This is a genomic window from Streptomyces sp. NPDC047917 (genome assembly GCF_043204345.1).
Lineage (GTDB): Bacteria > Actinomycetota > Actinomycetes > Streptomycetales > Streptomycetaceae > Streptomyces > Streptomyces sanglieri.
Map to the genome: position 1 here is coordinate 537,652 of NZ_JBIDCA010000005.1, position 50,155 is coordinate 587,806.

General features: G+C 70.2%; 43 protein-coding genes. 25 read left to right on the top strand and 18 right to left on the bottom strand.

Translation table 11 applies throughout. From position 1 onward, the window contains the following. Positions 1-211: 211 nt before the first annotated feature. Positions 212-3,151: an NACHT domain-containing protein gene (locus tag ACGF8B_RS15170; protein WP_392738237.1), complete on the bottom strand. Its 2,940-nt coding sequence runs from the start codon at positions 3,149-3,151 to the stop codon at positions 212-214. Between the two features lie 273 nt (positions 3,152-3,424). After that, complete coding sequence (locus ACGF8B_RS15175; protein WP_392738240.1) at positions 3,425-3,760, bottom strand: trypco2 family protein; 336 nt, start codon at positions 3,758-3,760, stop codon at positions 3,425-3,427. A 564-nt stretch (positions 3,761-4,324) separates the two neighbouring features. On the opposite strand from ACGF8B_RS15175, the gene ACGF8B_RS15180 reads away from it, so the two are divergent. From ACGF8B_RS15180 to ACGF8B_RS15190, 3 genes are all read left to right on the top strand, one after another. Further along, a complete protein-coding gene (locus tag ACGF8B_RS15180) occupies positions 4,325-4,576 on the top strand; it encodes a helix-turn-helix transcriptional regulator (RefSeq protein WP_392738242.1) in 252 nt (83 codons plus the stop codon). A gap of 78 nt (positions 4,577-4,654) precedes the next feature. Next, a complete protein-coding gene (locus ACGF8B_RS15185; RefSeq protein WP_392738243.1) occupies positions 4,655-5,890 on the top strand; it encodes a tyrosine-type recombinase/integrase in 1,236 nt (411 codons plus the stop codon). 39 nt (positions 5,891-5,929) lie between these two features. Next, positions 5,930-6,732, top strand: a protein-coding gene (locus ACGF8B_RS15190) for an IS5 family transposase (protein WP_392738244.1) whose coding sequence is annotated in 2 segments (ribosomal slippage) — positions 5,930-6,277 and positions 6,280-6,732 — 801 coding nt in all. Because the reading frame shifts where the segments join, the coding sequence is not laid out codon by codon here. A 13-nt stretch (positions 6,733-6,745) separates the two neighbouring features. Here ACGF8B_RS15190 and ACGF8B_RS15195 read toward each other — a convergent pair. Then, the gene (locus ACGF8B_RS15195) at positions 6,746-7,156 is read right to left on the bottom strand and encodes a hypothetical protein (protein ID WP_392738246.1); all 411 of its coding nucleotides are present in this window, start codon (positions 7,154-7,156) and stop codon (positions 6,746-6,748) included. Positions 7,157-7,334: 178 nt separating this feature from the next. Further along, on the bottom strand, positions 7,335-8,696 hold the full coding sequence (gene glnA / locus ACGF8B_RS15200; protein ID WP_072483343.1) for a type I glutamate--ammonia ligase: 1,362 nt from the start codon (positions 8,694-8,696) through the stop codon (positions 7,335-7,337). Positions 8,697-8,941: 245 nt separating this feature from the next. Between glnA and ACGF8B_RS15205 the strand changes: the two genes are divergently transcribed. From ACGF8B_RS15205 to ACGF8B_RS15225, 5 genes are all read left to right on the top strand, one after another. After that, the gene (locus ACGF8B_RS15205; protein WP_392738250.1) at positions 8,942-9,634 is read left to right on the top strand and encodes a DUF3105 domain-containing protein; all 693 of its coding nucleotides are present in this window, start codon (positions 8,942-8,944) and stop codon (positions 9,632-9,634) included. After that, on the top strand, positions 9,631-10,428 hold the full coding sequence (locus tag ACGF8B_RS15210; protein ID WP_392738252.1) for a DUF305 domain-containing protein: 798 nt from the start codon (positions 9,631-9,633) through the stop codon (positions 10,426-10,428). The genes ACGF8B_RS15205 and ACGF8B_RS15210 overlap by 4 nt, the downstream gene beginning before the upstream one ends. Positions 10,429-10,564: 136 nt before the next feature. Then, positions 10,565-10,990 (top strand): CBS domain-containing protein, encoded by a 426-nt coding sequence (locus tag ACGF8B_RS15215; RefSeq protein WP_342282940.1) that lies wholly within the window; start codon positions 10,565-10,567, stop codon positions 10,988-10,990. 511 nt (positions 10,991-11,501) lie between these two features. Then, on the top strand, positions 11,502-13,214 hold the full coding sequence (locus ACGF8B_RS15220) for a multicopper oxidase domain-containing protein (protein ID WP_392738256.1): 1,713 nt from the start codon (positions 11,502-11,504) through the stop codon (positions 13,212-13,214). Positions 13,215-13,302: 88 nt separating this feature from the next. Beyond that, a complete protein-coding gene (locus tag ACGF8B_RS15225; protein WP_392738259.1) occupies positions 13,303-15,057 on the top strand; it encodes an NAD+ synthase in 1,755 nt (584 codons plus the stop codon). Positions 15,058-15,174: 117 nt separating this feature from the next. Here ACGF8B_RS15225 and ACGF8B_RS15230 read toward each other — a convergent pair whose 3' ends face one another. The 4 genes from ACGF8B_RS15230 to ACGF8B_RS15245 all read right to left on the bottom strand — a co-directional run bounded on the left by ACGF8B_RS15230 (position 15,175) and on the right by ACGF8B_RS15245 (position 20,081). Further along, positions 15,175-16,395, bottom strand: coding sequence for an MFS transporter (locus ACGF8B_RS15230; RefSeq protein WP_392738262.1), 1,221 nt, complete (start codon positions 16,393-16,395; stop codon positions 15,175-15,177). 182 nt (positions 16,396-16,577) lie between these two features. Then, complete coding sequence (locus ACGF8B_RS15235; protein WP_392738265.1) at positions 16,578-17,612, bottom strand: endonuclease/exonuclease/phosphatase family protein; 1,035 nt, start codon at positions 17,610-17,612, stop codon at positions 16,578-16,580. A gap of 190 nt (positions 17,613-17,802) precedes the next feature. Continuing rightward, the gene (locus ACGF8B_RS15240; protein WP_392738268.1) at positions 17,803-18,468 is read right to left on the bottom strand and encodes a TetR/AcrR family transcriptional regulator; all 666 of its coding nucleotides are present in this window, start codon (positions 18,466-18,468) and stop codon (positions 17,803-17,805) included. Beyond that, the gene (locus ACGF8B_RS15245; RefSeq protein WP_392738271.1) at positions 18,465-20,081 is read right to left on the bottom strand and encodes an MFS transporter; all 1,617 of its coding nucleotides are present in this window, start codon (positions 20,079-20,081) and stop codon (positions 18,465-18,467) included. Before ACGF8B_RS15245 ends, ACGF8B_RS15240 begins: the two co-directional genes overlap by 4 nt. 192 nt (positions 20,082-20,273) lie before the next feature. Here ACGF8B_RS15245 and panB point away from each other — a divergent pair, with 192 nt between their 5' ends. From panB to ACGF8B_RS15260, 3 genes are all read left to right on the top strand, one after another. Then, a complete protein-coding gene (gene panB, locus ACGF8B_RS15250; RefSeq protein ID WP_392738274.1) occupies positions 20,274-21,161 on the top strand; it encodes a 3-methyl-2-oxobutanoate hydroxymethyltransferase in 888 nt (295 codons plus the stop codon). Positions 21,162-21,358: 197 nt separating this feature from the next. Further along, positions 21,359-22,372: an ATP-binding cassette domain-containing protein gene (locus tag ACGF8B_RS15255; protein ID WP_392738277.1), complete on the top strand. Its 1,014-nt coding sequence runs from the start codon at positions 21,359-21,361 to the stop codon at positions 22,370-22,372. Further along, positions 22,369-23,223, top strand: a complete 855-nt coding sequence (locus tag ACGF8B_RS15260; protein ID WP_392738280.1) for an ABC transporter permease — start codon at positions 22,369-22,371, stop codon at positions 23,221-23,223. The genes ACGF8B_RS15255 and ACGF8B_RS15260 overlap by 4 nt, the downstream gene beginning before the upstream one ends. A gap of 12 nt (positions 23,224-23,235) precedes the next feature. Here ACGF8B_RS15260 and ACGF8B_RS15265 read toward each other — a convergent pair whose 3' ends face one another. Next, positions 23,236-26,619 carry a BTAD domain-containing putative transcriptional regulator gene (locus tag ACGF8B_RS15265; RefSeq protein ID WP_392738283.1) on the bottom strand — a complete coding sequence of 1,128 codons (3,384 nt, stop codon included), beginning with the start codon at positions 26,617-26,619 and terminating at the stop codon, positions 23,236-23,238. Between the two features lie 203 nt (positions 26,620-26,822). Here ACGF8B_RS15265 and ACGF8B_RS15270 point away from each other — a divergent pair, with 203 nt between their 5' ends. Further along, positions 26,823-27,629, top strand: coding sequence for a site-2 protease family protein (locus ACGF8B_RS15270; protein ID WP_392738286.1), 807 nt, complete (start codon positions 26,823-26,825; stop codon positions 27,627-27,629). 15 nt (positions 27,630-27,644) lie between these two features. Here the strand turns inward: ACGF8B_RS15270 and ACGF8B_RS15275 are convergent, their stop codons facing one another. Together ACGF8B_RS15275 and npdG are read right to left on the bottom strand one after the other, a co-directional pair. Beyond that, the gene (locus ACGF8B_RS15275; protein WP_259929713.1) at positions 27,645-27,827 is read right to left on the bottom strand and encodes a hypothetical protein; all 183 of its coding nucleotides are present in this window, start codon (positions 27,825-27,827) and stop codon (positions 27,645-27,647) included. A gap of 121 nt (positions 27,828-27,948) precedes the next feature. Continuing rightward, a complete protein-coding gene (gene npdG / locus ACGF8B_RS15280; RefSeq protein WP_392738289.1) occupies positions 27,949-28,659 on the bottom strand; it encodes an NADPH-dependent F420 reductase in 711 nt (236 codons plus the stop codon). A gap of 119 nt (positions 28,660-28,778) precedes the next feature. Between npdG and ACGF8B_RS15285 the strand changes: the two genes are divergently transcribed. Both ACGF8B_RS15285 and ACGF8B_RS15290 read left to right on the top strand, forming a co-directional pair. Then, complete coding sequence (locus tag ACGF8B_RS15285; RefSeq protein ID WP_266916215.1) at positions 28,779-29,381, top strand: hypothetical protein; 603 nt, start codon at positions 28,779-28,781, stop codon at positions 29,379-29,381. A 240-nt stretch (positions 29,382-29,621) separates the two neighbouring features. Then, a complete protein-coding gene (locus ACGF8B_RS15290; protein WP_392738292.1) occupies positions 29,622-30,950 on the top strand; it encodes an MFS transporter in 1,329 nt (442 codons plus the stop codon). 36 nt (positions 30,951-30,986) lie between these two features. On the opposite strand, the gene ACGF8B_RS15295 is transcribed toward ACGF8B_RS15290, so the two are convergent. Continuing rightward, positions 30,987-31,220 carry a hypothetical protein gene (locus ACGF8B_RS15295; protein ID WP_124718011.1) on the bottom strand — a complete coding sequence of 78 codons (234 nt, stop codon included), beginning with the start codon at positions 31,218-31,220 and terminating at the stop codon, positions 30,987-30,989. 223 nt (positions 31,221-31,443) lie between these two features. Here ACGF8B_RS15295 and map point away from each other — a divergent pair, with 223 nt between their 5' ends. Then, positions 31,444-32,301 carry a type I methionyl aminopeptidase gene (gene map / locus ACGF8B_RS15300; protein WP_392738295.1) on the top strand — a complete coding sequence of 286 codons (858 nt, stop codon included), beginning with the start codon at positions 31,444-31,446 and terminating at the stop codon, positions 32,299-32,301. 239 nt (positions 32,302-32,540) lie between these two features. After that, positions 32,541-33,206 carry a heme oxygenase (biliverdin-producing) gene (locus ACGF8B_RS15305; RefSeq protein WP_392738298.1) on the top strand — a complete coding sequence of 222 codons (666 nt, stop codon included), beginning with the start codon at positions 32,541-32,543 and terminating at the stop codon, positions 33,204-33,206. Between the two features lie 72 nt (positions 33,207-33,278). Here ACGF8B_RS15305 and ACGF8B_RS15310 read toward each other — a convergent pair whose 3' ends face one another. The 3 genes from ACGF8B_RS15310 to ACGF8B_RS15320 all read right to left on the bottom strand — a co-directional run bounded on the left by ACGF8B_RS15310 (position 33,279) and on the right by ACGF8B_RS15320 (position 37,090). Further along, positions 33,279-33,977: a PhzF family phenazine biosynthesis protein gene (locus tag ACGF8B_RS15310; RefSeq protein ID WP_392738301.1), complete on the bottom strand. Its 699-nt coding sequence runs from the start codon at positions 33,975-33,977 to the stop codon at positions 33,279-33,281. Between the two features lie 81 nt (positions 33,978-34,058). Then, the gene (locus tag ACGF8B_RS15315; protein WP_392738302.1) at positions 34,059-35,645 is read right to left on the bottom strand and encodes an HtaA domain-containing protein; all 1,587 of its coding nucleotides are present in this window, start codon (positions 35,643-35,645) and stop codon (positions 34,059-34,061) included. Positions 35,646-35,686: 41 nt separating this feature from the next. Further along, positions 35,687-37,090, bottom strand: a complete 1,404-nt coding sequence (locus ACGF8B_RS15320; protein WP_392738305.1) for an HtaA domain-containing protein — start codon at positions 37,088-37,090, stop codon at positions 35,687-35,689. Positions 37,091-37,230: 140 nt separating this feature from the next. On the opposite strand from ACGF8B_RS15320, the gene ACGF8B_RS15325 reads away from it, so the two are divergent. The 7 genes from ACGF8B_RS15325 (at position 37,231) to ACGF8B_RS15355 (ending at position 44,757) form a co-directional block, all read left to right on the top strand. Further along, entirely contained in the window at positions 37,231-38,313 is a 1,083-nt protein-coding gene (locus ACGF8B_RS15325) for a hemin ABC transporter substrate-binding protein (RefSeq protein WP_392738308.1), read from the top strand. Then, a complete protein-coding gene (locus ACGF8B_RS15330; protein WP_392738311.1) occupies positions 38,310-39,413 on the top strand; it encodes a FecCD family ABC transporter permease in 1,104 nt (367 codons plus the stop codon). The genes ACGF8B_RS15325 and ACGF8B_RS15330 overlap by 4 nt, the downstream gene beginning before the upstream one ends. Further along, positions 39,410-40,249: a heme ABC transporter ATP-binding protein gene (locus ACGF8B_RS15335; protein ID WP_392738314.1), complete on the top strand. Its 840-nt coding sequence runs from the start codon at positions 39,410-39,412 to the stop codon at positions 40,247-40,249. Before ACGF8B_RS15330 ends, ACGF8B_RS15335 begins: the two co-directional genes overlap by 4 nt. A gap of 191 nt (positions 40,250-40,440) precedes the next feature. Beyond that, on the top strand, positions 40,441-41,577 hold the full coding sequence (gene efeO / locus ACGF8B_RS15340; RefSeq protein WP_365475297.1) for an iron uptake system protein EfeO: 1,137 nt from the start codon (positions 40,441-40,443) through the stop codon (positions 41,575-41,577). Positions 41,578-41,597: 20 nt separating this feature from the next. Continuing rightward, the gene (gene efeB, locus ACGF8B_RS15345; RefSeq protein WP_392738316.1) at positions 41,598-42,872 is read left to right on the top strand and encodes an iron uptake transporter deferrochelatase/peroxidase subunit; all 1,275 of its coding nucleotides are present in this window, start codon (positions 41,598-41,600) and stop codon (positions 42,870-42,872) included. A 30-nt stretch (positions 42,873-42,902) separates the two neighbouring features. After that, positions 42,903-43,886 (top strand): iron uptake transporter permease EfeU, encoded by a 984-nt coding sequence (gene efeU / locus ACGF8B_RS15350; RefSeq protein ID WP_392738319.1) that lies wholly within the window; start codon positions 42,903-42,905, stop codon positions 43,884-43,886. Beyond that, positions 43,819-44,757 carry a hypothetical protein gene (locus ACGF8B_RS15355; protein ID WP_392738320.1) on the top strand — a complete coding sequence of 313 codons (939 nt, stop codon included), beginning with the start codon at positions 43,819-43,821 and terminating at the stop codon, positions 44,755-44,757. The genes efeU and ACGF8B_RS15355 overlap by 68 nt, the downstream gene beginning before the upstream one ends. Before the next feature lie 51 nt (positions 44,758-44,808). On the opposite strand, the gene ACGF8B_RS15360 is transcribed toward ACGF8B_RS15355, so the two are convergent. Together ACGF8B_RS15360 and ACGF8B_RS15365 are read right to left on the bottom strand one after the other, a co-directional pair. Further along, on the bottom strand, positions 44,809-45,555 hold the full coding sequence (locus ACGF8B_RS15360) for a bifunctional DNA primase/polymerase (protein WP_385205101.1): 747 nt from the start codon (positions 45,553-45,555) through the stop codon (positions 44,809-44,811). A 171-nt stretch (positions 45,556-45,726) separates the two neighbouring features. Next, entirely contained in the window at positions 45,727-46,341 is a 615-nt protein-coding gene (locus ACGF8B_RS15365; protein WP_392738322.1) for a TetR/AcrR family transcriptional regulator, read from the bottom strand. Between the two features lie 171 nt (positions 46,342-46,512). Here ACGF8B_RS15365 and ddaH point away from each other — a divergent pair, with 171 nt between their 5' ends. Continuing rightward, on the top strand, positions 46,513-47,328 hold the full coding sequence (gene ddaH / locus ACGF8B_RS15370; RefSeq protein WP_392738324.1) for a dimethylargininase: 816 nt from the start codon (positions 46,513-46,515) through the stop codon (positions 47,326-47,328). A gap of 15 nt (positions 47,329-47,343) precedes the next feature. Here the strand turns inward: ddaH and ACGF8B_RS15375 are convergent, their stop codons facing one another. Next, positions 47,344-48,342, bottom strand: coding sequence for a small ribosomal subunit Rsm22 family protein (locus tag ACGF8B_RS15375; protein ID WP_392738326.1), 999 nt, complete (start codon positions 48,340-48,342; stop codon positions 47,344-47,346). A gap of 210 nt (positions 48,343-48,552) precedes the next feature. On the opposite strand from ACGF8B_RS15375, the gene ACGF8B_RS15380 reads away from it, so the two are divergent. After that, entirely contained in the window at positions 48,553-49,863 is a 1,311-nt protein-coding gene (locus ACGF8B_RS15380; RefSeq protein ID WP_392738327.1) for a hypothetical protein, read from the top strand. Positions 49,864-50,155: the final 292 nt, after the last annotated feature.

Below are 50,155 nucleotides of genomic sequence, written 5' to 3' on the forward strand. Positions count from 1 at the left end.
TCGAGCCGCGCCAGGTGAGCGACCACCGATTTAGGAGTTCGATCGGGACTGTCGGCGGCCTGGGCAACCTCAAGGTCTCAGAGGGAGCTGAGGACTTCGATAGCCAGCCGGGTCCGCGGCCGACCGCCGCCGTTGATGTCAGCGAGTAATGTCAGTGGCTCGCACGGCCAAGCGGCCTGCCGTCTCTGCATACCAGCCCCAAAGCGGGCACTTAACCGATCATGTCGAGCATCAGACTTCCAGGAGCAAAATGCCGTCTGCCGCGGACACTAGGCCTCACGCTCCCGCCAGACACGTGCACAAGGAACTTTTCCTTACCCGAAAACGGCGATAGATCAATAACCCTTCTTTCCTCACCTCCGGGGAGGTAAAAGGACAGGCTTTCCAATTCAGGGAACACGAGAGCCACACGCCTCATTGTCTCGACACCCCTTCTCGGGTACCACAGCTTGAGTGTTGACACATTAGGCAGCCGGAGCTCCTGATCTAGCGTTTCGAGTTCATTGAATCCCAGCCCGAGGGATTTAACCTGGCTTTGCGCAGACAAGACATCACTCAGCTGACTTGAAATGCTTTCCACAGACATCAAATCAACCAAATTTAGCGTCTCTAGCTCCAGTGCGGAGAGCACTGAGATGTCCACAAGGCCCCAGCAGCCAAAAAGGTCTAGATTTCTAACATTCCTAACCTGGCGCAGAAACTCTAGATCGCGAAGAGTGGTGTTATATAGGCCGAATACAGGAGTCTCCACACCTTCGAGGGACTCGACAGTATTCCAATCTTGTGTCGCGCCATCCAGGACCAATCTACGGATGGAGCCCAACTTCTTCAACTCCGCCAGCTGATCCCTCTCAGAAACCCAAACTGTAAGCTTCGAGCAGTCAATCTGAGTGAGAATCTTTTCTGCGAACTTCTTCGCATCGAAAGATCTCCAAGTCCGCATAATGTGATTCAGGGTGGACTCGTTGCTGGATTGTGAAATTTCCATCAGAGCCTCAAGGGCTCGCTCACTTCTGATTTCACCTAGAACATCAATCACCCAGGGTTTGGCATTTACAGCGGGGAGAACGGATATAAGATCATCGCCAATAGCGGCAAGCTTTTCGATGTTGCCTCGGACCCCATACTCAATTCTGTGCATATGTTCAAGAACTCGATCTAACACGAGAGTACGGATACTTGCGTCGAGCCGCGTAGCGTAGGGGAGGCAACTGCCAGCAAGTAGGTGAATTTCTCGCCGGATTTCCTCATCCTTCGAAGCATCGGCTTCATCGATGATGTTCCTCAGCAGGATGGCTCGGTCTCTATAGTCACAGTGGCCCACTGCCATGCGGATAACATCCCCCCACTGCTCCTCATGGGCCCTACCAGCGAGCATTTTAAAGTTTCGCGCCTCCTTAAACTCCTGAGCTGCGAGGTAATCTTGAAAGGTCCGGTGAATGAATTCGAAGGTTTCCGTGGTGGTTTCCGTCAACAGACCACTGCGCTCTACAATGTGGTCATAGAGCTGCTCGACACTAAACTTATGACTGATTTGATTCAGGCTCGGCAGCATTCGTTCTATCTGATGTTCAGCATCAGACCTGCCGCCTTCTACCAAGCCTTCACCAACAAGCCACGCCGCGATCTCTTGGAGGAAGGCGCGATGCTCGTCCTCTTCTAGTTCAAGCTCAACCTGACGTTCCTGATCGCGCCGCGCCAGCAGCATCCCGAGTGCAGCCTTATAGATTTCCATTCGCCCGTTCGGGAGCGCTCCGTTGCGGTCTCTATGAAGAGCGCAGATCATCGCACACAGCAAAGGGCTATCTGTCAGTGCTGCCAGCTGGGGCGTCACCTCCAGTGCTCTTTTCAAATTCTCCTGTAGTTCCCGCAGTTCCCCAGCCACACGCTCGTGTTCAAGGGAGGAGAGCCCGGGCGCGGCTGAGGATTCAAGAGCAGCTGCTTGATGCCATTTTTCAATAAAGATTGACCGATCAACTCCGTTCATGGGCAACAGTGCCAACTCATCGAAATGATAGTCGCGAAGCCAGGCAGGAGGCACCGCTGACGGCCGCACTGTTACAAGAACCCAAACATTAGGATAGTGCTCGAGAATCCATCCAAGCCATTCTCTTGCTTCATCACGCTTCTCGTCTGGAATTTCATCCATTCCATCGACCAAAAGAAGCGCTCGCCCATCGCGGAGCACCCGATCTGCCCAACCGTTCGGCTGGTCACTCGCTATTAGTATATTCCCGACTCCTAGGAACTGACTGGGGCTTGGATGGAGATTATCCAATCGATACATCGCTCTCAAGCGGAGTATGAAGGGAACTCTATTATTAAGAACAGAAAGCTCCCCAGAGAGACCACCCGAGGCAGACTTGATTGCGAGCCATTGCATGAGAGTCGACTTCCCGGAACCCGCCTGTCCCCGAAGGAGTATGCGATGCTTCCCTCTGAAGCTCATCTCTACTTTCGCGGATGACAGCATCAAATCTGCATCATGGTCATGCTCTCCGGTTCGGTCATAATCGCTCCCAGAAGAAACTGCCTCAAGGCTCAGGTAAGCTGTCTCCAGATCTAGACCACGGTTATTGGATCTTGACAGGTCCAATCCAAAAATACGAATCTTTCCATGTTCCGCTCGCATCACCTGGGCGTATCTATGCTCGAACTCTGCATCGGCAATTTCTTGTTCTGTTATTCCATTCAGAACCAGGGCTCGCCCAAGGTGCTGTCGTAACACGTCAATAAAGGAAGTATCCTCGAACAGCCTGGCAATTGTGAGGACGCCGACGCGTGAATGACGCCAGCGGCCAGGCCTATCGTCTTCGACTATCAGACCAATTAAAAAATTACGGAAGAAAACTGCCGCTCCAGAGAGGCCACTCCAGGGTGACTTTTCATCCTGAGATGCGTGAGGAGGAATACCCTCGCTGCTGAGAACCAGTTTCCCATTTCCAGAACCGACTCCCGGCGCGAGTGTGCCCCAGAATTGCTCCGCGCGAGGAGTCGTTCCAGAATCCCTTCCTACTCGAGGGAAACCCGTAGCAAAGCAGCCTCGCACGGGCTCAAGGCTCCTTACTTCGCCCAACATGAGGGGTTCCAGTGCTTCGTGCTCATCTGGAGGTATGAGGTCCTCAGCAGCGAACAAAAGTACTGCATCCAATTCGGTATCCCCGATGGGTGGCGACCACAGGACGGAGCACTTAACCTCTCCCACAATCCTGCTAGCATATGCATAAACGGGTCCGTCACCGTACCCAAGCAATCCCCCAGCGCCCACAACATGGGCTGCCGTTAGAATCAAGCGTGAAGAAATGAGTACGCCGCTCCCTACCTGGACAGAACGAACAGCAACTATTCGGTGACGTCCCAAGCTCATAAAGTTGCCTTCCCGAGTTCACGCGACGGTGAATTTTCTATTTTCGGTATCTTTCGACTATGCGAATGGGAAAGTGCCGTCAAGGCCTTCGGGCGCGTCATCACCTACTTTGACACTCTCACCCGTTAGCTGCATTTTCGGTTTCAATGAGATCTTTACCCGATGCGTGCCGCTCCTAGCGAGACCAGTTTCGGCGTCTGCGGTTATTACCCACGCTTTAATTCCAGCCTTGGCTTTGCTGTCATGCCGAACCTCAATTGTGAACTCAAGCTCAAGCGCATCGACTTCCATTTGCATATCATCTTGCTGCGCACTTGCCGAGGCCTCTTTGAGTTGTAGCCGCACGGCTTTGATGGCTTCCGCCAGGTCTATCGAATCAACCTCAGTGCTCATGTAACTCTCCATGCTGGAAGACTAGTTATGCTCAGGGCATGCTAGCCAATTTTGAGTAACTCCGCTGGGTTTCACGCTAGTTGGATGCCGTGCCCAAGCATGACTGGCTCCTCTGACCTTTCAAGAGTGAGTAGTGTCTGAGTTCTGCACGGCGTGTGCGACCGGGTTGGTCGCCGGTCGGCGTACGCCGGTTGATCGCGCACTGCTACGGGCATGGCGGTTGACGCTGCTCGAACGCAAGAGGGGTTCACGTCGGCAAGCCGCTGACCTGTGCACTTCCTGGCGACTTGCCGACGTTCCTCAGGGCGCGTTTCCGCAGAGGCACGGGCACCGGCAATTCCGCCTGAAGGACCACCGCCACTACTACAGACACCCCTCCTTCTTCCTAAGTAGGGAAGCTCTGCGTCACCTGCGTCACCCGGTGACGCAGACGATGACGCACCGGTGACGCACCCCCGGCCGACTGCGTCACCCAAAGCCCCAGGTCACAGGCCCAGATGACGCGGGTGACGCAGTGGCGCAGAAATCCACACCTCGGACAGACACACCACGCTCCTCCGGCCCATGAAGTCTCCCGTGGCACCAAAATCCACCCACCGCCCCGACCCCCGCGCCACCCTCCGGGACGGCCTCCCCGACCGCTACCTCACCCCCGAGGACATCGCCACCCTGCTCTCCATCCCGCTCGACACCGTCTACGCCTGGCGCAAGAAGCGCACCGGCCCGCCCGGATTTCGAGTCGGCCGCCACCTCCGCTACGACCCCGCTGCCGTCCATGCCTGGGTCATCAAGCAGGGCGAACTCGACGCCGCCTGACGCATCCCTCACCAGCCTGTGCCGCCCCTGCCAGGGCGGCACAGGCATTCCCGTACGTCGAGAGGAGTCAGCTCCCACATGGCTGGCCACGTCCAAGACCGCTGGTACAAAACCGAGACCGATGCCAACGGCAAGGAGCGCCGAGTCAAGAGCGACCGCCACGGCACCGGGCTCCGCTGCCGCGCCCCCTACATCGGCCCCGACGGCTCCGAGAAGTCCAAGAGCTTCCGCGACGGGCAGAAGCGCCTTGCCGAGAAGTGGCTCAGCAAGACCGAGACCGACATGGACAGCGGGCAGTACATCGACCCGAAGTTGGCGCAGACGACGTTCCGGGAGTATGCCGAGCGTTGGCTCAAGGCTCAGACCTCCGACCCGACCTCGCGGGAGTCCGTGAACTCCCAGATCCGGTTGCACGCGCTCCCCTATCTCGGCTCGCGGCCTCTCGGCTTCTTCAAGCCGGAGCACATCCGGGAATGGCTGAGTGCGCTGGAGCGGGCCATCCCCGCCACCTCGTACCGGCGCGTCATCTTCTCCAGTGTTTCAGCGATCCTCAACGCCGCTGTCGACGACGAGTACATGCGCAAAAACCCGTGCAACGCGAACACGGTGCACGCGCCGGCACGGAACGTTCAGAAGGTCGTGCCGTGGACGGCGGAGCGAGTCTTCGCCGTGCAGGCCGCGTTGCCTGAGCAGTACCGCGCCATGGTGGATCTCGGTGCGGGATGCGGCCTCCGTCAAGGGGAGATCTTCGGCCTGGCGGAGAACGCGATCCGGTTCGACACCGGTTGGGTGCACGTGGGATGCCAAGTCAAGGTCGTAGAGGGCGCGTTGGACTTTGATCTGCCCAAGCGGCAGAGGGATCGGGGCGTTCCCTTGTCCCCGCAGGTGGCCGAAACGTTGAAGAGGCACATGGCCGACTTCGTTCCGGTGTCCGTGACGCTGCCATGGGCTCGGCCGGACGGAAAGCCTGTCGCCAAGCGCCTCCTGTTCATTCGCCTGGCCGGGAACGGTGCGGTGCGGCGCAACGACTTCAACTCACGGCTGTGGAAGCCCGCCCTCGTAGCAGCCGACGTCATTCCGGCCGCCGAGCAGGGAAGGCCTCACACGGCCGCGAGAGAGCACGGTATGCACGCCCTACGGCACTTCTACGCCTCCGTCCTCCTGGATGCCGGGGAGAACATCAAGGCGCTCAGCACGTACCTCGGGCACACCGACCCCGGGTTCACCCTGCGGACGTACACACACCTGCTCCCGAGCAGTGAGGGACGGGCCCGCGTCGCCGTGGACAAGGTCTACTTGGGCCGCCCCTCTTAGACGACGTTTCTTATGGCTTGATCGTTCGTTGAACTGTGCATGGCGGATCTGGTTGAGCGGTTGGTGCCGGACGAGTTGTGGGCGCTGTTCCGGCGGGTGGTGCCGCCCACGGAGGCGAAGCGTCCGCAGGGCGGGGGCCGGCGGCGGGCGGGTGACCGGGAGGCACTGGCCGCGATCATCTTTGTCGCCGCCTCGGGCTGCACATGGCGGCAGCTCCCGCCGGTGTTCGGCCCGGCCTGGCCCACGGTCTACCGGCGCTTTGCACAGTGGAGCCAGGCTCGGGTGTGGGCGAAGCTCCGCCGCGTCGTCCTCGACGAACTTGGTGCCCGTGGCGAGCTGGACTGGTCGAGGTGCGCAATCGACTCCGTCAGCGTGCGGGCGGCAAAAGGGGGCCACTGACGGGACCGAATCCGACCGATCGTGGCAAGTTGGGGTCGAAGATCCATCTGATCACCGACCGGAACGGACTGCCTCTGTCGCTGGGCATCTCCGGCGCCAACATGCATGACAGCCAGGGCCTTGAGCCGCTCGTGCGCGGCATCCCGCCCATCCGCTCCCGCCGCGGCCCGCGCCGCCGACGGCCCGGCAAGCTCCACGCCGACAAGGGCTACGACTACGACCACCTGCGCCGATGGCTCCGTGAGCGCGGTATCCGCCACCGCATTGCACGCAAGGGCATCGAGTCCTCACAGCGGCTCGGCCGGCACCGATGGGTGGTCGAAAGGACCGTGTCCTGGCTGGCCGGCTGCCGCCGACTCCACCGCCGCTACGAGCGGAAGTCGGAACACTTCCTCGCCTTCGTCGGCATAGCCGCAGTCCTCATCTGCCACCGCCGACTATGACGCAGAGGTGGACCTACAGGTCGACACGCCAGGGCCGAGCTTCCTTCCTCCCATACGCCAGCACTTGGGCGAGCACCTCCCGCATCCGCTCGATGTCTTCGTCGGGCGCGTCGAGTTCCGCCTCGATCTCAGCCTCATCCAGTCCCAGATCATCCAGGGAAGCAGGGTCCAGCGACACCGTGAGCAGCCCGTCCGACAGAGCTACTCCACGGACGCAGCCATAGGCCGTTCCCTGGTCTGGTGTTACCAGGCAATGGCTGTCGAAACCGAGGGACACGTTCTGGCGGGACGGTTCGCCGATGTTGCTCATGAACAGCAGGAAGAAGCCCTCTCCGTCTTCGTCTTCGGAGACACCGGCCTGCGCTACGTCGTTGTCCGAGTCGATCTCTGCCGCCACCACACGAGCGGTGAATCTGTATGCCATGACTGGGTTCTAGCAGGACGTCGAAGCCTGCCGTCACGCAGGGCAACCACCAACAGAAACAACGTCTCAGTCTGACGGCCCACAGACGGCCCAGCAGTGATCACGATCGCTGGTGGGCCGTCCTTGTTGTGCCGAGCAGCCCGCCCGCTCGGCGACCTACAAGGCTGCTGACCTGCGACTACAGCACCGGCAGCAGCGCCTTCAGCTCGAAGGCGGTGACCTCGGAGCGGTACTCCTCCCACTCCTGCTTCTTGTTGCGCAGGAAGAAGTCGAAGACGTGTTCGCCGAGCGTCTCGGCGACCAGTTCGCTCTTCTCCATCAGCGCGATCGCCTCGCCCAGGTTCTGCGGCAGCGGCTCGATGCCCATCGCGCGGCGCTCCGCGTCGGACAGCGCCCAGACGTCGTCGTCGGCGCCGGCCGGGAGTTCGTAGCCCTCCTCTATGCCCTTGAGGCCCGCGGCGAGCAGCACCGCGTACGTCAGGTAGGGGTTGGCGCCGGAGTCGATGGAGCGGACCTCCACCCGGGCGGAGCCGGTCTTGCCGGGCTTGTACATCGGGACCCGGATGAGCGCGGAGCGGTTGTTGTGGCCCCAGCAGATGTACGAGGGGGCCTCGCCGCCGGCGCCCGCGGCGCGGGAGGAGCCGCCCCAGATGCGCTTGTAGGAGTTGACCCACTGGTTGGTGACGGCGGAGATCTCCGCGGCATGGGTGAGCAGGCCGGCGATGAAGGAGCGGCCGACCTTGGAGAGCTGGTACTCGGCGCCCGACTCGTAGAAGGCGTTGCGGTCGCCCTCGAAGAGCGAGAGGTGGGTGTGCATGCCCGAGCCGGGGTACTCGGAGAACGGCTTCGGCATGAACGTCGCTTGTACGCCCTGCTCCAGAGCGACCTGCTTCATCACCAGGCGGAAGGTCATGATGTTGTCGGCGGTGGAGAGCGCGTCCGCGTACCGCAGGTCGATCTCCTGCTGGCCGGGGGCGCCCTCGTGGTGGCTGAACTCGACCGAGATGCCCATGGATTCGAGCATGGTGATCGCCTGACGGCGGAAGTCCATGCCGACGTTCTGCGGGGTGTGGTCGAAGTAGCCGGAGCTGTCGGCGGGGGTGGGGCGGCTGCCGTCGACCGGCTTGTCCTTCAGCAGGAAGAACTCGATCTCCGGGTGGGTGTAGAAGGTGAAGCCCAGGTCGGAGGTCTTGGCGAGGATGCGCTTGAGGACGTAGCGCGGGTCGGCGAAGGAGGGCGAGCCGTCGGGCATCAGGATGTCGCAGAACATCCGGGCCGTGCCGGGGGCCTCCGCCCGCCAGGGCAGGATCTGGAACGTGCCCGGGTCCGGCTTGGCGATCATGTCGGACTCGTACACCCGGGCGAAGCCCTCGATGGCCGAGCCGTCGAAGCCGATGCCCTCGTCGAACGCCTGCTCCAGTTCCGCGGGGGCGACGGCGACGGATTTGAGGTAGCCCAGGACATCGGTGAACCACAGCCGTACGAAGCGGATGTCGCGCTCCTCAAGTGTCCTGAGGACGAATTCCTGCTGCTTGTCCATAGCCACATCCTTGCAGTTCAGACGGTCCGTGCACCACCGCCCGGGGTAGGGGAGAAGCTCCAGTATCACGACCCGGGATTTCACCCAGATTACGCACACGACGTGAGATGGAGCACCCGGCCACCCACTACGATCGGCGCCCATGGCGCGCACGGGGTGGCACGCCTTCGTGACGGCCCCGCGCACGCCGGTTTCCCGGCCTTCGGCCTGTCCGTCCCCGCCCCTTCCCAGAAGGACCTGACGACATGAGTTTCGACCCCAGGACCCCCATGGCCCAGCCGCACGACGCCCACCGCGCGCGGCAGCGCCGCGACCGTGCCCTGGCCATAGGCCTGAGCGTGCTCGTGGTCGTGGGACTGGTCGGGTTCGGCTCGTACATGGTGCTGACCAAGTCCGAGGCGTCCGAGCAGAAGCAGGCCGCCCCGGCGGCGGACGACAAGGCGCCCTCGGACGACGAGGCCCCCTCGGACGGGCAGGCTCCCGCCGACGGGCCGATCGAGGGACTGCGGACCTGGGACGCGAAGAAGCTGACCCGCAACCACGTCACCGGGACCGTCGCCTACCCGATGAAGCCGCCGGTGGGCGGTGACCACAACCCCGTATGGATGAACTGCGACGGCGAGGTATACAAGAAGGCGATCCCCGATGTGAACGCCGTGCACGCGCTGGAGCACGGGTCGGTCTGGGTGACGTACACGGACAGGGCCCCGGCCGCCGACGTGGCGAAGCTGGCCGAGCGGGTCGGCCGGACGCCGTACTCGCTGATGAGCCCGTACGAGGGCCAGGCCGGAACGATCATGCTGACCGCCTGGGGGAACCAGGTGACCGTGGACGGTGCCGACGACCCGCGGGTCGACCGGTTCTTCTCGAAGTTCGTGCAGGGTCCGCAGACCCCCGAGCCCGGTGCGACGTGCACGGGCGGGCTGGGGGCGTCGTGACCGCCGGGAAGCGCCGCGGCCGGCGCGTCGAGTGGGTGGCGGGCTCCGCCGTGGCGCTCGCGCTGCTGTTCGCGGGGGTGGCGACGGTCGCCTCCGCGCGCGGCGGAGCTGACGGGGCCGACCGGGCGGCCGCCGCCCCGCACCCGCCCGCGGCGGACTCGGCGGACGCCGGTTTCGCCCGTGACATGGCGGTCCACCACCAGCAGGCGGTGGAGATGTCCTTCATCGTGCGTGACCGCACGAAGGACGAGGAGGTGCGCCGGCTCGCCTACGACATCGCCAACACGCAGGCCAATCAGCGCGGCATGCTGCTCGGCTGGCTGGATCTGTGGGAGCTGCCGAAGACGACCGCCGAAGAGCCGATGGGCTGGATGGCGGCCGGGCACGAGGGACACTCGGCGAAAAGCACGGACGGGACGGCGGGCACGGACGGGATGGCGGCCGGGCACGAGGGGCACTCCGCGAAGGGCACGGACGGGACGGCGGGCATGGACGGGATGGCGGGCATGGGTACCGGCTACCGGGCCCATGACGGCTCCCTCATGCCCGGCATGGCCACCAGGACCGAGCTGGACCGGCTCCGGACGGCGAGCGGCAGGGCGGCCGAGATCCGGTACCTCCGGCTGATGACCGAACACCACAGGGGCGGCATCGACATGGCGCGCGGCTGCGCCCGGCTCTGCACGGTGAAGGCGGAGAAGCGGCTCGCCCGCGGGATGGTCGAGGCCCAGCAGTCGGAGCTGGACGAGATGGCCCGGCTGCTGGCGGCACGCGGGTCCGCACCCCGCTCCTGAGGAATTCCCGGGTACGCGACCCGGCCGCAGGTGCACCCGAACGGGTGATAGCGGTCGCGTCCCCCGAACGGGCCCATGACGATGGGTTCGCTCGGGGTCGTACAGCATGCCCATCGGCACGCAGGAGGAATCCCTCATGACCACCGCCAAGGACATCATGCACACCGGGGCCACGTGGATCCCCGCGCACGAGACGCTCGACCGGGCCGCGCAGCTGATGCGTGACCACAAGGTCGGGGCGTTGCCCATCTCGGCCAACGGCGAGCAGGACCGGATGATCGGCATCCTCACGGACCGCGACATCGTGGTCGGCTGTGTGGCGATGGGCCACGATCCGTCGAAGATGACGGCGGGCGACCTCGCCCAGGGAACCCCTCGCTGGATCGACTCGGAGGCGGGCGTGGAGATGGTTCTGGAGGAGATGCAGACCCATCGGATCCGCCGGCTCCCGGTGGTCGAGAACAAGATGCTGATCGGCATGATCAGCGAGGCCGACCTGGCGCAGCACCTCACCGAGGAGCAGATCGCCGGCTGGGCGGAGAAGGTCTACGCCCGCGGCTGACCCGCCGCACCGGCTCGGCCCGGCATCCAAGGCCCGGCAGCCCGGCATCCAGGGCCCGGCAGCTCGGCGCCCAAGGCCCGGAAGTCCGGCGATCCGGCGCCCACGACCCGGCATCCCCTGCCGAAGGCTCCCCGTCCGGACCGGCCCCCGCCGGGTCCGGACGGGGAGCCCCGGGGGGTGCCGGGCCATGCCGCGTGCCCGCCCGCCGGGCCCCGTACCGCTGCGGCGATACGTTTCTGCGCGCGAGGGATACCCGGCGGGGGTAGGGTGCTCGACATGACCCTGAGTGGATGTGCGACATACGGACAGTTGTTGCTGTTCGTCTCGCTGCTCATCGGGATCCTCCGCCTCCTCAGGGGCGTCACGGGACGGGACGCGCCGCCGCCGGGGCAGGATCCCCGGCCGGAAGTGACCCGACCGGCCCCGTTGTCGGTACTGCGCATATAGAAGGGGCGCCTCCCCCTCCCCCAGCAGACCGAAATACCGACAACACCCCGAGGTGCACCCCGTCATGCGCACTCCACCCACCCGACGCGCCGTGCTCGGCGCCGCTGTCGCCACTGCCGGTTCGGCGGTACTGGCCGCGTGCTCCGGCGAATCCGACACGGGCCGCGGCGGCAAGAAGACCGGTAGCGCGAACGCCGGTGGCACCAGCCACGGCGGCACAGAACACGGGGCCTCCCCCGGCGGGAGGTCCGAGGGCGAGCACGTCTCCCCCGGCGGGAGGTCCGAGGGCAAGTACGTCTCCCCCGGCGGGAAGGAGGTCGCGGCGGCCGAGGCCGCGCGCGGCTCGGGCCCCGTGCGGAAGGTCGACCTCGTCGCCACTCCGTCCCGGCTCGATCTGGGCGACGGGCTCATCGTCGGCTCCTGGGCGTACGGCGCCCGGCTGCCCGGCAAGGAGCTCCGGGTCACGATGGGCGACACCCTGGCGCTCAACCTCGCCAACCACCTGCCGGAGGAAACGTCTCTGCACTGGCACGGCCTCAATGTGCGCAACGACATGGACGGCGTGCCCGATGTGACCCAGGCGCCCATCAAGCCCGGTGCCGAATTCGCCTACCGCTTCACCGTGCCGCATGCCGGGACGTACTGGTTCCACCCGCACACCGGCGTCCAGCAGGACCGCGGACTGTACGCGCCGCTGATCGTCGAGGACCCGAGGGAGCCTCTCAAGTACGACAGGGAGTGGGTCGTCGTCCTGGACGACTGGGTCGACGGGGTGGCCGGTTCGACGCCGGACTCGGTGCTGTACGAACTCAGCCACGGCAAGGGCGGGATGCACCACGGCAGCGCGAACGGCTCCGGCGGACACGGCTCCCCCGCCAAACCCGCCAAGCCCAAGGGCCGCACCGGTCCCACGCGGCTGGCCGAGGGCTCCTACAGCGAACTGCTCGACAGCCACGGGGGCGACGTCGCCTACCCGTACTACCTGATCAACGGCCGTACCCCGAAGGCCCCCACGTCCTTCGCCGCGAAGCCCGGCGACCGGATCCGGCTGCGCATCATCAACGCGGGCGGCGACACCGCCTTCCGGGTGGCGCTCGGCGGACACCGGATGACGATCACCCACACCGACGGCTACCCGGTCCGGCACAGGACGACGGACGCCCTGCTGCTGGGCATGGGCGAGCGGTACGACGTGGTGGTCACCGCCGGGGACGGGGTGTTCCCGCTGACCGCGCTCGCGGAGGGCAAGAACGCCACGGCACTGGCCCTGCTCCGCACCGGGAAGGGGACCGCACCCACCGCGTCCGTACGGCCCAGGGAGCTGGACGGAGAGCTGGTGGAGGCGTACGGGCTGTGGCCCGACCCGTCCATGGAGCTGTCCCGGCGCAAGCCCGACCGGATCCACCGGTTCAAGCTGACCGGCAACATGCGGGCGTACAACTGGGCCTTCGACCACACCCCGTACGACCCCCACCAGCGCCACCCGGTGTGGGCGGGCGAGCGGGTCAGGCTGGAGTTCTACAACGCCACGGAGATGTGGCACCCGATCCATCTGCACGGGCACTCCTTCGGCGTGGTCGGCCCGGCCGGGCGGCGCCACGAGGCCACCGAACGGGGCAGGGCCGAATGGGCGCGCAAGGACACCGCGATCGTCCGGCCGAACAGCTCCCTGGCCGTCGAGTTCGACGCGAACAACCCGGGGCTGTGGATGCTGCACTGCCACAACATCTACCACTCGGACGTGGGCATGATGACGGTCCTCGGCTACCGGCACTGACCTCCGCCGAACCGGTCCCGGCGGGCCGCGGCCGTGATTCCGCGGCCCGCCAGGACATTGTGTCAGTCAGACGATTACACTGGTGCGCGTGCCTCAACTACGTCTCGCACTGAATCAGATCGACTCGACCGTCGGTGACCTCTCCGGCAACTCCGAGGCGATCGTCCACTGGACCCGGCACTCCGCCGAACAGGGCGCCCATCTGGTGGCGTTCCCGGAGATGGTGCTAACCGGCTACCCCGTCGAGGACCTGGCCCTGCGCTCGTCCTTCGTCGAGGCCTCCCGGCAGGCGCTGAGCGCGCTCGCCGCCCGGCTCGACGCCGAGGGCTTCGGGGAGCTGCCGGTCGTGGTCGGCTACCTCGACCGCTCCGAGACGGCCCAGCCGCGCTACGGCCAGCCGGCCGGCTCCCCCCGGAACGCCGCCGCGGTGCTGCACCGCGGGCAGGTCGCGCTGACCTTCGCCAAGCACCACCTCCCCAACTACGGCGTCTTCGACGAGTTCCGGTACTTCGTGCCGGGCGACTCGATGCCGGTGGTGCGCGTGCACGGCGTCGATGTGGCGCTCGCGATCTGCGAGGACCTCTGGCAGGACGGGGGCCGGGTGCCGGCCGCGCGGGCCGCCGGCGCCGGACTGCTGCTGTCGATCAACGCCTCGCCGTACGAGCGGGACAAGGACGACACCAGGCTGGAACTGGTCCGCAAGCGGGCCCAGGAGGCGGGCTGCACCACCGCGTACCTGGCGATGATCGGCGGCCAGGACGAGCTGGTCTTCGACGGCGACTCGATCGTCGTCGACCGGGACGGCGAAGTGATCGCCCGTGCCCCGCAGTTCGCCGAGGGCTGCGTCGTGCTCGACCTGGAGCTGCCGGCGGCCGCCGCCGAGCCGCCGTCCGGGGTCGTCAACGACGGGCTGCGGATCGACCACGTGGTGCTCTCCGGGGAGCCGCTCCCCGCGTACCCCGCGGAGCTGGCCGGTGGCTATGCGGAGCGGCTGGACGACGACGAGGAGCTGTACTCCGCGCTGGTCGTGGGCCTGCGGGCGTACGCCGCCAAGAACGGCTTCAGCAGTGTGCTGATCGGGCTGTCCGGCGGGATCGACTCGGCGCTGGTCGCGGCGATCGCCTGCGACGCGCTGGGCGCGCAGAACGTGTACGGCATCTCGATGCCGTCGAAGTACTCCTCGGACCACTCCAAGGGCGACGCGGCGGAGCTGGCCCGCCGTACCGGGCTGAACTTCCGCACCGTACCGATCGAGCCGATGTTCGACGCGTACATGGGCTCGCTGGGGCTCACCGGTCTCGCCGAGGAGAACCTTCAGTCCCGGCTGCGCGGCACGATGCTGATGGCCGTCTCCAACCAGGAGGGCCAGATCGTCCTCGCGCCGGGCAACAAGTCCGAGCTGGCGGTCGGCTACTCGACGCTGTACGGCGACTCGGTCGGCGCGTACGGCCCGATCAAGGACGTCTACAAGACGTCGATCTTCCGCCTCGCGAAGTGGCGCAACCGGGCCGCCGAGGAGCGCGGGCAGATCCCGCCGATCCCGGAGGCGTCCATCACCAAGCCGCCCAGCGCCGAGCTGCGCCCGGGCCAGGTCGACACGGACTCGCTGCCCGACTACGACGTACTGGACCGGATCCTGGAGCTGTACGTCGACCGGGACCAGGGACTGGACGAGATCGTCGCGGCCGGCTTCGACCCGGCGCTGGTGGCGAAGACGCTGCGGATGGTGGACACGGCCGAGTACAAGCGCCGGCAGTACCCGCCGGGCACGAAGATCTCCCCGAAGGGCTTCGGCAAGGACCGGCGGCTGCCGATCACCAACCGGTGGCGCGAGTCGGGCTGAGCGGGACGACGGCGCGGCGACCCGGCCGAGCGGGGCGCCGCGCCGTCGCGTTTCAGCGCGCGTCCAGCGGAGCGCCACCGCGATTCAGCGCGCGCCCACCGGAGCGCCACCCGCGTTTCAGCGCGCGTCCAGCGGAGCGTCGTCCCGTACGGGCCGGGCGTCCGCACGGGCCACCACCCTCGACGCCCCCGGTGTGCGTTCCCGGTCCAGCAGCCCCGCCGTGACGGCGACCGCCAGGCCCGCGACCGCGAGGGCCGCGCCGACCGGGGCCGGGGAGGTCCAGCCCCAGCCCGCCGCGATCGCGGCGCCGCCGAGCCACGCGCCGCCCGCGTTGGCGAGGTTGAACGCGGAGTGGTTGGAGGCGGATGCCAGGGTCGGGGCGTCCTTGGCCTTGTTCATGACCAGCATCTGGAGCGGTGTGGTCGTCATGAAGCCGACCGCTCCGAGCAGCACCACCAGCACCGGTGCGGCCCACCGCACATGGACGGCGAACGGGAAGACCGCGAGGACGACGGCGAGCGCGCCGAGCGATCCGTACAGCGTCGGCCGCAGCGCCCGGTCGGTGAGCGGTCCCGCCGCGAGGGCGCCGAGGGTCATGCCGATGCCGAAGAGCGCGAGCACCGGTGTCACCGCCGACTCGCCGAAGCCCATCACCTCGGTCGTCATGGCCGAGAGGTAGGAGTACACGGCGAAGACCCCGGCGAAGCCGAACACGGCGGTGAGCAGGCCGAGCAGCACCTGGCGGTTGCCGAGGGCGCGCAGTTCCCGGCCCAGGCCCTGGTGGGCGTCCACGGGCACCTGCGGTACGAGCCGGGCGAGCGCCGCCACGGCGCACAGCCCGATCGCCGCGACGACCAGGAACGTGGCCCGCCAGCCGAGGTGCTGGCCGAGCAGGGTGGCCGCCGGGACGCCGACGATGTTGGCGACGGTGAGCCCGAGGAACATGGTGGCCACGGCCCGCGCCCGGCGCCCCTCGGGAACGAGACGGGCCGCGACGACCGCGCCGACGCCGAAGAAGGCCCCGTGCGGCAGCCCGGCCAGGAACCGGCCGCCCAGCAGCCAGCCGAAGCCGGGGGCGAACGCGGAGGCGAGGTTGCCGACCGTGAACAGGGCCATCAGCAGCAGGAGCATCCGCTTGCGCGGGATCCGGGAGCCGACGGCGGTGAGCAGCGGGGCCCCCACCACGACACCGATGGCGTACGCCGAGACGAGGTGTCCGGCGGTGGGTACGGAGGTGCCCAGGTCGTCCGCGACATTGGGCAGCAGGCCCATCATCACGAACTCCGTGGTACCTATGCCGAAGGCGCTCACCGCGAGTGCGAGCAGGGCCAGGGGCATGTGGAGAGACCTTTCCGCAGGGAAAACCGGGGAGCCGGGCGGACCGGCGCGCGGCCGGGCCGGCTCCATTGCCGGACGCCCTTCGTTCCCAAACGGAACAAATTCTCTCAGACGGTTTGTTCCGCCGGGTGAACGGACCGTTTCATCGGCGTTCGCCCGGGGTGACGGAACGGCTCAGGGCGTCACAGCTCCACCCGCGCCACGATCGGCAGATGGTCGCTCTCGGTCGCGCCGAGCGTCCACGAGGACACCGGCTCGACGCCCTTGACCATGATCTGGTCGATCCGGGCCATCGGGAACGAGGCCGGCCAGCTGAAGCCGAAGCCGTCGCCGGCCGCGCCCTGGGTGGAGCGCATCTGGGCGGTGACCGCGTTCAGCGAGCGGTCGTTCATCGTGCCGTTGAGGTCGCCGAGCAGGATCACCTTGCCGAGGCGTTCGTGGGAGATGGCCTCGCCCAGGGCGTCCGCGCTGTCGTCGCGCTGGTTGGCGGTGAATCCGGCGTGCAGCTTGACGCGTACGGACGGCAGATGGGCCACGTAGACGGCGACCTCGCCCTTCGGGGTGGTCACCGTGGAGCGCATCGCCCGGGTCCAGCCCATCTTGATGTCGACCGGCCTGGTGGCGCTCATCGGGTACTTGCTCCACAGACCGACGGTGCCCTGCACCGAGTGGTACGGGAAGCGTTCGGCGAGCGCCGCCTCGTACGTCGCCACCTTGCCGCTCGGCAGCTCCTCCAGGGCGATCACATCGGCGCCGGAGGCCGCGACCTGCCGGGCGGTGCCCTTGGGGTCGGGGTTGTCGGCGTTGACGTTGTGGGTGGCCACGGTGAGGTCGCCGCCGGTGCCGGACTTGTCGGTGAGCAGGCCGCCGAAGACGTTGAACCAGACCACGACCGGCAGCAGCAGGGCGATCAGCGCGGTCGCCGAGCGGCGCACCAGGCCGAGGACCAGCAGCACCGGGACGAACACCCCGATCCACGGCAGGAACGTCTCGGAGAGGCTGCCCAGGTTCCCGATGGTGTTCGGGATCTTCGAGTGGAAGGCCATCACCAGGGTGATGAGCACCGAGCAGAGGGCGAGGACGATGCCGCGCCGCCAGATGCCCGGGTCACGGGTCCACCGCTCGCGCAGGTCCCGGAGCCGGGATCCCGCCCCGGCGCGTTCCGGTTCCGGTTCCGCACGGTCGTTCCCGGTGTCCGCTCCGTACGCCTGCACCATCGCGCTTTCCTCACTGCCTTGCCGTGCATGTCGCCGCGCCCTCGACCCTAGGCGATGCGTGGCGGGTTTCCTGCCGTCGACGACGGCCGTACTGTCACGAGGACGAAGGGCGGGGTCCGGCGGGTTCCGGCCGCACGGGGTCCGCCGGGGCTTGTGACAGAACGATCACACTCGGGCGGGTCCGGGAGCGTCAGGCGTCGCCGGGCGGGCGGGTGGCCCGGCCGGGCCCCAGGCCCTCGACCAGGACCTGGACGATCCGGTCGGCGAGATCCTCGGGCAGCGGCGCGTCGGGCCGATGGATGGTGCGTACCAGCATGGGCCCCAGGAACAGGTCGTCCATCAGCCCCACGTCCAGATCCGCTCGGAGTTCACCGGCGTCGACCGCGCGCCGGACGGCGGCCAGCATGGCGACGCGGCGGGGCGCGATGACGCTGCTGTGGTACTCCTCCCACAGCTTGGGGTGGCTCTTCATCTGCGCGAAGACGTTGTGCAGCAGGGCCGAGGAGCGCTGTGCCAGGCCGCGCCTGCGCAGCGAGTCCAGCAGCAGTCGCAGGTCGTCGAGGCCGGCGGTGCCGGAGACGGCGGGTTCCGGCGGCTCCATGTCCTTCAGTACGTCGACGAAGAGTTCTTCCTTGCCGCTCCACCGCCGGTAGATGGTCGCCTTGCCCACCCCCGCGGTGCGGGCTATCCGCTCGATGGACAGGGCCGCCAGGGGCTCACCGTCCTCCAGCAGCCGGACGACGGCGTCCAGGATCGCCCGCTCGGCCGCCGCGCTGCGCGGCCGGCCCCGGCGTGGTGCCGGGGTCGGTACCCGTACGCCGGTCCAGTTCCCGTCCTGCTGCGTCGCCGGTCTCATCGGCCCGCTCCCGCCGCGCGCACCGACCGGTCGCCCCGGCCCGACCCGTCGGGGCCCGTGTCGGCGGGCGGCTTCCCCGGCAGGAAGAGAGCGACCACCAGGGCGCCCACCAGGGCGATGGTCGCCGAACCGATGGCGGTGACGTGCATGGCCTTCAGGAACGCGTCGTTCGCGGAGGCGATCAGCGGTGCGCCCGCCGGGCCCAGCTTGTCGGCGATGCCGAGCGTCGCCTCGATCGACTCCCCGGCCGCCTCCCGGGCGCCGGCCGGGACCGCGCCGAGATGGCCCTCGATGTCACCCCGGTAGACGGTGGAGAGCACCGATCCGAGCACGGCGACCCCGAGTGCCCCGCCGACCTGCCGGAAGGTGTTGTTGACGGCCGATCCGGAGCCGGCCTTCTCGCGGGGCAGCGCCTGCATCACCGAGACGGTGACCGGTGTCATCACATGTGCCATGCCGGTGCCCTGGACGAAGAAGAGCAGGCACAGCACCCAGACCGGCGTGGTGCCGTCGAACAGCGCGAACGCCGCCAGCCCGATGGCGACCAGCAGCATGCCCGCGGTGCAGGTGGCGCGGGCGCCGAAGCGGTCGACGAGCAGCCGGGCCCGGGGCGCGAAGATCATCTGGGTGGCGGCCAGCGGCAGCAGCATCAGTCCGGCCTGCAGCGCGGTCCAGCCGCGCACGCTCTGCATGTAGAAGGCGGAGAAGAAGGTCACCCCCATCAGCGCGAAGAAGACCAGCGCTATGGCGGCGACGGCCGCGGAGAACGACGGCTCCCTGAAGTACGAGATGTCGATGGCCGGGTGGGTGCTGCGCTTCTCGTGCCAGACGAACCCGGCCAGGACGAGCAGGCCGCCGAGGCTCGACAGGAGCACCACGGGGTCGGCGAAGTCGGCGAGCTGGCCGCCACGGATGATGCCGTACACCAGCAGCACCAGGCCGACGATGGAGAGCACTACGCCGAGCGGGTCGATCCGGCCGGGGTTCGGGTCCTTGGAGTCCGGCACCAGCATCGTCATCGCGATCAGCGCCACGATCACCACGGGTACGTTGACCAGGAAGATCGAGCCCCACCAGAAGTGCTCCAGCAGCAGCCCGCCGGTGATCGGGCCGATCGCGATGGCCACCCCGACGCTGCCGGCCCATATGCCGATGGCCCTGGGCTGTTCGTCGCGCTCGAAGACGTTCATCAGGACGGCGAGGGTGGCCGGCATGACGAACGCGGCGCCGAAGCCCATCAGGGCGCGCCAGGTGATCAGCTGGGCGGGCGAGCCGGACATGGCCGCCAGCGCGGAGCCGGTGCCGAAGAGCAGGATGCCGAAGAGCAGCACCTTCTTGCGGCCGACGCGGTCGCCGAGCAGCCCGGCGGTGAAGAGGAGTCCGGCGAAGACGAGCGTGTAGGCGTTGATCGCCCACTCCAGCTGGCTCTGGGTGGCGCCCAGGCCGGTGGGTGCGGGACTGGCGATGGTCTTGACCGCGACGTTCAGGATCGAGTTGTCCAGCACGACGATGAGCAGGCTGAACATCAGGACGACGAGGATCGCCCAGCGGCGGCGGTGGACCGCCTCCGGGATCTGGGACGCGTCGGCGCGAGCACCGGACGGTATCGACATGGAACGGAGCTTATCCGATTTCGATACGAGACCGTCTCGTATTGGAAGGCAATCGCCGGTGGGACCGTTCTCCGGCAACGCCTTCAAGGGTGTGCGCGGGCCCACTTCCCGTGGACCACCACGGGATGCCACCATGGAACCGGTCCGGGGACGCCGTCAGGGCGCCTCGAGATGACGAAGGAGCCGTTGGCAATGTCGCTTCAGGCTGCGCGGAACCAGTCCGCAACCACCCCCGCGGGTACTCCCACCGACAGCAGCAAGGCGCTGTACGGAGGCAGGAGCACCCGCCGTATCTCCATCCATGACATCGCCGCCGCCACCGAGCGCGGCGAGAAGTGGCCCATGCTCACCGCCTACGACGCGATGACCGCGTCCGTCTTCGACGAGGCCGGGATCCCGGTGATGCTCGTCGGCGACTCCATGGGCAACTGCCACCTCGGTTACGAGACCACCGTGCCCGTCACGATGGACGAGATCGCGATCCTCTCCGCCGCTGTCGTACGGGGCACCAGGCGTGCCCTGATCGTGGCGGACCTGCCCTTCGGGGCGTACCAGGAGGGCCCGGTCCAGGCCCTGCGCAACGCCACCCGGCTGATCAAGGAGTCGGGCGTCGGCGCGGTCAAGCTGGAGGGCGGTGAGCGCAGCCACGAGCAGATCAGGCTGCTCGTCGACGCCGGCATCCCGGTCATGGCGCACATCGGCCTGACCCCGCAGTCCGTCAACGCGATGGGCTACCGGGTGCAGGGACGCGGCGAGGAGGCCGCCCAGCAGATGCTGCGCGACGCCAAGGCCGTGCAGGACGCGGGCGCGTTCGCCGTGGTGCTGGAGCTGGTACCGGCCGAGCTGGCCGCCGAGGTCACCCGCACCCTGCACATCCCGACCGTCGGCATCGGTGCCGGCCCCGACACGGACGCCCAGGTGCTGGTCTACACCGACATGGTCGGGCTGACCGGCGGCAAGGTGCCGCGCTTCACCAAGCAGTACGCGAACCTCCGCCAGGTGCTGGGCGACGCGGCGAAGGAGTTCGCGGAAGAGGTCGTGGGCGGTGCCTTCCCGGCCGCCGAGCACACCTTCCACTAGCGTCTTCCGTCCGGATCAGGCCGGATCAGGGAGCGCGGCACGCGAGTCCGGCATGATCCGGACAAGAGGCCCGGTCCCGCCGGTCCGTTCCGTCCGAACCACTGCCCGCACCACCGACAGCCCGCCGACATCCCCCATCGGCGGGCTGTCGGCCCGCTGTCGGCGGACTGTCGGTGGCGGCTGGTCTGATAGTCGGCATGACGCGAATCGACAAGAACCCCAGGAGCGGCTCGAACGCCGTCGAGGTCCGGGGGCTGGTCAAGCACTACGGCTCGACCAAGGCTCTGGACGGCGTGGACCTCGATGTCCGCGAGGGCACCGTGCTCGGTGTCCTCGGCCCGAACGGCGCCGGCAAGACCACGCTCGTACGCTGCCTGTCCACCCTGATCCTGCCCGACGCCGGACACGCCACCGTGGCGGGCTACGACGTGGTGAAGCAGCCCCGGCAGCTGCGCCGCACCATCGGTCTGACCGGGCAGTACGCCTCGGTCGACGAGAAGCTCTCCGGCTGGGAGAACCTCTACATGATCGGGCGGCTGCTCGATCTGTCCCGCAAGGCCGCCCGGTCCCGGGCCGACGAGCTGCTGGAGCGGTTCTCGCTCACCGACGCGGCCAGGAAGGCCGCGATGGACTACTCCGGCGGCATGCGGCGCCGGCTCGACCTGGCCGCCTCGATGATCGGCAACCCGGCCGTGCTGTACCTGGACGAGCCGACCACGGGGCTGGACCCCCGGACCCGTAACGAGGTCTGGGACGAGGTGCAGCGGATGGTCGCGGAGGGGGCGACCGTGCTGCTCACCACCCAGTACATGGAAGAGGCCGAGCAGCTCGCCAACGAGCTGACCGTCATCGACAAGGGAAAGATCATCGCCCGCGGCGGTGTCGACGAGCTGAAGGCGAAGGTCGGCGGCCGCACCCTGCAGCTGCGGCCCTCGGACCCCTCGCAGCTCGCCGCGATGGCGCAGGCCATCCGGGAGGCCGGTCTGGACGGCGTCGCGGGCGCGCAGGCCGTCCCGGACGAGGGGCTGCTGTACGTACCGATCCTCAGCGACGAGCAGCTGACCTCCGTCATAGGCCTGCTCGGCACCCGGGGCTTCCCGCTGGCGCACGTCGCCACCGCGCTGCCCAGCCTCGACGAGGTGTTCCTCGCCATCACCGGCGAGAAGTCCGCCTCCGTCACCGACACGATTCCCGAGGAGGTCGCGGCATGAGCACGGCGACTCTGACACCCACGCCCACACCCACCGCGTCCGCCCGTGGCGGGGCGGTCCACGACGAGGGCCGGATCGGACTGCGGAACAACCTGCGCCACATCGGGGCGCTGGTGCGGCGCAACATGCTCCAGATCAAGAAGGATCCGGAGTCGATGTTCGACGCGCTCCTGATGCCGATCATCTTCACGCTGCTGTTCGTGTACGTCTTCGGCGGCTCGGTCGGCGGCAGCATGGGCGGCGGCCGGCAGGAGTACCTGAACTACCTGATCCCGGGCCTGATGGCGATGATGGGCATGAACATCGCCATGGCGGTCGGCTCCGGCGTCAACGACGACTTCCGCAAGGGCGTCATGGACCGGTTCCGGACGATGCCGATCGCCCGTTCCTCGGTGCTCATCGCGAAGATAGTGGTCGAGCTGGGCCGGATGATGGTCGCCACCCTCATCCTGCTGGCCATGGGCTTCGCCCTCGGCATGGAGCTCCAGGAGTCCGTGCTCGGGCTGATCGCGGCGATCGCGCTGTCGGCCGCGTTCGGCGCCGCCATCATGTGGATCTTCATCCTGCTCGGACTGACGATGAAGACGGCCCAGGCGGTGCAGGGGATGGGGATGCTCGTGCTGATGCCGCTCCAGTTCGGCTCCTCGATCTTCGCTCCGACGAAGACGATGCCCGGCTGGCTCCAGACGTTCACCGACTACAACCCGCTGTCCAACCTGGCCGACGCCGCGCGGGCCCTGATGATGGGCGGCCCGCTCGCCCACTCGGTCCTGGTGACCCTCGGCTGGACCGTGGTCATCACCGCGGTGATGGCCCCGCTCGCGGTCGCCAAGTTCCGCAAGAAGAGCTGACCCGGCGGGGGTTCAGCCCCGGTACGCGTCCGTGAGGGCGGCGGCCTCCTCCAGGGAGAGGCCGCCGCCCTCGGCGTACGCGGCCTCGTAGCCGTCCCGGCCGAGCACGGCCACCGTCAGCTCCTCGGCCCGTGCCCAGTCGTCCAGCTCCATCGTCGTGCGCACATGGCCCTCGGGCAGCAGCCCCCGGCCGGCCCCCAGCAGCCGGGCCGCCACGGTGGCCCGCTGCTCGCCGCCGATGCCGGCCAGCGAGCGGGCGACGGCGACGATGTGGATGACGGACATCTGGGGCGCCATCATCTGCGACAGCCGGTCCTTGGACAGCTCCAGCGCCATCAGCCCCCGGGGCAGGGCCTGCTCGTACAGCCCCTCCTGGTTGTCCAGCCAGGCCGTCGCGCCCAGGACGACCCCTTCGAAGACCGCCCTGGCATTGGACCGGAAGTCCTCTCGCAGCGCCGCCAGTTGCTCGCGCGCCTCGCCGGTGCGGCCGCTGCACCCCAGCCACATGACCAAGTGGAGCCGGGCGAAGGACACCGCCCCGTGTCCCTCCCGGCGCCCCTCGGCGAGCACCTCGCGCAGGATCTGCTCGCCCTCGGTGCCGCGCCCCAGTTCGGTGAGCACGGCCGCGTGCCTGGTGCGCAGGACCGCCACCTGGGACTGGGCGCCCAGCTTCCGCGCGTAGCCGATCGCGGCCTGGAAGTCCTCGGCCGCCAGGGCGTACTCACCCCGCCGCTCGTTGGCCTCCCCGCGGGCGGAGAGCGATTCGGCGGCGCCCCAGTCGTCGCCGATCCGGCTGAAGATGCGCAGGCTCTCGTCGGCGTCCGCACGTGCCTCACCCGCCCATTCGGGCCGGTTGGCCAGCACGTTGGCGCGCATCTGGAGGGCCTCGGCGAGCTCCCATTCGTAGCCGTACTCCCGGCAGGCGCGGACCGTTTCGTCCAGCAGCCGGGGCAGGTCGGCGGCCTCGCTGGTGAGCACGACCGCGAAGAACCAGAGCGATGCCGGAACCCGGCAGGTCTGCGGCTGGCCGGCCCGGTAGGTCTTCGCGATGACCCGCAGCCGGGCCATGCCCTCCTCGTCGGCCCAGACGTTCTGGGAGTGGTCCGCGCTGACCAGCTGGACCAGGGCCACCTGGCGCCGCGCCTCCCCGAGCAGTTCGGGCCCCATCGGCGGCGGCGCGTCGGTGCAGCGTTCGTGGATGGAGGGCGCCGGTTCGACGGCCGCGGTCCCGATGGGCGGGGCGAAGGGGTCGGGGCCCAGCGCGGCGGCCGCCTCGGCCCAGTGCAGGGCGTCGGTGCGCAGTTCGCGCATCTGCCAGTACCAGCACAGCGAGAGCACCATGCAGAGCACCTCCTGCTCGTCGCGGGCGGCGACGGCGTGGCGCAGGGCGGTGCGGATGTTCTCGTACTCGCGCTCCAGGAGAGCGACGGCGGCGCGCTGTCCGGCGCCGCGCAGTTCGGGTTCGACGGTACGGACCAGCTCCCGGTAGAACACCAGGTGGCGCCGGACCGCCGGATCCCGCTCCGCCGCCTCGTCGAGCCGGCCGGCGGCGTACTCGCCGACGGTCTCCAGCAGCCGGTAGCGCATCTCGCCGTCCTCGGCGGGCGCGGCGACGACGAGCGACTTGTCGACCAGGGAGCCGAGCAGTCCGGCGACCTCGCGGGCGCCCTGCGGCCCGTCCGCGCAGACCGCCTCGGCGGCGGCGAGGGTACAGCCGCCCGCGAAGACGGAGAGCCCGCGCAGCACGGCGCGTTCGGACTCGTCCAGGAGGTCCCAGGACCAGTCGACGACGGCGCGCAGGGTCTGCTGACGGGGCAGTACGGTGCGGGCCCCGCTGGTGAGCAGGCGAAACCGGTCGTCGAGCCGGTCGGCGATCTGGCGCGGGGTGAGCATCCGCAGCCGGGCGGCGGCGAGTTCGATGGCCAGCGGCAGTCCGTCCAGGCGGCGGCAGATCTCCGCGGCGGCGGCCGCGGTCTCCTCGTCCGCGTCGGTCCGGAAGCCCGGCCGGGCGGCGGCGCCGCGGTCGGCGAGCAGGCGCAGCGCCATCGGGTCGGGCAGCGGTTCGACGGGGCGGACGAACTCGCCCGGGACGCCGAGGGGTTCACGGCTGGTGGCGAGCACGGTGAGGTGCGGGCAGCGGGCCAGCAGGTGGTCGGCGAGGGCGGCGGCCGCGTCGACGACGTGTTCGCAGTTGTCCAGGAGCAGCAGCATGCGGCGCCGGGAACAGTGCTCGGTGAGCCTGGCCAGGGGGTCGTTCACATTCCCCTCGGCGACCCTGAGCTCCTCGGCACCGGCGCCGCGCAGCACGGTCTCGCGGGCACCGAGCGCGGTCAGCACGGCCTCCGGCACCGAATCGGGGTCGTCGACCGGGGCGAGTTCGGCCAGCCAGACGCCGTCCGGCCAGGCGTCCGCGACGGATTCGGCGGTCTCCTGGGAGAGCCGGGTCTTGCCCGCGCCCCCGGGGCCCAGGAGGGTGACCAGCCGGGCGTGCGAGAGGTCCTGGCCCAGGGCCGCGATGTCGTCCTCGCGCCCGACGAAACTGGTGAGCCTGGCCCGGAGGTTGCCGTACGGTGCCGCGGGGGCCGCCGTGTGGGCCGCGGGGGCCGCCGTGTGGGCCGCGGGGCGGAGATCCGTCGGCGGAGCGGACGGGGCAGCCACCGCGGCCGGGGCGAGCGGTTCCCGGCGGAGCAGTTCGGCGTGGAGCGCGCGCAGTTCCGGGCCGGGGTCGGTGCCGAGGCGGTCCGCGAGTCCGGTGCGCACCTCGTCGTAGGCGGCCAGCGCCTGGGCGGTGCGCCCGGCGTCACGCAGGGCCCGCAGCCGCAGCGCCTGAAGGGGTTCGTCGATCGGGTGCTCGGCGCACAGCGCGACCAGTTCGGGCAGGGCCTCGTCCGGGCGGCCGAGCGCGAGAACCGCGCGGAGCCGGTTGCGGCGGGCGTCCAGCCACCGGGCCTCCCAGCGGGCGGCGGCGCCCAGGCGGTCGGGCAGATCGGCCAGGGCCGGGCCCCGCCACAGGACGAGCGCGTCGTCGAGCACGGTCCGGGCCTTCACCGGGTCGCCCTCCTCCAGCGCCCGCGCGCCCTCTCCCGCGAGCCGCTCGAAGCGGTGGAGGTCGACGTCGTCCGGCGCGGCGGCCAGCCGGTAGCCGTTGTCCGCGGAGACGATCGCGTCGTGGCCGACGGCGCGCCGGAGCCGGCCGACGAGCGCCTGGAGGGCGCCCACCGCGTCGGCGGGCGGCTCGCCGTCCCACACCTCGTCGACCAGCACGGTGACCGGGACGACGCGGCCGGGGCGCAGGGCGAGGACGGTGAGCAGGGCGCGCAGCCGCGCCCCGCCGATGGTGACGGCCGTGCCGTCGTCGCGGAGTGCCCGGGTGGTTCCGAGGATGCTGTAGCGCACCGGCCCATTCTCCGTGACTGGGACCGACAGGCGCACACCTGTCCGCCCGTACCCCTGTGCGCCGTGTTCCGGATCGCTCGTCATGCCCCCACCTTTTCCGGAACCACCGCCCCGGCGCGAGACGTTTGTGACGTGTCGGCGGTACGGTCGGGCTCGCCGCCCGCCGCGCCGTTCTCTTCCGGCCGTCCGTCAGGAGTTCGCCGATGATCACCGCAAGCGCCCGCAGCGACCGGCGGATCAGCCCGGTCTTCCTCGGGATCGCCGCCGTGGCGGCGGTGTCGGGCTGGGCGGTGTGGACGGGCACCGGGTATCCGTACGGGCTCGCGGTCTTCGTCTTCGTCACGGCGGCGTGGGTGGTCTCGCTCTGCCTGCACGAGTACGCGCACGCCCGCACCGCGCTGCACAGCGGGGACCTCTCGGTCGGCGCGAAGGGCTACCTCACTCTCAATCCGCTCGCCTACACGCACGCCCTGCTCAGCATCGTGCTGCCGGTGCTGTTCGTGATCCTGGGCGGGATCGGGCTGCCGGGCGGCGCGGTCTTCATCGAGCGGGGGCGGATCCACGGCCGGTGGAAGCACAGCCTGATCTCGGCGGCGGGCCCGCTGACGAACGTGCTGTTCGCGCTGGTGTGCACGGCCCCGTTCTGGCTGGACGCGCTGGACGGTGTCCCGAGGGAGTTCCGGTACGCGCTGGCGTTCCTGGCCCTGCTCCAGGTCACCGCGGCGATTCTGAACTTCCTGCCGGTGCCGGGGCTGGACGGGTACGGGGTGATCGAGCCCTGGCTGTCGTACCGGATCCGGCGGCGGGTGGAGCCGTTCGCCCAGTTCGGGCTGCTCGCGGTGTTCGGCGTGCTGTGGATCCCGGAGATCAACCACGTCTTCTTCGACGCGGTCCGCGGCCTGCTGGACTCACTGGGCGTGAGCGGGACGGAGACGGAGTGCGGCCGCGCCGCCTACCGGTTCTGGGAGAACTGGAACCAGGAGTACCCGGTCTGCGCCCTCGCCCCGTGACCGGCGGTCCGGCCCTCAGCCCGCGGTCTGCGCGGTCTGCGCGCGGTGCCGCCGTACGTAGAACCACGCCATGTTCGACGAGAGCCCGGCCAGCAGCACCCAGACGATCCCCAGCAGGTTGCCCTGGGCGAACGAGATCACGGCCGCGACGACGGCCAGGACACAGACGGTGATGGCGTAGAGAGCGAGTCGGGGCATGGGGGCGGCTCCTGTCGGGGGCGGTGCGCGGTCCCGTCCAGTGTCCCCCATGCCCCTTTTCGCTCGCCGCAGGGTGGGTCCGGGAGCGGCCCGGGCCCGTACGGCCGGTGGCGGGTCCGGCTCAGACGTCGGTGGTGCGGAGCCCCGCGTGCGCCTTGTAGCGGCGGTTGACCGAGATCAGGTTGGCGACCAGCGACTCGACCTGGTGCGCGTTGCGCAGCCGTCCGGCGAAGATGCCGCGCATGCCGGGGATCCGGCCCGCCAGCGCCTGTACGAGGTCGGTGTCGGCGCGGGCCTCGCCCAGCACCAGCACATCGGTGTCGATCTCCTCGATGGACTCGTCCTGCAGCAGCACCGCCGAGAGGTGGTGGAAGGCGGCGGTGACCCGGGACTCCGGCAGCAGCGCGGCGGCCTGCTCGGCGGCGCTGCCCTCCTCGGGCTTCAGCGCGTAGGCGCCCTTCTTGTCGAAGCCGAGCGGGTTGACGCAGTCGATGACGACCTTGCCCGCGAGCTCGTCCCGCAGCGACTCCAGGGTCTTGGCATGGCCGTCCCACGGCACGGCGACGATCACCACGTCGCTGCGGCGCGCGCACTCCGCGTTGTCCGCGCCCTCGACGCCGTGGCCCAGCTCCTCGGCGGCGCTCCGCGCGCGGTCGGCGGCCCGGGAACCGATGATCACCTGCTGCCCGGCACGGGCGAACCGGTAGGCGAGGCCGCGCCCCTGCGGCCCGGTGCCGCCGAGCACGCCGACGGTCAGCCCGGAGACGTCGGGGAGGTCCCAGGGGTCCTTGGCGGGCGGCTTGGCCGCGCTGTCACTGCCATTCGTAGTCATGGCTCCGACATTACTGCCCGCCACGGAAGGCGACCCGGTGTGGTCCCGGGCTTCCCGTTCGGCTGGTCCGGGGCCGTTCTCCGGTGGAGGGTCCGGGTCCTGGGGCATGATGCCGGGCCATGGATGCCGTACGTGTCGCCCTGCTCCGTGAAGTGCTCGCCGGGACCGAGTGGCCCGCCGCGACCCGGCGGTTCGCCGGGGCGCTGAGGTCGTCGGTGGTGCCGCACGGCGGCGGGCTGCTGCTGGTGGGGACGGCGGAGTACGAGCCGTGGCATCTGGCGGCCCATCTGGTCGACGAGTCCACCTGGTCCGGGCTGCCGGAGCTGGCCCCCACCCTGGTGCGCCACCGGGTGGAGCCGGGCGGCCCCGCGCATCTGGCCGTGGGGCTCGGCCGGATCGAGGCGGCGGGGCGGGGCGAGACGCTGCTCCTGGTGGCTCCGGAACGGCCCGGCGCGGGTCTGCTGGAGCGGGTGCACGACGCGCGGCGTGCCGGGGCCACGGTGCTCTCGCTGAACGACGGCGATCCGGAGGTGCGGGGGCTCGCCCACGAGACGCTCGCGGTGACCGGCGCCGACGACGTCGACCTCGACACCGTGCAGCATCTGGTGAGCGCGGCGGCCGGGGAGAACAGCGCCCCCGCGCCGCGCGGCCGCCGCGGCTTCCGGGACCGGCTGTCCCGGCTCGCCGACCAGTTGACGGCGCCGCCCCCGGCGCGCTGGTGAGGCCGGCGGCGGGGCGGCCCGCAACCGTGGGCCCGACGGTGCAGGTCCCACGCTGACAGCCGCTGCCGACTGCCGCCGACGTCCGCTGCGGTGCCACTGCCGACTACATGACTGCCGCCCGCCGCCCGCCGCCCGCCGCCCGCCGCCACAATCCGTTGCCGTGCCACTGCCCACTGCCCACTGCCCACTGCCGCGAAAATCCGTTGCGGTGCCACTGCCGGCGGCACAGCATGGCCTCCTGTGACTTCTGCTCCCTCGCTGGCCGGCCGGCTGGCCGCCCTGCTGCCCGACCTCACCCCCTTGCGCTCCGGCGGCGACTTCCGGCTGCTGTGGATCCAGGGGCTGGTGACGTACTTCGGCAGCTTCATGGCGATGATCGCGCTGCCGCTCCAGATCAAGGAGCTGACGGGTTCGCCGCTGGCCGTCGGGGTGATGGGCGCGGTCGAGCTGGTGCCGCTGGTCGTCTTCGGCCTGTACGGCGGGGCGCTCGCGGACGCCGCGGACCGCCGCAGGGTGATCCTGGCGACCGAGGCGGGGCTGGGGCTGCTCGCGGTCGTACTCCTGGTGAACGCGGCGATGCCCGCCCCGATGCTCTGGCCGCTCTACGTGGTCGCGGCCGGGGTCTCCGCGCTCGCCGGGCTCCAGCGGCCCGCGCTGGACTCGCTGATGGCCCGGATCGTGCCGCACGAGCAGCTGACGGCGGCCGCCGCGCTGAATTCGCTGCGCTGGCAGTTCGGTGCGATCACCGGCCCGGCGGTGGCGGGGGTCACGGTGGCGTACGCGGGGCACGCCACGGCGTACGCCGTCACGGTGGTCACGTTCGCCGGCTCCGTGCTGCTGTGTCTGCGGCTGGCGCCCGCGCCGCCCGCCCGGGAGAACACGAAGCCGTCGCTGCGCGGCATCGTGGAGGGCGCGAAGTACGCCTGGAGCCGGCCGGTGCTGCTGGGGACGTACGCGGTCGACATGGCCGCGATGTTCTTCGCCTTCCCGAACGCGATCTTCCCGTTCCTGGCGGACGACCTGCACGCCGACTGGTCGCTGGGCCTGATGTACGCCGCGGACTCGGTCGGATCACTGGTGCTGGGGCTGACCAGCGGCTGGACGTCGCGGGTGCGGCGGCACGGGCTGTTCGTGGTGTTCGGGGCCGCGGTCTGGGGGCTGGCGATCGCGGCGGCCGGCTGGTTCGGCAATGTGTGGCTGGTCCTGGTCTGCCTGGCGGTGGCGGGCGCGGGCGACATGCTCAGCGGTCTGGGCCGCTCCACGATCTGGAACCAGACGATCCCGGAGGAGCTGCGGGGCCGGCTGGCGGGCATCGAGGTGCTCTCGTACAGCATCGGCCCGCAGCTGGGTCAGGTGCGGGCCGGTGCGATGGCGGGCTGGACGGGGACCAGGTCGGCGATCTGGAGCGGCGGGGTGGCGTGCGTGGCCTCGGTCGCGCTGCTGACGGCCGCGCTGCCGAAGCTGCTCACGTACGACTCCGAGACGGACGAGGACGCGCTGCGCAGGCGGAGGGCCAGGGAGGCCGGGAGCGCCGGGAAAGCCGGCGACTCCAGCCCCTCCGCCGCCTGAGGAGCGGGCTCCGGGAACGCCCCCGGCCTCCCCCGGTCAGGACTCCGGACCGGGCGGGGTGGTGCCCCCGTCGTGCCACTTGGGGTCGTTCTCCCACTCCAGGTTCCGCTCCCGCGCGGTGTCCATCGCGTGCTGCGCCTCCTCGCGGGAGGTGTACGGCCCGAACCGGTCCTTGGCCGGGCACTCGGGGCCCTCCTCGACCTTGTGGTGTTCCAGGCAGTAGTACCACTCGCCCGGCTTGCCGACCGTGCGCTTCTTGAACAGGGCCATCTCCGGCTCCTTCCCTCGGGACCATGCTGCCCCAAGCACGCTGGTTAGGGCCTGTCCGGCGGATCAGGGTCGGACAGGGCGTGGCGTCTGGTGCGGTGCATCGCAAGGCGCCGGAGCGTCCTGATAGCGGAGCTATCCGGGCGTTTCGGCAACGCGGCGAGGTGCCGTGCCAGGCGTCGCGACCCCGGCCATGCTCCGCCGGACAGGCCCTAGACTCGCTGACATGTCTGGCCAGTCGCTGCTCGCACCCGGGGAGATCACTCCCATCCGCTCCGTGCCCGGAAAGATCCGGCGCCCCGAATACGTGGGCAAGCCGGCCCCCACCCCGTACACCGGCCCGGAGGTGCAGGACGCCGACACCGTCGAGCGCATGCGCATCGCCGGCCGGATCGCCGCACAGGCGATGGCGGAGGCCGCGAAGCACATCGCCCCGGGTGTCACGACGGACGAACTCGACCGGGTCGCCCATGAGTTCATGTGCGACCACGGCGCCTACCCGTCGACGCTCGGCTACCGCGGATTCCCCAAGTCGCTCTGCACCTCGCTCAACGAGGTGATCTGCCACGGCATTCCGGACTCCACCGTGCTGCGCGACGGCGACATCGTGAACCTCGACGTCACGGCGTACATCGGCGGCGTGCACGGCGACAACAACGCCACGTACCTCTGCGGCGACGTCGACGAGGAGTCCCGGCTGCTCGTCGAGCGCACCGAGGAGTCGCTGAACCGGGCCATCAAGGCGGTCCGGCCGGGCCGCCAGGTCAATGTGATCGGGCGGGTCATCGAGTCGTACGCCAAGCGCTTCGGCTACGGCGTGGTGCGGGACTTCACCGGGCACGGGATCAACTCCTCGTTCCACTCCGGTCTGATCATTCCGCACTACGACAGCCCGCGCGCGACCACCGTGATGCAGCCGGGGATGACGTTCACCATCGAGCCGATGCTGACGCTGGGCAGCCACGACTACGACATGTGGGACGACGGCTGGACCGTGGTGACGAAGGACCGCAGGCGCACCGCGCAGTTCGAGCACACGCTGGTGGTGACGGAGACGGGTGCCGAGATCCTGACGCTCCCGTAGCCGACCGGACCCTTCCGCCCCGAAAGCGGCCGCCCTGCGGGGCGGCCGCTTTCGCGTACCCGGCACGCGGAACCAGGCGTATCGTTTTTACCGACAGGCCGTCGGGAAGCTGTTGACTTAGGTAAGCCTAAGTAGGAGGATCGGGGTTGTCGACAGCGGTTCCGCACCATGCGGCCGCTGCCGATGTTTCCGTCTCTTCCCGGACTTCCCGTCCCCTTCTCGGTCCCAGGAGGCCCGCCTTGGACGCAACCGCCGCCGCCACGCCCTTCTCGACGCTCATCCGTACCGCGTCGCACGAACAGCACACCGAGGCGGAGACCTCGTCCTTCATGAGCGATCTGCTGGGCGGACGGCTCGGGGTGGACGCGTACACGCGCTACACGGAGCAGCTGTGGTTCGTGTACCGGGCCCTGGAGGAAGGCGCGCAGGCGCTGCGGGGCGACCGGATCGCCGGTCCGTTCATCCGGGCCGAGCTGATGCGCACCGCCGAGCTGGAGCGCGATCTGGCCCACCTGCGGGGCGCGGACTGGCGCGAGGGCCTGGAGCCACTGCCGGCCACGGCCGCGTACGCCGACCGGGTCGCCGAGTGCGCCCGCGACTGGCCGGCCGGATACGTCGCGCACCACTACACCCGCTACCTGGGCGACCTCTCCGGCGGCCAGATCATCCGGGACAGGGCGGAGCGGACCTGGGGCTTCGCGCGCAAGGGTGACGGGGTCCGGTTCTACGTCTTCGAGGAGATAGCCAACCCCGCCTCGTTCAAGCGGGACTACCGCGAGCTGCTGGACGCGGTGGACGCGGACGACCTGGAGAAGCAGCGCATCATCGACGAGTGCAAGCGCGCGTTCGCGCTGAACACGGCGGTGTTCCGGGAGCTGGGCGAGGTGTTCCCGCTCAGCGCGTAGTGCCTCGTCCGGCGCGGCGTGGTGACCGGCCGGGCCGGTCGCCGCGCCGCGCCGTCGTGTTCCGCCGCGTGCTCAGCCGGCGTACGGGGCGGGCTTTCCGCGCAGGGCCAGCACGACGCGTCCGCCGATCTCCACCGCGCCGTCGGGCGCCGGGGCGGTGAGGATCTGGGAGCCGCGGCCCTGCCTGATGTTGAGGGCCCGCCCCAGCTCCGCGCTGAGCAGCAGCGCGGCCGCCCCGGTCGCCTCGTCCTCGGTGATGTTGTCGTCGCGCCGGGGGAACGCCCGCGCCCTGACCCGGCCGGCCGCCTCGTCCTCCCAGGCCCAGACGTAGAGCCACCCTTCCCCCGGCGGCGGGCCGGTGAGCGCCTCGACCTCGGCGACGGATCCGTACCGCTCCAGCGTGCGCGGGGGCGCCCACTCGGGGCGGGCGGTGATCCAGGTGAACTCGCCGTCCTGGCGGGCGAACACGTCGCCGACCGCCAGTTCCAGGATCTCCAGGTCGAGCAGCCAGGCCGTGCCGACGAGCGGGTGCCCGGCGAACGGCAGGCGCAGCCCGGGGGTGTAGATGTCCACCCGACCGCGCTCGGGGTCGTCGACGAAGACCGTCTCGCTGAAGCCGAGCCGGCCGGCCAGTGCCTGCCGGGACGCCTCGTCGGGGTGGCCGCGGCCGTCGCGGACGACACCGAGGGCGTTGCCGTGCCGGCCGTCGGGGCCGCAGAAAACGCGTAGTACGTCGATGCCCGCGGGTACGTCGAATTCGCTGTCGTTCACGTGAGAATTGAAGCACCGCCCGGGCGGCGGCCGTACGACCGGCCCACCCGGGCGGTTCCGTCACGCGCGGACGCGGACGGGTCAGACGGTACGGCGGCGGCGGGCCGCGATCACGACTCCGGCACCGGCCGCGACGACCACGCCCGAGGCGGCGAACAGGGCGCCCACCGGGATGTCGGAGCCGGTGGCGGCGAGGGAGCCCGCGCCGCCGACCGAGCCTCCGCCGACCGAGCCGCCACCGCCGACGCTGCCGCCGCCCGCGGTCGCGGAGCCGCCCGCCGAACCGGAGCCGCCCGCGAGGCCGGAACCACCGGCGGAGGCCGGGAGTTCGGCGTCCTTGTCGAGGGCGACCGCGACGGTCAGCGCGTCGAGCTGCTCACCGGCCGGGTACATGCCGCCGAAGGCCTTGGTGCCGTCGGCGGTGAGGGTCGCCGGGACGGCCGACAGGTTCACCACACCGCCCTTGGCGGCCAGTCGGCCCTTCGGCAGCTTCAGGTCGGCGACGGCCAGACCGGTGTACGTGGAGACCTTCTTGGTCTTGCGGTCCTTGGTGGAGACGTCCGCGATCAGCGTGCCCTTCGTGCCGTTCACCTGGATCTCCATGCCGGACAGGGAGAGATCGAGGGTGTACGCGCCGTTCTCCTCATGGCCCAGGAAGCGGACCTTGCCGTGGAATCCGGCGTTCAGGGTCTGCTTCGCGGCGTCGAAGTGGCCGGTGGCGTCGGGGAAGCGGTAGCCGTCGCCGGAGGCGGTGGCGCCTGCCGTGATCCGGACCTTGCCGTTGGCGATCGGGCCGGTGACGTACGAGCGGAAGGACTTCTTGACGCCCCAGTCCAGGGTGCCGTCGTGGATCTCGCCCGCTTCGGTGCCGGTCGGTCCGGTGGAGGGGGAGGCGGGCGGGGTGGGCTTCGCGCTCGGCCCGGTGGACGGCTCGGTGCTGGGCTTCGCGGAGGGCTCGGTGCCGGGTTCCTCGGTGGGCTTCTCGCTCGGCTTCTCACTCGGCTTCTCGCTCGGCTTCTGGCTCGGCTCCGCCGCCGCCTTCACCGAGAGGGTGGCCGGGTCGAGCGCGTCGCCCTCCTTGTACTGGCCGTCGAAGGCCTCCGAGCCGGCCTTCGTCAGCGTCGCCGGGATGTCCTTGAAGAGCATCGCACCGCCCTCGCCCTTGCCCGGCTTCACCGCCGAGAGGTCGAGGGACGCGAACTCCACGTCGTCCTTGGTGCCCTTCGGGGTCGTGACGTCGACGGTGATCGCTCCGCCGGTCCCGGTCGTGGCGAGCTTCACGTCGGAGAGCGTGATGTCGAGGACGCCGCCGTGGGCGTAGAAGTTGACGCCGCCCCTGAACGCGGTGTCGGTGCCGTGGGTGGCCGTGTCGTAGGTGCCCCTGCCGTCGGTGAAGGTGAACGCGCCGTTGCCGGCGGCCTGGGTGGCCCCGTCCTTGACGGTGATCTTCCCGCCGGAGAACGGCGAGGCGAGGTACTTGCGGAAGGACTCCTTGACGCCCCATTCCAGCGTGCCGTCCGTCAGTTCCAGCTTCGGTGCGGCGGCGGCCCTGCCGCCGGCCGGGGCGCCTTCGTCGGCGAGCGCCGGAAGGGCGAGCACGGTGGCGCCGAGGGCGGCCGCCGTGGCGACTGCGGCGGTAAGGGCTATGGGACGGCGGTTGGCTGCCATGGTCGTTGGTCTCCTCAGGGACAGGGGTGGTGCAGGGGGGGTCAGTTGTTGTTCTGCCGGGTGGCACGGCGGCGGACCAGCCAGAAGGCGCCCGCCGCGGCGACGAGCAGGGCCGCGCCGCCCAGGACCGGGTACAGGACGGTGCCGGTGGCGGTGCCCGCTGCCGCGGTGGCGGCGGCGGGCTTCTCCGCGGCCGGGGCGGACGACGGCCCGGACGACGGCCCGGGGTCGCTGCCCAGGTCGGGCAGGGCGGGCAGTTCGGCCCCGGAGCCGACGGCGACGGCCAGTGAGACCGGGTCCATCGCGGTGCCCGCCCGGTAGAGCGAGCCGAATGCCTCGGCGCCTTCGGTGGTGAGGGTGGCGGGGGCCTCGGTGAGGACGGCGAGACCGTCCTTCGGGGCGAAGTCCTTCGCGGTGAAGGTGACCAGCGGGACGGCCTCGTCCCGGTCGCCGCGGCTGTGGACGTCGGCCAGGAGCGTGCCCCTGCCCGCCGCCAACCGGACCTTGACGGCCGACAGTTCCAGGTCGAGCCCGTCGGCCCCGGTGAAGTGGACGCTGCCCGCGAAGCCGGCGTCCAGGGTCTGCTTCTCCGGGTCGTAGGTTCCGCTGCCCTTCGGGAAGCGGAACAGTGCCCCGCCGTCCTCGGCCCCTTCGGCCAGGGTCCACTTCCCCTTGCCGATGGAGCCGGTGACGTACTCGCGGAAGGTCCGGCGGACGCCCCAGTCGACGGCGGCGTCCTCGAAGCGCCCGGCGGCCGGGGCGGCCTTCCTCGCTTCCTTCTTCTTCCCGGGGGACTTGGTGGCGGCGGGCTTCCCGGCCGGGGCGGAGGTGTCCACCGAGAGGCTGACCGGGTCGAGCGGGGTGCCCGCCGGGTAGTAGCCGGCGAACGACTTCGCGCCCTGTGCGGTCAGGGTCGCCGGGACGTTGCGAAGGGCGATGGGGGTGGAACCGCCCTTCATGTCGATCCCGGACAGACCGAGCGTCGCGAGCGGCACCTGGGCGGCCGAGGTCACGCGGCCGGTCCCCCGGTCCTTGCCGACCATGTCGGCGTACAGGGTTCCGCTGCCGCCCGCGATGCGGACGGTGGGGCGGCTGATGGTGAGGTCGAGCTCATGGCCGCCGTCGGCCTTGCGGTGGCCGAGGAAGCGGACCCCGCCCGCGAAGGCCGAGCTGAAGGCCCCGGTCGCCGGGTCGTAGGAACCGGTGGCGGAGTGGAAGCGGAACTGGCTGCCGCCGACCGTGGCGGCGCCGCCGGTCAGGCTCCAACTGCCGTTCGCCACAGGCCCGGTGACATAGCTCTGGAAGGAGGACTTGATGCCCCAGTCCAGCCGGCCGCCCTGCACCGTGCGGCCCGCCGCCTGCGCGGCGGTGGCCGGGAGCAGCGCCCCCAGCACGGCCGCGAGAAGCACGACGGTGAGTGCGCGGGTACGTCTGGACGACAGCATGGACCCCTCCGAGGTCTCGAAAGTCAGGTAAGGCTAACCTAAGCTATACGAGTTCCGCGGTGGACCCCTACCCCCGCATCGCTCGCATACCAGGACCAACTGCCCCTCGCAGACGACCGGAACGACAGGACGGTGCCCCAGTGCGCTTCTCGCAGGACTTCGCCCCGCCGGGTGCCGACCGGCGGCCGGGGCGCGGCCGGGCCGGGGCCCGTGGACCGCTCGGCATCCTGGCCGCCGCCCTCGCCCTGGCCCTCGGCCTGACGGGCTGCGGCGCCGGCACGGACCAGGGCGCCCCCTCCACCGGAGCCGCCCCCGGAGCCGCCGCCGACCGGATCGAGCCGCTGACCACCGCGCCGCGGCCACAGCTGCCCGTTACGGTGAAGTCGGCGGACGGCGCCGAGGTCACCGTCACCTCGGCGGACCGGATCGTGCCGCTGACCGGCGGGCTGAGCGAGATCGTCTTCACCCTCGGTCTCGGCAAGCGGGTCGTGGCCCGTGACATCACCGCCACCTTCGAACAGGCCGCGAAACTCCCCGTGGTGACCCGGGCCCATGACGTCTCGGCGGAGAGCGTGCTGTCGCTGAAGCCGACCGTCGTGCTCGCCGAGACCACGACCGGCCCGGCGGAGGCCGTCGACCAGATCCGGGACGCCGGCATTCCGCTCGTCGTCGTCGCACCCGCCAAGCAGCTCTCCGACGTCGGCCGCCGGATCGACACCGTGGCGGCGGCCCTGGGCGTACCGGAGTCGGGCACCGAACTGAACTCGCGCACCCGGTCGCGCATCGACACGGTGCGCGAGTCCGTGCCCGCCCCGGCGGACGGGCGGAAGAAACCCCGGGTGGCCTTCCTCTATCTGCGGGGCTCGGCCTCGGTGTATCTGCTGGGCGGCCGGGAGTCGGGGGCGAGTTCGCTGCTCGAAGCGGCGGGGGCCGTCGACGCCGGCAAGGCGTCCGGGCTGACGAAGGACTTCACCGCCATCACCAGCGAAGCACTCGCCAAGGCCGCCCCCGACGCCATCCTGGTGATGACCAAGGGACTCGAATCGGTGGGTGGCGTCGACGGACTCGTGAAGATCCCGGGCATCGCCGAGACCCCGGCCGGGATGGACCGGCGGATCGTCTCCGTCGACGACGGCGTGCTGCTGAACTACGGCCCGCGCACCGACCGGGTGCTGAGCGAACTGATCGCGCAGCTCTACCCGCGGGACGGGGCGGACAAGTGACCGCCCCGTCCCCGCAACGCGTCCGCACCGGGGCCGCCGCCGCCCCGGACCGCGCACCGGCCCCGAAGCCCCGGCGCTCCCCCGCCTTCGCACTGACCGCCGGGCTGCTCGCCGCCCTCCTGGTGAGCAGCCTGCTCTCCGCCGGGCTCGGCGCGTACAGCATCCCGCTCGGCGATGTCCTCGGCTCCGTCCAGCACCGGCTCGGCCTCGGCGGGGCCGCGCTCGACCGGGTCGGCGAGAGCGTGCTGTGGAACGTACGGCTGCCGAGAGTGGTCCTCGCCCTGCTGGTCGGGGCCTCGCTGGGCTGTGCCGGCGCCCTGATGCAGGGGGTGTTCGGCAATCCGCTCGCCGAGCCCGGGGTGATCGGGATCTCCTCCGGCGCCGCGGTCGGCGCGGTCGCCTCGATCGCGCTCGGGCTGAGCTTCTTCGGCAACTGGACCGTCACCGTCTGCGCGTTCGCCGCCGGACTCGTCACCGTGCTGCTGGTGTACGCGCTGTCCCGGTCAGGCGGACGGACCGAGGTGGTGACGCTGATCCTCACCGGGATCGCGGTCAACGCCTTCGCGGGCGCGCTGATCGGGCTGTTCATCTTCTTCGCCGACAACGCGCAGATCTCCCAGATCACCTTCTGGCAGCTGGGCTCGCTGGCCCAGGCGACCTGGCCCAAGGTGCTCGCGGTGCTGCCGTGCGCGGTGCTCGGGCTGCTCGTCGCGCCCTTCCATGCCCGGAAGCTGGACCTGCTCGCACTCGGTGAGCGGCCCGCCCGGCATCTGGGCGTGGATGTCGAACGGCTCCGGATCGTGCTGGTGCTCGTCGTGGCGCTGCTGACCGCCGCCGCGGTGGCGGTCGCCGGGATCATCTCGTTCGTGGGGCTGCTGGTGCCGCATCTGCTGCGGATGGCGAACGGCCCCGGCCATCGCTTCCTGATCCCCGGCAGCGCGCTCGGCGGTGCCCTGGTGCTGGTGGTGGGAGATCTCGCGGCCCGTACCGTCGCCGATCCCGCCGAGCTGCCGCTCGGTGTGCTGACCGCGCTCTTCGGCAGCCCGTTCTTCTTCTGGCTGCTGCGCAGGACCCGTCGCAAGCAAGGTGGTTGGGCATGAGTGCGCTCAGGAATCCGTTCCGGGCACGGGGACGGCTGCTGCCCGCTCCCGCCGCCCCGGGCTCCCCCGTCGCCGAGGCGCGCGGGCTGGGGGTGCGGCTGGGGCAGCGGCCGGTACTCGACTCCATCGACCTGACCGCCCGGGCGGGCGAGGTGCTGGCGCTCGTGGGGCCCAACGGGGCGGGCAAGTCGACCCTGTTGGCGGCGCTGGCCGCCGATCTGCCCGCCGAGCACGGCGAGGTGCGGATCGACGGGCGCCCGGCCACCGGCTGGTCGGCCGCCGAACTGGCGCTGCGCCGGGCCGTGCTGCCGCAGTCCGCCGCGCTGTCGTTCCCGTTCCCGGTGGCGGACGTCGTACGGATGGGGCGGGCCCCGTGGGCCGGTACGGAGCGGGCGGACGAGGACGATCCCGCCGTTGCCTCGGCGATGGCGGCGACCGAGGTCACCGAGTTCGCCGAACGCCCCTTCTCCGCCCTGTCCGGCGGCGAGCGGGCCCGGGTCGCGCTGGCCCGGGTGCTGGCCCAGCGCGCCCCGCTGCTGCTGCTCGACGAGCCGACGGCCGCGCTCGACCTGCGCCACCAGGAGCTGGTACTGCGGATCTGCCGGGAGCGGGCCGCCGCCGGGGACGCGGTCGTCGTGGTGCTGCACGACCTGGGGCTCGCGGCGGCGTACGCGGACCGGGCGGCCGTGCTGCACGACGGGCGGATCGCGGTGGTGGGGCCGCCCGCCGGGGTGTTCACGGACGGACTGCTCGGCGAGGTCTACCGGCAGCCGGTCGAGGTGTTCCCGCATCCGCGGACCGGGGCGCCGCTCGTCGTACCGACCAGAGACGCTTGACCATTGCTTGACTCTTCCGTGAGGCACCCATGGGCTGTCTGTGATCACCCCGTTCCCGGGCAGCCGGGATGAGAGCTGAATCACGGCACGGGTGGGTATCGCTCAGGTAAGCCTCGGTTAAGTTAGGTCCGCCTCACCAGCCTTTGTCCCGATCTTCTCCCGCTTCTCCTTCGTCCTCATGTGGAGCCCGTATGCGAGCCGTTCGTTTCTCCGTCGTCACCGCTGCCGCCACGGTGGCCGCTCTGACCGCCGTCACGGGCTGCGCACAGAAGAGCGACGGCAAGGGCGACGGTGCCCTCCAGGTCGTCGCGAAGGACGACTCCTGCGAGGTGTCGAAGAAGAAGGTTCCGGCCGGTCACATCGAACTGGCCGTGCAGAACAAGGGATCCAAGGTCACCGAGGTCTACGTCCTGTTCCCGGACGACCGCATCGTCGCCGAGCGCGAGAACATCGGCCCCGGCACCAAGGCCAACATCACCGCCGAGATCAAGGCCGGTTCGTACGAGATCGCCTGCAAGCCCGGCATGAAGGGCCACGGCATCCGGCAGAAGCTGGAGGTCACCGGCGGCAAGGCGGCCAAGCGCAGCCCCGAGATGGACAAGGCCGTCGCCGAGTACCGCACCTACGTCCAGGCCCAGGCCGACGAGACGCTGCCGAAGGCCAAGAAGTTCACGGACGCCGTCGCCGCCGGTGACATCGAGGCCGCCAAGAAGATCTACGCCGACTCCCGGCTCGGCTGGGAGCGCACCGAGCCGGTCGCCGAGTCCTTCGGCGACATCGACCCGAAGGTCGACATCCGCGAGGACGGCCTGGAGGACGGCCAGAAGTGGACCGGCTGGCACCGCCTGGAGAAGGCGCTGTGGCAGGACAAGAAGCTGGGCGCCGAGGAGAAGGCCCTCGCGCCGGCCCTCTACAAGGACCTGCTCGACTGGCAGAAGCGGGTTGGCACGGCGGACATCACCCCGACCTCGATGGCCAACGGCGCCAAGGAACTCCTCGACGAGGTCGCCACCGGCAAGGTCACCGGTGAGGAGGAGCGCTACAGCCACACCGACCTGATCGACTTCAAGGCCAATGTCGAGGGCGCGGAGAAGTCCTACGAGCTGCTGAAGCCGATCGCCTCGAAGAACGACGCGGCGCTGGCCACCACCCTGGACAAGCGGTTCGCGGAGCTCAACACGCTGCTGGACAAGTACCGCGAGGACAAGGGCTCCTACGAGTTCACCTCGTACGAGAAGGTCGGCAAGGCGGACCGCAAGGAGCTGTCGGACGCGGTCAACGCGCTGGCCGAGCCGCTGTCCCGGCTCGCCGCCGCGGTGACGAAGTAACGGGCGGGAAGGCTCCGGTCATGTCCGACCAGACACAGGCCGCCCGGACCCCGGACGAGACCTCCGGGCCCGCGCCGTCCCGCCGGGCACTCCTCGGCTGGGGCGGTGCGGGGCTCGCGCTCGGCGCCGTCGCCGCCGGTGGCGCGGTCGCCGCGGTGGGCACCGGCAGCGACGCGGTGCCGGCCGCGGACAGCGGTGCGGCCGTGCCGTTCCACGGCGCGCACCAGGCGGGCATCGCCACCGCCGTGCAGGACCGGCTGCACTTCGCCGCGTTCGACGTGACGACGAAGGACCGCGCCGAGCTGATCGCGCTGCTCAAGGAGTGGACGCGGGCGGCGGAGCGGATGACGGCCGGTCACGCGGTCGGTGACGGGGCGTACGGCGGTCTCGCCGAGGCCCCGCCCGACGACACCGGCGAGGCGCTGGGGCTGAAGCCGTCCCGGCTCACCCTCACCATCGGCTTCGGCCCCTCGCTCTTCGCCAAGGGCCGGTTCGGCCTGGAGGACAAGCGCCCCGAGGCGCTCGTCGACCTGCCGAAGTTCCCCGGTGACAACCTCGACGCGGCGCGCAGCGGCGGCGACCTCTGTGTCCAGGCGTGTGCGGACGACCCTCAGGTCGCGGTGCACGCCATCCGCAACCTCGCCAGGATCGGCATGGGCCGCACCGCGATCCGCTGGTCCCAGCTGGGCTTCGGCAAGACGTCCTCGACGACGCCGGACGCCCAGACCCCGCGCAACATGATGGGCTTCAAGGACGGCACCCGGAACATCTCCGGCACCGACACCGCCGCCCTGGACGAACACGTCTGGGTCGGCGGGAAGGACGACGCGGGCTGGATGACCGGGGGTTCGTACCTGGTCGCCCGCCGCATCCGGATGCACATCGAGACCTGGGACCGCGCCCCGCTCCAGGAGCAGGAGGACGTCTTCGGCCGCGACAAGGGCGAGGGCGCCCCGGTCGGCAGGTCCAAGGAGCGCGACGAGCCGTTCCTGAAGGCGATGCTGCCGACCGCGCACGTGCGCCTGGCCCACCCGGACAGCAACGGCGGCGCGACGATCCTGCGCCGCGGCTACTCCTTCACCGACGGCACGGACGGCCTCGGCCGGCTCGACGCCGGGCTGTTCTTCATCGCCTACCAGCGCGATGTCCGCAAGGCATTCATTCCGCTGCAACGGCGCCTGGCGGCGCACGACGCACTCAACGAGTACATCCAGCACGTGGGTTCGGCGCACTTCGCCGTCCCGCCGGGCGTCCGCGACAAGGACGACTGGTGGGGCCGGGCGCTGTTCTCGTAACGGGTCGGAACAGAAAGGAGCACCGGGAACGTGTTCAGCAACTTTTTGATCGGCCTGCGCGAGGGCCTGGAGGCCAGCCTGGTCGTCTGCATCCTCATCGCCTATCTGGTGAAGACCGGCAACCGGCACAAGCTGGTGCCGATCTGGACCGGCGTCGGGATCGCGGTCGTCGTCAGCCTGGCGTTCGGCGCCGGGCTCGAATTCGGTTCGCAGGAGATGACGTTCAAGGCCCAGGAGGCGCTCGGCGGTTCGCTGTCGATCGTCTCCGTCGGCCTGGTCACCTGGATGGTCTTCTGGATGCGGCGTACCGCGCGGCACCTGAAGACGGAGCTGCACGGCAAGCTGGACGCGGCGCTCGCGATGGGCACCGGTGCGCTGGTCGCCACGGCGCTCCTCGCGGTGGGCCGGGAGGGGCTGGAGACCTCGCTGTTCGTGTGGCGTGCGGTGCACGCGGCGGACGACGGCTGGCACCCGATGATCGGCGCGCTCCTCGGGATCGCGGCCGCCGTCGTGCTGGGCTGGCTGTTCTACCGGGGTGCGCTGCGGATCAACCTGTCGAAGTTCTTCACCTGGACCGGCGGCATGCTGGTGATCGTCGCCGCGGGCGTCCTCGCGTACGGCGTGCACGACCTCCAGGAGGCGGAGTTCATCGGCGGTCTCCACAACCAGGCGTTCGACATCAGCGCCACGATCCCGCCGGACAGCTGGTACGGCACGCTGCTGAAGGGCACGTTCAACTTCCAGCCCGACCCGACCGTTCTCCAGATCACGGTGTGGGCGCTGTATCTGATCCCCACCCTCGCGCTGTTCCTCGCCCCGGTAGGGTTCGGACGGTCAGAGGGCCGGGCAGTGGGAGCGACGGATCAGAAGGCGCGGAAAGCAACGGATGAGAAGCCTGAGGCCGATTCGGCTGGCGACGGGGCTCGCGACGGCGACGGTGCTGTCGATGACGGCGAGCGGTTGCGTGACGGTGCACGGCGAGCTGGAAGTGGTTCCGGCGGCAACCAGGTCTGAGGCCGCGCAGGCCCTGAAGGACTTCACCTCCGCGTACAACGCGGCGGACAAGGCGTACGACCCGGCCCTGGACGCGGACCGGGTCACCGGGCCGCTCGGCGCGATCAACCAGGCCGGGCTGAAGGCACGGCAGAAGAACCATCCGGACGGCAACCCGGACCACTCGCCGCTGGAGCTGACCGACGCCACCTACGTCATCCCGAAGAAGGCCGGCTGGCCGCGTTGGTTCCTCGCGGACACCGACTCCAACCGCGACCGGGACAGCGGGGAGACGGACAGCCGCTGGCTGGTCGTCTTCGTCAAGTCGGGCCCCGGCGCCGGGTGGAAGGCCGCCTACCTGGCGGTCGTCGCCCCTTCCCGGCTGCCCTCCTTCGCGAAGGACGACGACGGCCGGGCCAGGCCGGTGGCCGCCGGCAGCACCGCTCTGGCCGTGGCGCCGAAGGACCTGAGCACCCAGTACACGCAGTACCTGCAGAAGGGGGCCCCGGACGTCTTCGCCCCCGGCTCCGCCACCTCGGGCTGGCGCGAGACGCGCCGGACCACCCGGCGGGCGGGTTTCTCGTACCAGTACATCGACCAGCCGCTGGACGGCGGTTCGTTCGGCCCGCTCGGGCTGGCGACGGACGACGGCGGGGCGCTGGTCTTCTTCAGCAGCAAGCACTTCGAGCGGCAGACCGCGGCGAAGGGGCTGCGCCCGCCGCTCAACGCGGACGCGGAGGCGCTGCTGACCGGTGAGGTGGAGTCCACCCTCACCAAGGAGCGGGTCTCCAGCCAACTGGTGTACGTACCGAAGAAGGGCTCGACGAAGGACGGCGGCAAGGTCGTCCTGCTGAACAGGCTGCCGGGCCTGACGGCGGCGAAGGGCTCCTGACGGAACCGGGGCCGCCGCTCGGCCGGCCCCGGCCGTCCGCCGGAGGGTCTGCTACCGGCTCAGCGGCCAGGCCACCGAGTCGTGGTCGAGATCACTCTGGTCCGCCGCGTCCGCGTACTGCGCGCACGCGTCGGTCAGTGTCTCCAGCAGGGTCAGCGGGTCGGGCAGCGGGTTCTCCGGCCCGCGCACCCAGCGCACGTCGAGCTCGCCGGGGAGCAGGGCCGGCGGCAGGAGCACATAGCTGCCCCGGCAGTGCCACCGCAGCCCCGGGTGCTCGTCCATGGTCTCGGGGTGGCAGTCGAGCTCGCACGGCCACCACTCGTCCTCGTCCTCGGGCGTACCGCGGGTGGCGGTGAAGAAGAGCATCCGGTCGTCGCCGGAGCGGGCGACGGGGCCGACGTCGATGCCGGCGGCGAGGAGCCGCTCCAGCGCCTGGCTGCCCGCGCTCAGCGGCACGTCGAGCACGTCGTGGATCATGCCGGTCGCGGTGATGAAGTTGGCCTGCGGCTGGCTGCGGGCCCAGCGCTCGATCTGTGCCCGGTCGGTGGTGGACTGCGTCTGCCAGGCGAAGGAGATCGGGTGCCGGGCGGGGGTGGGACAGCCGATGCGTTCGCACGAACATCGGTACCCGACGGGATGGGCGGCCGGCGCGATCGGCATGCCGGCCTCGGCGACGGCCAGGAGCAGCGCCTCCCGGGCGGTGTCGTCGACCTTGCTCTGCTGCGGTTTGGGTCGGCGGCGAAGCCATTGGGAAAACTTGCTCTCTGAGCCGCGATAACGGCCGAAATCGGCGCCCATCTATCCCCTTACCTCAGCGTTGCCCCTGCCCATGGTCCCACCATCCTGCGCCTCGGGTGGCCGGACTCCGGAAGCGGGGTACGGACGGCGATGCCGTGAGCTGGGCACTATGCCACTTCTTGTCATGAAATGACGGGTGCGTCTCGGGGAACCGGGACCGCGCAGCGCAGCTCAGGGCGCCAGCCCGCGCACCACATGGTCGACGACGGCGTCCGCGTACTCGCGGGTGAGCGGGAGTGTGCGCAGCAGCCAGCGGTGGGTGAGCGGGCCCACGAGGAGCTCCACGGCGATCCGCGGGTCGGCGTCGGCACGCACCTGGCCCGCCTGCCGGGCGGCCCGCAGCCGGGCGATGTACAGCTGGAGCCCGGGGTCGAGCAGCTTCTGCACGAATTCGGCGCCGACCTGCGGGTCGACGATCCCGGCGGCGGCGAGCGCCCTGGTCGGCGCCTCGAAGGCGGGGTCGTTCAGCTCGTCGACGGTGGCCCGCAGCACGGTCTTGAGGTCGGCGGCGAGATCGCCGGTGTCCGGGATCCCCTGCGGCCGGTCCGCGCCGCTCTGCGCGGCGGTCCGCTCGCCGAGGGCCACGAACGCCTCCAGCAGGACGGCCGCCCTGGAGGGCCACCAGCGGTAGATCGTCTGCTTCCCGACACCGGCCCGCGCGGCGATGGCCTCGATGGTGGTCCGCGGATAGCCCACCTCGGCGACCAGGCCGAGCGCCGCGTCATGGATCGCGCGGCGCGATCGCTCGCTGCGACGGCTGGAGTCGGGCACCCGGTTCTCTACCATGGCGGCCAATCTAACAGCGGGCCGAGCCGGTACGTATCGTCTTCCGGCCCGGCGGAACCACCCGATCGGATCACTGCGCACCGGACCCGGAGAGCGGACCATGGGCTCACGCACACACCCGTGCGATGTCCCCTCGGCAGGCAATCCCTGCCTTTTCGTGAGGAGCCCGCGTTGCCTCGTGAAGCCACACCCCGCCGCTACCTGATGTGCGCCCCCGCGTATTTCAGGGTGACGTACTCCATCAATCCCTGGATGGACCCCAGCAAGCCCGTGGACCTCCCCCTGGCCCAGACCCAGTGGGAGGACCTGCGCGACCGGTACCGCGCCCTCGGGCACACCGTGGAGCTGCTCACCCCCCGCCCCGAGCTGCCCGACATGGTGTTCGCCGCCAACGGCGCCACGGTCATCGACGGCCGGGTGCTGGGCGCCCGCTTCGCGTACCGGGAGCGGTACGAGGAGGCCGGGGCCCACCGCGAGTGGTTCCGGGCCGGCGGTTTCACCGAGATCCACGAGCCGGACCACGTCAACGAGGGCGAGGGCGACTTCGCGGTCACCTCGTCGTACGTGCTGGCCGGGCGGGGCTTCCGGTCCAGTCCGCTCTCGCACGGCGAGGCCCAGGAGTTCTTCGGGCGCCCGGTGATCGGGCTCGATCTGGTCGACCCGCGTTACTACCACCTGGACACGGCGCTGTCCGTGCTCGACGACGCGGGCGACGAGATCATGTACTACCCGGGCGCGTTCTCGCCGGGCAGCCGGTCGGTGCTGGCCCGGCTCTTCCCGGACGCGCTGATCGCCGAGGAGGCGGACGCCGCGGCGCTCGGTCTGAACGCGGTGAGCGACGGGCGCCATGTGCTGCTGCCGCAGGCCGCGACCGGGCTCTTCGATCCGCTGCGGGCGCGGGGGTTCGAGCCGGTGCCGATGGACCTGGGCGAGCTGCTCAAGGGCGGCGGCAGCGTGAAGTGCTGCACGCAGGAGCTGCGGGGGTGACCCGGCGGGTGGCCCTCAGGCGTTCCCGCCGGGCGGCCACTCGTCGCCCCACGCGACGTCCCTGGCGGCCCGGTACAGCTCGCCGTGCCGCTTGGTGACCGTGGCGCGCCGCAGGGCCTCGTCGCGGGTGCACAGGTCCAGCAGCACCTGTCCCTTGCGGATCTGCGGCTTGCGGGTGACCCGCGCCGTCACGGGCTCCGTCGCGAAGCGGGTCGCCACCACATAGCTGAACTTCTCGTCCTCGTAGGGCAGCGAGCCGCCCTTGACCTTCCGGTGCAGCGAGGAGCGGCTGACCCGGGCCGAGAAGTGGCACCAGTCCGTGCCCGGCTCGATCGGGCAGGCCGCGCTGTGCGGGCAGGGCGCGGCGACCGTCAGTCCGGCGGCGATCAGCCGGTCGCGGGCCTCGATGATCCGGGCGTAGCCGTCGGGGGTGCCCGGTTCGACGACCACGACCGCCTGCGCGGCGGCCGCCGCGCTGTCGACGAGGGCGGTCCGGACGTCCGCGGTCAGTTCCTTGAGTACGTAGGAGACGGTGATCAGGTCCGTGGGGGCGAGTTCCAGGCCGGCGTCGATCCGGGCCCGGCGCCACTCGGCGGCGCGCAGCGCGGGAACGCCGGACAGCCCGGCCAGTTCGCTGCCGAGGGCGAGCGCGGGCTCGGCCCAGTCCAGCACGGCTGTCCGCGGCCCCTCCTCCCAGGCCCCTGCCACGGCCCAGCTCGCCGCTCCGGTGCCGCCGCCGACGTCGGTGTGGGTGGCGGGCGTCCAGTCGGGGGCGGCCGCCCGGAGCGCGGCGATCGCGGACCGTACCGCTTCGAAGGTGGCGGGCATCCGGTACGCGGCGTACGCGGCGACGTCGGAGCGGTCGCGGAGCACCGGCGCGTCGGTCGGGGTGGTCCCGCGGTAGTTGGCGATGAGCCGTTCGACGGCCTGGGCGGCCCGCTTGGGCGGCAGCCCGTCGAGCAGTCCGGCGAGCGTCGCGCGCAGGACTTCCGCGGTGGGGAGGGTGGCGTTCACCGACGAATTGTAGGCAAAGCCGACGGACCTGTCCCCGCCCCGGTATCCGCGCCGATCTGCACGGAATCCGAACTGCCGCGATGCCCACCCAAGTTGCTACGCTGACCGCCGCTGGAGTCTCTCGTTTGGACCAGGCCGGGCTCGCGGGGCCCGGTGCCGCATGATCCGAACGGAAAGACCCCGGGTCGGGATTGCCCATCGAGGGGAACCATGAGACAGAAGATCGTGCGCCTGGTTCTGGTCGGCGGAGTGCTCGTGCTGGCCATGCTTCTTCTGCTCGCCACCTGCGGCAGCGGTGAGAAGAGCACGGACAAGCCGGAGAAGCAGGCCAAGAAGAAGAGTCCGGCCGGGGTGACACAGCTCACCGTTCCGTCCGCGTACGCGCCCGAGCGCGGCTGGGAGCTCATCGGGACCTCGCCCGACTACGCGATCTCCCGGACCACGGGACGCCTCGCCTACCTGGTGCGGGAGTCGGAGACCAAGTACCAGCTGCGGACCATCGACAACAAGACGGGGCAGGCCGGCTGGCACGGCGAGAGCTGGCGGCCCCCGTCCCCGCACCAGTTCCCGAGGCTCCTCCCGGTCACCGTCGACGACCACGAGTACTTCGTGACGTGGGCGTACGGAAAGGTCGGCGAGAACGCGCTGACCCCCGCCGACACGATCGTCTCGCTGGACGTCTACGACGTGGAGGACGGCTCCCGGCGACGCGTCGAGGTGCCGTGGAACTCGGTCCCGACGGTCTCCACCACCGGACCCGGCATCCTGATCAGTGACGGCCGGACGAACAGCGCGGTGGTCGACCCGGTGACCGGCCGGGTGACCGACGTCTCGGCGCCCGCGCTCAAGTACCCGAAGGGCTGCAAGACCTGCAAGCAGCTCACCGAGGTGCGCGGGCTGACGCAGAAGGGGCTGCTGGTCAGCGGGTCCAAGGAATTCTGGGTGCAGGGCGGCTGGTTCAGCCGCAATGTCGCGCCCAAGGGGACGGACAAGTACAGCGGGATCCCCACGTCGGTGGTCCCGGGTCTGATCCTGGCGAAGTGGCAGCTGGACAAGAAGGCGAAGCGCGCCACCACCCACGACATGTGGGTGGTGCACGACGTGGAGACCGGCAAGCCGCTGGCCTCGGTGGAGTGCAGCAAGCCCGCGATAAAGCCGGGCCAGTACCCGCAGCTCATCGCCGCGCCCTCCGGTTCCTACCTGGTGGCCGGACCGCTCGCGTTCGACCTGGCCACGAAGCGGGGCTTCTGCTTCGAGGGCGCGGACGGCACGAAGCCGCTGACCCTGGCGTCGGTGAACGACGAGGGCACCGCGTACGGCGCGGCGAGCGCGCGCAACGCGGCCGATGTCCTGGCCGGCGGCGGGGCCCCCGTCGCGGTCGCCGTCCGCAGCGGCTCGACGGGCGCCCTGCCCTCGAACGTGCGTGTCCCGGGCATGGAGACCGCGGACGGTGTCGGCCTGTTCCGCTGGACCGACGAGAAGGACCGCCCGCATCTGATCGGGTACCCGAGGGCCTCGTAGCGTCGCGCAGGACCGGGCCGAGGACCGGGGCGGATACTCGTCCGCCCCGGTTCGGACCCCGCTGTCGCCCGATGGAGGAGGGACCGGTGCCGGCCCCCGCCTCCGTTCGTCCCCCGCGGCTTCGGACCGGACCCGGTCGGGGGGGGGGGGGGGGGGGGGGGGGGGGGCCCCGCCCCCCCCCCCCCCCCCCCCCCCCCCGCCCCTCCCGTCTCAGCCGCTTACGCTCGCCGCGCCCGTCTCGATGTGTCCGGTGTACCGCCGCGACCAGGAGGCGTCACTGCCGATCTTCACG

Coding starts and splice junctions, on each gene's coding strand:
- ACGF8B_RS15175 (WP_392738240.1), bottom strand. CDS start 3,760: ATGAGCACTGAGGTTGATTCGATAGACCTGGCGGAAGCCATCAAAGCC.
- ACGF8B_RS15180 (WP_392738242.1), top strand. CDS start 4,325: ATGAAGTCTCCCGTGGCACCAAAATCCACCCACCGCCCCGACCCCCGC.
- ACGF8B_RS15185 (WP_392738243.1), top strand. CDS start 4,655: ATGGCTGGCCACGTCCAAGACCGCTGGTACAAAACCGAGACCGATGCC.
- ACGF8B_RS15195 (WP_392738246.1), bottom strand. CDS start 7,156: ATGGCATACAGATTCACCGCTCGTGTGGTGGCGGCAGAGATCGACTCG.
- glnA (WP_072483343.1), bottom strand. CDS start 8,696: ATGGACAAGCAGCAGGAATTCGTCCTCAGGACACTTGAGGAGCGCGAC.
- ACGF8B_RS15205 (WP_392738250.1), top strand. CDS start 8,942: ATGAGTTTCGACCCCAGGACCCCCATGGCCCAGCCGCACGACGCCCAC.
- ACGF8B_RS15215 (WP_342282940.1), top strand. CDS start 10,565: ATGACCACCGCCAAGGACATCATGCACACCGGGGCCACGTGGATCCCC.
- ACGF8B_RS15220 (WP_392738256.1), top strand. CDS start 11,502: ATGCGCACTCCACCCACCCGACGCGCCGTGCTCGGCGCCGCTGTCGCC.
- ACGF8B_RS15230 (WP_392738262.1), bottom strand. CDS start 16,395: ATGCCCCTGGCCCTGCTCGCACTCGCGGTGAGCGCCTTCGGCATAGGT.
- ACGF8B_RS15235 (WP_392738265.1), bottom strand. CDS start 17,612: ATGGTGCAGGCGTACGGAGCGGACACCGGGAACGACCGTGCGGAACCG.
- ACGF8B_RS15240 (WP_392738268.1), bottom strand. CDS start 18,468: ATGAGACCGGCGACGCAGCAGGACGGGAACTGGACCGGCGTACGGGTA.
- ACGF8B_RS15245 (WP_392738271.1), bottom strand. CDS start 20,081: ATGTCGATACCGTCCGGTGCTCGCGCCGACGCGTCCCAGATCCCGGAG.
- panB (WP_392738274.1), top strand. CDS start 20,274: ATGTCGCTTCAGGCTGCGCGGAACCAGTCCGCAACCACCCCCGCGGGT.
- ACGF8B_RS15255 (WP_392738277.1), top strand. CDS start 21,359: ATGACGCGAATCGACAAGAACCCCAGGAGCGGCTCGAACGCCGTCGAG.
- ACGF8B_RS15260 (WP_392738280.1), top strand. CDS start 22,369: ATGAGCACGGCGACTCTGACACCCACGCCCACACCCACCGCGTCCGCC.
- ACGF8B_RS15270 (WP_392738286.1), top strand. CDS start 26,823: ATGATCACCGCAAGCGCCCGCAGCGACCGGCGGATCAGCCCGGTCTTC.
- ACGF8B_RS15275 (WP_259929713.1), bottom strand. CDS start 27,827: ATGCCCCGACTCGCTCTCTACGCCATCACCGTCTGTGTCCTGGCCGTC.
- npdG (WP_392738289.1), bottom strand. CDS start 28,659: ATGACTACGAATGGCAGTGACAGCGCGGCCAAGCCGCCCGCCAAGGAC.
- ACGF8B_RS15285 (WP_266916215.1), top strand. CDS start 28,779: ATGGATGCCGTACGTGTCGCCCTGCTCCGTGAAGTGCTCGCCGGGACC.
- ACGF8B_RS15295 (WP_124718011.1), bottom strand. CDS start 31,220: ATGGCCCTGTTCAAGAAGCGCACGGTCGGCAAGCCGGGCGAGTGGTAC.
- map (WP_392738295.1), top strand. CDS start 31,444: ATGTCTGGCCAGTCGCTGCTCGCACCCGGGGAGATCACTCCCATCCGC.
- ACGF8B_RS15315 (WP_392738302.1), bottom strand. CDS start 35,645: ATGGCAGCCAACCGCCGTCCCATAGCCCTTACCGCCGCAGTCGCCACG.
- ACGF8B_RS15320 (WP_392738305.1), bottom strand. CDS start 37,090: ATGCTGTCGTCCAGACGTACCCGCGCACTCACCGTCGTGCTTCTCGCG.
- ACGF8B_RS15335 (WP_392738314.1), top strand. CDS start 39,410: ATGAGTGCGCTCAGGAATCCGTTCCGGGCACGGGGACGGCTGCTGCCC.
- efeO (WP_365475297.1), top strand. CDS start 40,441: ATGCGAGCCGTTCGTTTCTCCGTCGTCACCGCTGCCGCCACGGTGGCC.
- efeB (WP_392738316.1), top strand. CDS start 41,598: ATGTCCGACCAGACACAGGCCGCCCGGACCCCGGACGAGACCTCCGGG.
- ACGF8B_RS15355 (WP_392738320.1), top strand. CDS start 43,819: ATGACGGCGAGCGGTTGCGTGACGGTGCACGGCGAGCTGGAAGTGGTT.
- ACGF8B_RS15360 (WP_385205101.1), bottom strand. CDS start 45,555: ATGGGCGCCGATTTCGGCCGTTATCGCGGCTCAGAGAGCAAGTTTTCC.
- ACGF8B_RS15365 (WP_392738322.1), bottom strand. CDS start 46,341: ATGGTAGAGAACCGGGTGCCCGACTCCAGCCGTCGCAGCGAGCGATCG.
- ACGF8B_RS15380 (WP_392738327.1), top strand. CDS start 48,553: ATGAGACAGAAGATCGTGCGCCTGGTTCTGGTCGGCGGAGTGCTCGTG.